Annotated in this window: 39 protein-coding genes and 1 pseudogene (2 of these 40 only partly in view); 27 read left to right on the forward strand and 13 right to left on the reverse strand. The window is 60.8% G+C overall.

Features of this window, described 5'->3' with window-relative positions; genetic code table 11:
• The 9 genes from treZ to ACNYC6_RS01315 all read left to right on the forward strand — a co-directional run.
• A protein-coding gene (gene treZ, locus ACNYC6_RS01275) for a malto-oligosyltrehalose trehalohydrolase (RefSeq protein WP_419710712.1) crosses the window boundary here: on the forward strand, positions 1-1,305 show its 3' portion. 492 nt of this gene lie to the left of the window's left edge; 1,305 of the gene's 1,797 nt are visible here — the last part of the coding sequence; its start codon lies off the left edge, out of view; the stop codon is at positions 1,303-1,305.
• Complete coding sequence (gene malQ, locus ACNYC6_RS01280) at positions 1,302-3,380, forward strand: 4-alpha-glucanotransferase (RefSeq protein WP_419710713.1); 2,079 nt, start codon at positions 1,302-1,304, stop codon at positions 3,378-3,380. Before treZ ends, malQ begins: the two co-directional genes overlap by 4 nt.
• Positions 3,377-6,151 (forward strand): malto-oligosyltrehalose synthase, encoded by a 2,775-nt coding sequence (locus ACNYC6_RS01285; RefSeq protein WP_419710714.1) that lies wholly within the window; start codon positions 3,377-3,379, stop codon positions 6,149-6,151. The genes malQ and ACNYC6_RS01285 overlap by 4 nt, the downstream gene beginning before the upstream one ends.
• A 21-nt stretch (positions 6,152-6,172) precedes the next feature.
• Positions 6,173-6,490, forward strand: coding sequence for a DUF2934 domain-containing protein (locus ACNYC6_RS01290; protein WP_419710715.1), 318 nt, complete (start codon positions 6,173-6,175; stop codon positions 6,488-6,490).
• An 88-nt stretch (positions 6,491-6,578) separates the two neighbouring features.
• Complete coding sequence (gene glgX / locus ACNYC6_RS01295; protein WP_419710716.1) at positions 6,579-8,738, forward strand: glycogen debranching protein GlgX; 2,160 nt, start codon at positions 6,579-6,581, stop codon at positions 8,736-8,738.
• Positions 8,739-8,945: 207 nt separating this feature from the next.
• Positions 8,946-9,704: a PIG-L deacetylase family protein gene (locus ACNYC6_RS01300; RefSeq protein ID WP_419710717.1), complete on the forward strand. Its 759-nt coding sequence runs from the start codon at positions 8,946-8,948 to the stop codon at positions 9,702-9,704.
• A gap of 125 nt (positions 9,705-9,829) precedes the next feature.
• The gene (locus ACNYC6_RS01305; RefSeq protein ID WP_419710718.1) at positions 9,830-10,630 is read left to right on the forward strand and encodes an endonuclease/exonuclease/phosphatase family protein; all 801 of its coding nucleotides are present in this window, start codon (positions 9,830-9,832) and stop codon (positions 10,628-10,630) included.
• Positions 10,631-10,874: 244 nt separating this feature from the next.
• Entirely contained in the window at positions 10,875-13,442 is a 2,568-nt protein-coding gene (locus tag ACNYC6_RS01310; RefSeq protein ID WP_419710719.1) for an autotransporter outer membrane beta-barrel domain-containing protein, read from the forward strand.
• Between the two features lie 314 nt (positions 13,443-13,756).
• Positions 13,757-14,824 (forward strand): autotransporter outer membrane beta-barrel domain-containing protein, encoded by a 1,068-nt coding sequence (locus ACNYC6_RS01315; RefSeq protein WP_419710720.1) that lies wholly within the window; start codon positions 13,757-13,759, stop codon positions 14,822-14,824.
• 113 nt (positions 14,825-14,937) lie between these two features.
• Here the strand turns inward: ACNYC6_RS01315 and glgB are convergent, their stop codons facing one another.
• The 3 genes and pseudogenes from glgB to ACNYC6_RS01330 form a co-directional block, all read right to left on the reverse strand.
• Positions 14,938-17,172: a 1,4-alpha-glucan branching protein GlgB gene (glgB, locus tag ACNYC6_RS01320; protein ID WP_419710721.1), complete on the reverse strand. Its 2,235-nt coding sequence runs from the start codon at positions 17,170-17,172 to the stop codon at positions 14,938-14,940.
• 2 nt (positions 17,173-17,174) lie between these two features.
• Positions 17,175-20,516, reverse strand: coding sequence for a maltose alpha-D-glucosyltransferase (treS, locus tag ACNYC6_RS01325; protein ID WP_419710722.1), 3,342 nt, complete (start codon positions 20,514-20,516; stop codon positions 17,175-17,177).
• A gap of 125 nt (positions 20,517-20,641) precedes the next feature.
• Positions 20,642-22,641: pseudogene (locus ACNYC6_RS01330) on the reverse strand (alpha-1,4-glucan--maltose-1-phosphate maltosyltransferase); the annotation flags it as partial.
• Between the two features lie 204 nt (positions 22,642-22,845).
• Between ACNYC6_RS01330 and ACNYC6_RS01335 the strand changes: the two are divergent.
• A complete protein-coding gene (locus tag ACNYC6_RS01335) occupies positions 22,846-23,013 on the forward strand; it encodes a hypothetical protein (protein ID WP_419710723.1) in 168 nt (55 codons plus the stop codon).
• 99 nt (positions 23,014-23,112) lie between these two features.
• Here the strand turns inward: ACNYC6_RS01335 and ACNYC6_RS01340 are convergent, their stop codons facing one another.
• Positions 23,113-23,613: an MgtC/SapB family protein gene (locus tag ACNYC6_RS01340; protein WP_419710724.1), complete on the reverse strand. Its 501-nt coding sequence runs from the start codon at positions 23,611-23,613 to the stop codon at positions 23,113-23,115.
• A gap of 132 nt (positions 23,614-23,745) precedes the next feature.
• Between ACNYC6_RS01340 and ACNYC6_RS01345 the strand changes: the two genes are divergently transcribed.
• The 3 genes from ACNYC6_RS01345 (at position 23,746) to mapR (ending at position 27,144) form a co-directional block, all read left to right on the forward strand.
• On the forward strand, positions 23,746-23,979 hold the full coding sequence (locus ACNYC6_RS01345) for a DUF3203 family protein (protein ID WP_419710725.1): 234 nt from the start codon (positions 23,746-23,748) through the stop codon (positions 23,977-23,979).
• Between the two features lie 195 nt (positions 23,980-24,174).
• Complete coding sequence (gene ccoG / locus ACNYC6_RS01350) at positions 24,175-25,587, forward strand: cytochrome c oxidase accessory protein CcoG (protein WP_419710726.1); 1,413 nt, start codon at positions 24,175-24,177, stop codon at positions 25,585-25,587.
• A gap of 147 nt (positions 25,588-25,734) precedes the next feature.
• Positions 25,735-27,144: a GntR family transcriptional regulator MpaR gene (mapR, locus tag ACNYC6_RS01355; RefSeq protein WP_419710727.1), complete on the forward strand. Its 1,410-nt coding sequence runs from the start codon at positions 25,735-25,737 to the stop codon at positions 27,142-27,144.
• Between the two features lie 80 nt (positions 27,145-27,224).
• Here the strand turns inward: mapR and ACNYC6_RS01360 are convergent, their stop codons facing one another.
• The 7 genes from ACNYC6_RS01360 to tpx all read right to left on the reverse strand — a co-directional run bounded on the left by ACNYC6_RS01360 (position 27,225) and on the right by tpx (position 40,099).
• The gene (locus ACNYC6_RS01360; protein ID WP_419710728.1) at positions 27,225-27,971 is read right to left on the reverse strand and encodes an SDR family oxidoreductase; all 747 of its coding nucleotides are present in this window, start codon (positions 27,969-27,971) and stop codon (positions 27,225-27,227) included.
• A 166-nt stretch (positions 27,972-28,137) separates the two neighbouring features.
• Positions 28,138-30,270, reverse strand: a complete 2,133-nt coding sequence (locus ACNYC6_RS01365) for a putative bifunctional diguanylate cyclase/phosphodiesterase (protein ID WP_419710729.1) — start codon at positions 30,268-30,270, stop codon at positions 28,138-28,140.
• Positions 30,271-30,438: 168 nt separating this feature from the next.
• Positions 30,439-31,902, reverse strand: a complete 1,464-nt coding sequence (locus ACNYC6_RS01370) for an efflux transporter outer membrane subunit (RefSeq protein WP_419710730.1) — start codon at positions 31,900-31,902, stop codon at positions 30,439-30,441.
• Positions 31,899-35,006: an efflux RND transporter permease subunit gene (locus ACNYC6_RS01375; RefSeq protein ID WP_419710731.1), complete on the reverse strand. Its 3,108-nt coding sequence runs from the start codon at positions 35,004-35,006 to the stop codon at positions 31,899-31,901. The genes ACNYC6_RS01370 and ACNYC6_RS01375 overlap by 4 nt, the downstream gene beginning before the upstream one ends.
• Positions 35,003-38,107, reverse strand: coding sequence for an MdtB/MuxB family multidrug efflux RND transporter permease subunit (locus ACNYC6_RS01380; protein ID WP_419710732.1), 3,105 nt, complete (start codon positions 38,105-38,107; stop codon positions 35,003-35,005). The genes ACNYC6_RS01375 and ACNYC6_RS01380 overlap by 4 nt, the downstream gene beginning before the upstream one ends.
• Positions 38,104-39,420, reverse strand: a complete 1,317-nt coding sequence (locus ACNYC6_RS01385; protein WP_419710733.1) for an MdtA/MuxA family multidrug efflux RND transporter periplasmic adaptor subunit — start codon at positions 39,418-39,420, stop codon at positions 38,104-38,106. The genes ACNYC6_RS01380 and ACNYC6_RS01385 overlap by 4 nt, the downstream gene beginning before the upstream one ends.
• Positions 39,421-39,598: 178 nt before the next feature.
• Positions 39,599-40,099 carry a thiol peroxidase gene (tpx, locus tag ACNYC6_RS01390; protein WP_419710734.1) on the reverse strand — a complete coding sequence of 167 codons (501 nt, stop codon included), beginning with the start codon at positions 40,097-40,099 and terminating at the stop codon, positions 39,599-39,601.
• A gap of 264 nt (positions 40,100-40,363) precedes the next feature.
• Between tpx and ACNYC6_RS01395 the strand changes: the two genes are divergently transcribed.
• The 14 genes from ACNYC6_RS01395 to ACNYC6_RS01460 all read left to right on the forward strand — a co-directional run bounded on the left by ACNYC6_RS01395 (position 40,364) and on the right by ACNYC6_RS01460 (position 56,233).
• On the forward strand, positions 40,364-40,789 hold the full coding sequence (locus tag ACNYC6_RS01395; RefSeq protein WP_419710735.1) for a YciI family protein: 426 nt from the start codon (positions 40,364-40,366) through the stop codon (positions 40,787-40,789).
• Positions 40,790-41,069: 280 nt separating this feature from the next.
• The gene (locus ACNYC6_RS01400) at positions 41,070-41,861 is read left to right on the forward strand and encodes a hypothetical protein (RefSeq protein ID WP_419710736.1); all 792 of its coding nucleotides are present in this window, start codon (positions 41,070-41,072) and stop codon (positions 41,859-41,861) included.
• Between the two features lie 10 nt (positions 41,862-41,871).
• Positions 41,872-42,012, forward strand: a complete 141-nt coding sequence (locus ACNYC6_RS01405; RefSeq protein WP_419710737.1) for a hypothetical protein — start codon at positions 41,872-41,874, stop codon at positions 42,010-42,012.
• Between the two features lie 25 nt (positions 42,013-42,037).
• Positions 42,038-42,172, forward strand: coding sequence for a hypothetical protein (locus ACNYC6_RS01410; RefSeq protein WP_419710738.1), 135 nt, complete (start codon positions 42,038-42,040; stop codon positions 42,170-42,172).
• Positions 42,169-43,149 (forward strand): AAA family ATPase, encoded by a 981-nt coding sequence (locus ACNYC6_RS01415; RefSeq protein WP_419710739.1) that lies wholly within the window; start codon positions 42,169-42,171, stop codon positions 43,147-43,149. Before ACNYC6_RS01410 ends, ACNYC6_RS01415 begins: the two co-directional genes overlap by 4 nt.
• Positions 43,146-44,081, forward strand: coding sequence for a DUF58 domain-containing protein (locus ACNYC6_RS01420; protein ID WP_419710740.1), 936 nt, complete (start codon positions 43,146-43,148; stop codon positions 44,079-44,081). The genes ACNYC6_RS01415 and ACNYC6_RS01420 overlap by 4 nt, the downstream gene beginning before the upstream one ends.
• The gene (locus tag ACNYC6_RS01425) at positions 44,078-44,572 is read left to right on the forward strand and encodes a DUF4381 domain-containing protein (protein WP_419710741.1); all 495 of its coding nucleotides are present in this window, start codon (positions 44,078-44,080) and stop codon (positions 44,570-44,572) included. Before ACNYC6_RS01420 ends, ACNYC6_RS01425 begins: the two co-directional genes overlap by 4 nt.
• A complete protein-coding gene (locus tag ACNYC6_RS01430; RefSeq protein ID WP_419710742.1) occupies positions 44,559-45,551 on the forward strand; it encodes a vWA domain-containing protein in 993 nt (330 codons plus the stop codon). Before ACNYC6_RS01425 ends, ACNYC6_RS01430 begins: the two co-directional genes overlap by 14 nt.
• 1 nt (position 45,552) lies before the next feature.
• Complete coding sequence (locus ACNYC6_RS01435) at positions 45,553-47,133, forward strand: VWA domain-containing protein (protein ID WP_419710743.1); 1,581 nt, start codon at positions 45,553-45,555, stop codon at positions 47,131-47,133.
• Positions 47,049-48,464 carry a hypothetical protein gene (locus ACNYC6_RS01440; RefSeq protein ID WP_419710744.1) on the forward strand — a complete coding sequence of 472 codons (1,416 nt, stop codon included), beginning with the start codon at positions 47,049-47,051 and terminating at the stop codon, positions 48,462-48,464. Before ACNYC6_RS01435 ends, ACNYC6_RS01440 begins: the two co-directional genes overlap by 85 nt.
• Positions 48,461-49,486, forward strand: a complete 1,026-nt coding sequence (locus ACNYC6_RS01445; RefSeq protein ID WP_419710745.1) for an HAD family hydrolase — start codon at positions 48,461-48,463, stop codon at positions 49,484-49,486. The genes ACNYC6_RS01440 and ACNYC6_RS01445 overlap by 4 nt, the downstream gene beginning before the upstream one ends.
• A 72-nt stretch (positions 49,487-49,558) precedes the next feature.
• The gene (locus tag ACNYC6_RS01450) at positions 49,559-51,139 is read left to right on the forward strand and encodes an arylsulfatase (RefSeq protein WP_419710746.1); all 1,581 of its coding nucleotides are present in this window, start codon (positions 49,559-49,561) and stop codon (positions 51,137-51,139) included.
• A gap of 120 nt (positions 51,140-51,259) precedes the next feature.
• The gene (locus tag ACNYC6_RS01455; RefSeq protein ID WP_419710747.1) at positions 51,260-53,773 is read left to right on the forward strand and encodes a fused MFS/spermidine synthase; all 2,514 of its coding nucleotides are present in this window, start codon (positions 51,260-51,262) and stop codon (positions 53,771-53,773) included.
• 99 nt (positions 53,774-53,872) lie between these two features.
• Positions 53,873-56,233 (forward strand): tetratricopeptide repeat protein, encoded by a 2,361-nt coding sequence (locus ACNYC6_RS01460; protein WP_419710748.1) that lies wholly within the window; start codon positions 53,873-53,875, stop codon positions 56,231-56,233.
• Positions 56,234-56,302: 69 nt separating this feature from the next.
• Here ACNYC6_RS01460 and ACNYC6_RS01465 read toward each other — a convergent pair whose 3' ends face one another.
• Positions 56,303-56,785 carry a DUF934 domain-containing protein gene (locus tag ACNYC6_RS01465; protein WP_419710749.1) on the reverse strand — a complete coding sequence of 161 codons (483 nt, stop codon included), beginning with the start codon at positions 56,783-56,785 and terminating at the stop codon, positions 56,303-56,305.
• Positions 56,782-57,671 carry the 3' portion of a nitrite/sulfite reductase gene (locus ACNYC6_RS01470; protein WP_419710750.1) on the reverse strand. It continues 784 nt past the right edge of the window, so the window shows 890 of its 1,674 coding nt (coding positions 785-1,674); its start codon lies off the right edge, out of view; the stop codon is at positions 56,782-56,784. Before ACNYC6_RS01470 ends, ACNYC6_RS01465 begins: the two co-directional genes overlap by 4 nt.

Here is a 57,671-nt window from a genome sequence, read left to right on the forward strand (position 1 = left end):
CTGCCCTTCGCGCCCCAGGCGTCCTATGGCTCACCCGAACAGCTCAAGCATCTGATCGACACGGCCCATGGTTGTGGTCTCGCGGTGATCCTCGACGTGGTCTACAACCACTTCGGGCCGGACGGCAACTACCTGCATCGCTACGCCGAGGGTTTCTTCCGCGAAGACAAGCACACGCCCTGGGGTGCCGCCATCGACTTCCGGCGTCGCGAGGTGCGCGACTTCTTCATCGAAAACGCGTTGATGTGGTTGCTGGAATACCGTTTCGACGGTTTGCGGCTGGACGCCGTGCACGCGATCGAAGACCCGGACTTCCTTCAAGAGTTGGCGCAACGCGTACGTAATCAGACCGATCCGCTGCGCCACGTCTGGCTGATGGTGGAAAACGAACACAATCAGGCCAGCCTGCTGCAACAGGGTTTCGATGCCCAGTGGAACGATGACGGGCACAACGCACTGCATGTGCTGCTGACCGGCGAAACCGACGCCTACTACGCCGATTACGCGCAAAACCCCACCGAACAACTGGCACGCTGCCTGAGCCAGGGTTTCGTGTTTCAAGGCCACATCAACCGCCACGGCAAACCTCGCGGCCAGCCCAGCGGGCACTTGCCACCGAGCGCTTTCATTCTGTTTTTGCAGAATCACGATCAGATCGGCAACCGCGCCTTTGGCGAGCGCCTGCATCAACTGGCCCATCCCGATGCATTGAAAGCCGCCACCGCGCTGTTGCTGCTGTCGCCGATGATCCCGTTGATGTTCATGGGCGACGAGTTTGCCGTCGAGCAACCGTTCCTGTTTTTCACCAGTCACCACGGTGAACTGGCGAAATTGGTGCGCGAAGGACGGCGTAACGAGTTTGCAGCGTTCAGCGCGTTTACTGATCCGCATCAGCGCGAGCAGATTCCCGACCCGAATGCGCCACAGACTTTCGAAGCATCCCGGCCCACACTCATGACATCCGGCAACGGCGCCGTGAACGACGTTTATCGGCAACTGTTGCAGATCCGCCATCGGCAGATCATCCCGCGCCTGCCCGGCACCCAGGCGCTGGATGCCGACGTGCTCGGCACCGGTGCGGTAAGCGCGACCTGGCGACTGGGTGATGGCAGTCACCTGCGCATTGACTTGAACCTCAGCGCCACAGCGGTGCCCCATGCTCTGCTGGCCGGTGCTTCGCTGCTGTTCGAACACCCGCCACATTGCGCCGCGCGCCTGGATCAAGGCACGCTGCCCCCGTATTGCGCGCTTGTCAGCCTCACTGCCTCAAAACCCTTGCTACCCCTCGATGGAGAGCGCCAATGAGCGATGCGCAACTGGAAATCCTCGCCAGCCGTGCGGGCCTAGCGGTCGACTGGATCGACGCCAATGGTCGCCCGCAAAAAGTCGCACCCTCGGTGCTGCGCAACGTCCTCACCGGCCTCGGTCATCCGGCCGGCAGCGCACAGGAAATCGATGCCAGCCTGCTTGAATTGCAGCAAGTGCAGCAGACCCGACACCTGCCGCCATTGCTCACCGCGGACTTCGGCGTCGGTCTCAATCTGGGTCATTACTTTGAGCCGCAGACCCCTTGCGAGATTCACCTTGAGGACGGTTCGCGGCTCAACCTCAAGCTCGACAGCGAGGCGGTGTTGCCGGGGTTGATTCCGGTCGGTTATCAGCACGTCAGCATCGACGGACAAACCTTCACCCTGGCGGTGGCCCCGGAGCGCTGCTACAGCGTCGGCGATGCCGTGGACAGCCCGATTCCGCGCACCTGGGGCCTGAGCGTGCAGTTGTACGCCTTGCGCCGCGCCGGTGATGGCGGATTCGGCGACACCCAGGCCCTGGAGGATCTGGCGCGGGTGGCGGGTGAACGCGGCGCCGAAGCGCTGGCGATCAGCCCACTGCACGCGATGTTTGCCAGCGACACCCAGCGCTATAGTCCCTATTCGCCGTCCAGCCGTCTGTTCCTCAACAGCCTGTATTGCGCACCGGGGGCGATTCTCGGCGAGCGCGCGCTGCGTACCGCCATCGATGCCACCGGACTGGCGATCGAATTCAAGCATCTTGAAGAGCTGCCATTGATCGACTGGCCCGCCGCCGCCGAAGCCAAGCATCGGTTGTTGCAAGCACTGTACGAAGGCTTTGTGCAGGGCGAACATCCGTTGCATCGCGACTTCAGCAGCTTCCGTCACGCCGGCGGAGAAGCCCTTGAAAATCACTGCCGCTTCGAAGCGATTCAAGAGGCGCGCGCGGCAAACGGTGAAAGCCTCGACTGGCGGCAATGGCCCGAGCAATGGCGCAACCCGCGCAGCGCTGCACTGGCCGAATTCGCCGAGGAGAATGCCGGACGGATCGGTTACTTCGTGTTCTGCCAGTGGCTGATCAGCCGCTGCCTGGAGCGTGCACAAGCCGCGGCGCGCAGCAGCGGCATGAGCATTGGCCTGATTGCCGATCTGGCCGTCGGTGCTGATGGCGGTGGCAGCCAGGCCTGGAGTCGCCAGGATGAGTTGCTCGCTGCACTCACCGTCGGTGCACCGCCAGACATTCTCAACCGCACGGGTCAAGGCTGGGGGATTTCCGCGTTTTCTCCCGAAGGTCTGATGCGCAACGGTTTTCGCGCGTTCATCGAAATGCTCCGCGCCAATTTCGCCCATGCCGGCGGCCTGCGCATCGACCACGTCATGGGTCTGCAACGCCTGTGGGTGATTCCCAACGGCGCGCCGCCCACCGACGGCGCCTATCTCTATTACCCGGTGGACGACCTGCTGCGCCTGTTGACGCTGGAATCCCATCGCCACCAGGCCATCGTCCTCGGCGAAGACCTCGGCACCGTGCCTGACGGCCTGCGGGAAAAACTCATCGCCCGCTCCATGCTGGGCATGCGGGTGCTGCTGTTCGAACAGGACAACACCCGCTTCAAACCGATTCTCGACTGGCCAGACAACGCTCTGGCGACCACCAGTACCCACGATTTGCCGACGCTCAATGGCTGGTGGCATGGCCGTGATATCGACTGGAATGCGCGCCTGGGCATGGTCGATGCCAGCGGTGAAATCGAGTGGCGCCAGCATCGCGAACGCGAGCGCGAAGGTCTGCGCCGGGCGTTGAGCCAGGACCCGCAGAACTTTCGCGAAGAGTCCCACGAAACCGATCAGGTGCTCGACGCCAGCGTGCGTTTCCTCGGTCACACCCGCGCACCGTTGGTGTTACTGCCGCTGGAAGATGCGCTGGGCATCGAACAACAGGCCAACCTGCCGGGCACCATCGACACTCATCCGAACTGGTCGCGACGCTTGCCAGGGTACAGCGAAGCCCTGCTCGATGACCCGGACGCCGCTCGACGCCTGGAACTGCTCGCCTGCGCGCGACTTCAGGCGGCCGAGCGTGACCAATGATTCATGCATCCGTGCAGCCGCTGCGGGCGACCCTGCGACTGCAATTTCATAAAGGTTTCACCCTCGACGATGCGGTGCCGCTGGTGCCGTACTTCGCCCGCCTCGGCATCAGCCATGTGTACGCTTCGCCGCTGCTGAGCGCCCGCGCCGGGTCCATGCATGGCTACGACGTGGTGGACCCGACCACGGTCAACCCGGAACTGGGTGGCGAAGCGGCGTTGCGCCGCCTGGTGGCGGCATTGCGCACGCAGAACATGGGGCTGATCCTCGATATTGTCTCCAACCACATGGCGGTCGGTGGTGGCGACAATCCCTGGTGGCTGGACCTGCTGGAATGGGGGCGGCTGAGCCCCTATGGCGAGTTCTACGACATTCAGTGGCATTCCTCCGATCCGTTGATGGAAGGCCAGTTGCTGCTGCCATTCCTGGGCAGCGACTACGGCGTTGCCTTGCAGGACGGCACCCTGCCGCTGTGCTTCGATGCGCAACAGGGTACGTTTCATGTCGAGCACTACGAGCATCACTTCCCGATCCGTCCTGCGGACTACGGCGAACTGCTCAAGTCCGACAACGAACCACTCAAATCACTGGCCGACCGCTTCAGCACCTTGAGCTATCAGATGGACGCTCACAGTCTGGCCAAGCCGTTGAAGGACGAGTTGCGCGAGTTGGTCAGTGATCCGCTCATGCTTCAAGCCATCGAACACAACCTCAAGGCCTACGACTCACTGATTGTCGACGGCTTCCAGCGCCTGCACAACCTCCTGGAACGCCAGAGCTACCGCCTCGCCAGTTGGCGCACGGCTGCGGATGACATCAATTGGCGGCGCTTTTTCGATATCAACGAACTCGGCGGTTTGCGCGTCGAACGTCCGGCCGTGTTCGAAGCGACCCACGCGAAAATCTTCCAATTGGTGGCGGACGGTTTGATCGACGGTCTGCGTATCGATCACATCGACGGTCTCGCCGACCCTCGGGGTTATTGCCGCAAACTGCGGCGACGGGTCGACAGCCTGACGCCGGGGCGACACCTGCCGATTTATGTCGAGAAGATCATTGGCGAAGGCGAAACCCTGCACCGCGACTGGTCGGTGGATGGCACCACCGGCTATGAATTCATGAACCAGTTGTCCCTGCTGCAACACGATCCCCAAGGTGAACAAACCTTGGGTGAACTCTGGCATCGGCACAGCGCACGACCGGCCGATTTCCGCGAGGAAGCACAACTGGCCCGTCAGCAGATCCTCAACGGTTCGCTGGCCGGGGATTTCGAAAGTGTCGCCCAAGCCTTGTTGCAAGTGGCCCGGGACGATCTGATGACCCGCGACCTGACCCTCGGCGCGATCCGGCGTGCATTGCAGGCGTTGATCGTGCACTTCCCGGTGTACCGCACCTACATCAGTCCGCTCGGACGCTCGGACCAGGACAACGCATTTTTCCAGCAGGCCATGGACGGTGCCCGGCAAACCCTTGGCGAAGCCGACTGGCCGGTGCTCGATTGCCTGGCCGGTTGGCTGGGCGGCGAACCCTGGCGCAAACGCCCGGCGGGTCGCGCACGCAAGCGTCTCAAGCATGCCTGCGTGCGCTTTCAACAGCTCACTTCACCGGCGGCGGCGAAAGCGGTGGAAGACACGGCGTTCTATCGCTCGACCGTGTTGCTGTCGCGCAACGATGTCGGGTTCAGCACTGAACAATTCAGCGCGCCGATCGCGGACTTCCATCAGGCGTGCATCCAGCGCCTGGAAACGTTTCCCGACAATTTGCTGGCCACCGCCACCCACGATCACAAACGCGGCGAAGACAGCCGCGCGCGTCTGGCGGTGCTGAGTGAACGCAGTGCCTGGTATGCCGACCAGATCGGCTTGTGGCGCGCCCTCGCCCGCCCCCTGCGCAACGATGACCAACTGCCGTCGGCGGCGGACGAATTAATCCTGTATCAAGCCATTCTCGGCAGTTGGCCGCTCGACCTGCGCAGCGACGATCTCCCGGCCTTGAAGGTCTACGCCGAACGCCTGTGGCAGTGGCAACAAAAAGCCCTGCGCGAAGCCAAACTGCAGAGCAGCTGGAGTGCGCCCAACGATACCTACGAACAAGCGACCCAGGCCTTCGTCCATGGCCTGCTGCTGACACCGGAAGGCGAACTGTTGCGCTCGGCCCTGGGCAAAGCCGCGCAAGCCCTTGCCGTTCCCGGCGCACTCAACGGATTGGCGCAAACCTTGCTGCGCATGACCGTGCCGGGGGTGCCGGACCTCTATCAGGGCAACGACTTCTGGGACTTTTCCCTGGTCGATCCGGACAACCGCCGGCCGGTGGATTACGCCAGCCGCGAGCAAGCGCTGCAGCACGCGGTCGACCTGCCTGGGCTGTTGGCCAACTGGCGCGACGGGCGCATCAAGCAAACCTTGATCGCGCAGGCCTTGAACCTGCGTGCCGGGCACGCCGAGCTGTTTCGGTGCGGCACTTACCAGGCCCTGGAAGTGGTGGGCAGCGAGGCCGGTCGAGTGCTGGGTTTTGTCCGCGAATGGGAGGGTCAACGGGCCATCGTCATCGTGCCGATACGCTGTGCCGAACTGCTGAAAAACAGTGCCGCCCCTCACGTCAACGCGCCGCTGTGGGGCGACACCCGGATCAAATGGCCGTTCGCCGAAGCAGAGGAAAATCTGAAGGGACTTTTTTCCAGCGTCGCAGTCACACAACACAAGGAGCTGATGATCAGCGACGCGCTGGGGGACTTCCCGGTCAATCTCATTATCCAAACTACCCACACTTGAGTTCAGTTCAGGAGCATTGCGATGAGTACCGACGATAAACGCATCCGCGAGTTTGCCTATCAGATCTGGGAGTCGGAAGGTAAGCCCGAAGGCCAGGAAGCCCGGCACTGGGAGATGGCGCGCAAGCTGGCCGAAGCCGAAGCCCTGGCGCCGAAAAAACCGGCTAAAGCCGCTGCAAGCAAACCCGCCGCCGGCAAAACCCTCAATGGCAAGGCGAGCGACAACAAAGTCGCCGCGCCAAAAGCCAAAACCAAACCGGCTGCGGCCTCTGCCGTTATTCCTCCCGGGGAAAAATCTGTGAAAAAGCCTCGCGCAGCGCGGAAACCGCCGGCGGTCTGACTTTTTCAAGCGTTGTACTGATTGACTGCGTGGCGAGTTCTCTCGCCACCGAGGGCGCGTTCGCCCGGTAAAAATTGCAGGAGCACTTATGACCCGTCCAAAGAAAGACACGCCAGCGCCTCAAACCGAGCCCTCGCGCATCCGTGAAGGCCTGCCCTTTCCGCTGGGTGCGACCTGGGATGGTCTGGGGGTCAATTTCGCCTTGTTTTCCGCCAACGCCACCAAGGTCGAACTGTGCATTTTCGACGACGCCGGCGAAGTGGAAATCGAACGCATCGAACTGCCGGAGTACACCGACGAGATCTACCACGGCTACTTGCCCGACGCCCATCCGGGGCTGATCTACGGCTACCGCGTCTACGGTCCGTACGACCCGGCCAACGGACATCGCTTCAATCACAACAAACTGCTGATCGACCCCTATGCCAAACAACTGGTCGGCAAACTGAAATGGTCCGAGGCGCTGTTCGGCTACACCATCGGCCACCCTGACGCCGACCTCAGTTTCGATGAACGCGACAGCGCACCGTTCGTGCCCAAGTGCAAGGTCATTGACCCGGCGCACACGTGGGGCCACGACCATCGCGTCAGCGTGCCGTGGGACAAAACAATCATTTATGAGACCCACGTGCGCGGCATCAGCATGCGTCACCCTTGCGTCCCCGAGAATGTGCGCGGCACCTTCGCCGGGTTGATGGTCGATGATGTGCTCGAACATATCCGCAAACTCGGCGTGTCCACCGTCGAGTTGTTGCCGATCCATGCCTTCGTCAATGACCAGCATTTGCTGCACAAGGGCATGACCAATTACTGGGGCTACAACAGCATCGCCTTCTTCGCCCCCGACCCGCGCTACCTGGCCAGCGGCAAGATCGCCGAATTCAAGGAAATGGTCGCGCACCTGCACGAAGCCAATCTGGAAGTGATTCTCGACGTGGTCTACAACCACACCGCCGAGGGCAATGAACAAGGCCCGACCCTGTCCATGCGCGGCATCGACAACGCCTCTTATTACCGCTTGATGCCCGACGACAAGCGCTTCTACATCAACGATTCCGGCACTGGCAATACCCTCGACCTGAGCCACCCGTGCGTGCTGCAAATGGTCACCGACTCCCTGCGTTACTGGGCTTCGGAAATGCACGTCGACGGTTTCCGCTTCGACCTCGCGACCATTCTCGGGCGCTATCACGACGGCTTCGACGAACGACACAGCTTCCTCGTGGCCTGTCGCCAGGACCCGGTGCTGCGCCAGGTCAAGCTGATTGCCGAGGCATGGGACTGCGGCCCTGGCGGCTATCAGGTCGGTAACTTTCCACCGGGCTGGGTGGAATGGAACGACAAGTTTCGCGACACCGTGCGCGCCTTCTGGAAAGGCGACGACGGGCAACTGGCCGACTTCGCCAGCCGCATGACCGGTTCCGGCGAGATGTTCAACCAGCGCGGCCGGCGCCCTTATTCTTCGGTGAACTTCGTCACCGCCCACGACGGTTTCACGCTCAACGATCTGGTGTCGTACAACGACAAGCACAACGAAGCCAACGACGAAAACAATCAGGACGGAAGCAACAACAACCTGTCATGGAACCACGGTGTCGAAGGCCCTACTGACGACCCCGAGATCAATGCTCTGCGTCATCGGCAAATGCGTAACTTCTTCGCCACACTGTTGCTGGCCCAGGGCACGCCGATGATGGTGGCCGGCGATGAATTCGCCCGCACCCAGGACGGCAATAACAACGCCTATTGCCAGGACAGCGAGCTCGGCTGGGTCAATTGGGACCTGAGCGAGGACGGCAAGGCCCTGCTCAAGTTCGTCAAGCGTCTGATCAAGTTGCGCCTGGCCTATCCGATCCTGCGCCGTGGGCGTTTTCTGGTGGGCAATTACAACGAGGACATCGGCGTCAAGGACGTCACCTGGCTGGCAGCGGATGGCAGCGAGATGACGACCGAGCATTGGCATGACGCACACAATCGCTGCCTCGGCATGCTACTCGACGGTCGTGCCCAGGAAACCGGCATCCGTCGCAAAGGCGCCGACGCCACCCTGTTGCTGGTGGTCAACGCCTACCACGACATCGTCAACTTCCAGCTGCCGGAAGTGCCTGACGGCGGATTCTGGACCTGCATGATCGACACTAACCAGCCGTCGATTCGCGGCCAGGAACGCTTCGAGTTTGGCCACGAGTACTCGGTCACCGGCCGTTCGCTGCTGTTGTTCGAATTGCAGCGAGAGGAAGAAGAATGAGCTGAGCCGCAGGCTTGTCAGATAAAAAAACACTTCGGATCAACCTCAGAGGCGACGAATAGCGCTTCATGAGCAATACTCGATGCGCGGCACTCCAGGGTTCGGAATGCCGCAAAGGGTTAGCAACCTGTCCTCACGGGTCTGCCGGGCTTGCTTGCAGCAAGCATTGCGCACGACTGAAGACGAAACGAAACAAGGACGTCACCCATGAAACCTGTTTCCATCAGTGAACACAGCCTGCCAGCACAGATCTGGAACAGCGCCCCACAGCTGGACAATATCCCGGTTATCAACACACAGTTCCTGGTCCCGCCCGGCGCACGCGCCGTGGTGATCGCCCCGCATCCGGGCGATGAGGTGGTGACCTGCGGCGGACTCCTGCAATTGCTCAGCGCCATGGGCCATCCGTTGCAATTGATTTCGGTGACCGACGGCAGTGCCAGTCATCCGGGATCACAGCAATGGTCGGAGAAACGCCTCAGCGTGTTTCGCTCCCAGGAAAGCGTTGAAGCCCTGCGCCGGCTCGGGTTGCCAATGCACAGCCTGAAATGGATTCGCGGCGGCTTCACCGACAACGCGCTGGCCGAGCATGAACAGCAATTGACCCGTTTCATTGCCCGCTACCTGCGGCCCGGCGACGTAGTGTTCAGCACCTGGTCCGAAGACGGTACCCGCGATCATGACGCCGTCGGCCGTGCCAGTGCCAACGCGGCCGCCATTGCCGGTGCCGACTTCAACGAAGTACCGGTCTGGGCCTGGCACTGGCCGACGCGCGACAGGGATTCGATCCCCTGGCATCGTGCCCGCAAGGTTCGCCTGGACACCAGGACCGTCGCGCGCAAAAGCCACGCCACCCATGCCTACGCCAGCCAGCTCGACGGTGAACCGGCGATCGGCATCGCCCCGCTGCTGCCACGGGTGCTGCTGGAGCGGATGCGCTTGCCGTATGAAATTGTCCTCATCTGAACCCTGTAGCAGCTGCCCAACCCGCTAGGCTGCTGCTACAAATACTCGTTTCGACGAATCGCTGTGAACTGCCCGCCCCGAGATCAGTCGCATACATAAGCTTGCCTTGATTCAGAGGAGTGAAAGTGACCAGTACTTCCAAGCCGCAGACGGTCGAGTCAGTGCCGTTGGACAAACCACCGGTCATCCATCGACTGCGTGTGCTGACCGTCAATACTCACAAGGGATTCACCGCGCTCAACCGACGTTTCATCCTGCCGGAGCTGCGCGAAGCGGTACGCAGCACCTCGGCGGACCTGGTGTTTTTGCAGGAAGTCGTCGGCGAACACGATCGGCATTCCTCGCGCTACAACGACTGGCCACAAACCTCGCAATACGAGTTCCTGGCCGACAGCATGTGGAGTGATTTCGCCTATGGCCGCAATGCGGTCTATCCCGACGGCCACCACGGTAACGCGCTGCTATCGAAATACCCGATTCGCGAGTACCGCAACCTCGACGTTTCTATCACTGGCCCCGAGCGACGCGGTCTGCTGCATTGTGTGCTGGACGTTCCGGGGCACGCCGAGGTCCATGCCATCTGCGTGCATCTGAGCCTGCTGGAGAGTCATCGCCAGTTGCAGCTTCAATTGCTCTGCCAGTTGCTCGAATCCCTGCCCGACGAGGCACCGGTGATCATCGCCGGTGACTTCAACGACTGGCAGCTGCAAGGCAACGCCGCCCTCGCCCGTCACGACTACCTGCACGAAGCCTTCGAACGCCACCACGGTCGCCCTGCAAAAACTTACCCGGCACGTTTTCCGCTGCTGCGCCTGGACCGCGTTTATCTGCGCAATGCCAGTAGCCATGAGCCGAAAATACTCGGTAGTAAACCTTGGACGCATCTGTCGGATCATCTACCGCTGGCGGTTGAAGTGCGGCTGTGAGGATGGATTTTTTAGATCAGGATCGGCGTACCTGTTATTTATGACAGTAGCGGCACCCAAATACCGCTGCTAGGCTGTTGACGTCCGTGCGCCATTGATGGCACGGACATGCGACTCACAGTGGCCGTCGTTGCTCCGAAGGTTCTCGATTACCGGTGTTTACCTTCACGATTTGTCTCGCAACCCGCGCTGCCGAGGGTGTCTGATGCCATTGCTCAGTCACCACCCCAACGCGGAGACGAGCATGATAATTTCGACAGATCTGCCCAAGTACCGCTACAGCGCCTGTGCATTTTCCCTCTGGCTATGTGTCGGCTGGTCCCCTGCCTCCCAAGCGGCCTGTACCCTCACCCCGACCGCCGGCAACGACACCTTCACCTGCGACAGCGCCAGCAGCGGGCCGCTGAGCGATCTGGCGGGCAACAACACCCTCAACCTCCCCGCCAACGGCACCGGAACGATCAATGGTAACGTGACGTTCGGTGCCGGCACTGACACGATCAACATGGATTCCGGGCGTATCGTGGGCATCGTCGATCAGGGGGCTGGCGCCGATTCGTTCAACATCAGTGCCGGACAGGTCACCGGGGCCATCAATCAGGGCATCGGCGTCGACAACTTCACCATGAGTGGCGGTAGCATCGGATCCTTGGCCCAGGGCGACAATCGCGACTTCTTCCGCATGACCGGCGGTACGATCGTCGGCGCCTTCGAAGACGGCGACACCGCTACAATGACCGGTGGCACCATCGGCCGGGTGGACATGAAACTCGACAACAACCTGTTCGACATGTCCGGCGGGCAAATCCTCGGTAATCTGCTCACCGGGTTCGGCACCGACACCATCATCGTTTCCGGTGGCAGGATTGGCGGCAACATCAGCGTCAGCGCCGGCAACGACAGCATCACGTTGACCGGCGGCGAGATCGTCGGCGAGATCCGCGCCAGCACCGGCAACGACACCTTTGTCTGGGATGGCGGCGGCATCATCCGCTCGCAGGTCTTGCTGGAGGACGGCAATGACAGTGCAACGCTGCGCAATCTCGTGGAAAGCACGCTGGCCCAGACGCCCAGCCTCAACGGCGGCACCGGCATCGATGTGCTGACCTTCGATCACAGCACAACCGCAGGTGCCGGGCGCTACGTCAATTGGGAAACGGTCAACCTGAACAACGGTTCGCAGTTAGATCTCGCCGGTCATTTCGTTCTCGGTGACAGCACCAGCGGCACCGGCGTATTCAACATCGATGGCAGCAGCGTCCTGACATCCACCCAGGGCAGTATCACGCCCTTCACCGCCGGCCAGCGTGCCACGCTCAATAACGCCGGGATCATCGACCTGAGCAGCGGCAGTGCCAGCGACACGTTGACGGTGCAAGGCAATTACGCAGGCAATGGCGGACAGTTGTGGGTGCAAAGCGCGCTGGGCGATGACGGTTCGCCGAGCGATAAACTGGTGGTCAACAACGGCACCTTGACCGGCACCACAGTGATCACCGTCAGCAATCTGGGTGGCACCGGCGCACAAACCTTGCAAAACGGTATCGAGGTGGTTCAGGCCCAGGGCACGGCGGTCAGCAACAGCGACGCCTTCAGCCTTAAGGCTCCACTCTCGGCCGGTGCCTTTGATTACGTCCTGTACAAGGGTGGTGTCACGGCCGGCAGCGAAAACAGTTGGTACTTGCGCTCTGCCGCCGTGGCGGTGCCGCTGGTGGCTGTGCCCAACCCTGATCCGACGCTTCCGCCAATTCTGGTGCCTCTGGTAGCAACACCGGTTGCAGCACCGGTGACAGCTGCCGGAAGTCCGCCGGTTCCGGTTCCGGTTCCGGTTCCCGCGCCCGGTTCCGCGCCGATCCCTTTGTACCGCCCGGAAGTCCCGACCTGGTCGGTGTTGCCGCCAGCAGCGGCGCAATTGACCCTGACCGCCCTCGGCACCTTCCACGATCGCCAGGGCGATCAACGCCTGCTGACCGAGACCGGAACGTTCGGTGCAGGCTGGGGCCGGGTCTATGGCAAGAACTACGAGCAAACCTGGGCCGGCACCGTGACACCCAGGCTCGACGGTTCGCTCAACGGTTTCCAGGTCGGCAACGATGTGTTTGATTCGCAACTGTCGGGCGGGCAAACCCAGCGCACGGGTTTCTTCGTCGGTCAGAGCCGCTTGAAAGGTGATGTTGACGGTTTCAATCAGGGCTTCGAAGGCAAACGCGCCGGTAAGGTCGAGCTTCGCGGCGACAGCCTCGGTGCTTACTGGACACTCACCGATCAAGGCAACGCCTATGTCGATGCCGTCGCGATGTACACCTGGCTTGACGGTGACAGTCATTCCGATCGGGGCCTGAAACTCGACAATGACGGGCATGCACTGTCCCTTTCACTGGAGGCCGGTTACCCCTTCGCGGTGGCGAACAACTGGGTCATCGAACCCCAGGCGCAAATCATCCACCAACAGATTGATCTCGACAGCCAGGACGACGGTGTTTCCCGGGTGTCCTTCGATTCCGATCCGGCCTTGACCGGGCGCTTCGGCGCTCGCCTCAAAGGTCGCTACGAGGTCAGCGGGCTGCCGCTGGAACCCTACCTGCGCGCCAACCTGTGGCACACCTTTTCCGGGATCGACACGGTCACTTTTGCCGGAACCACCGATATCGACACCGAGCAAAAGACTTCGTGGGCCGATCTTGGCCTCGGCGCCATCCTCACCCTCGCCCCCAGCGTCAGCGTGTACGCCAATGCCGACTACAGCAGCAATATCGACAGTAATCAGCAGCGAGGAATGACCGGCAACCTCGGTATCAGGCTGAGCTGGTAACTCCGAGCAATCGCTCTAGCCCGTGACTTTTTTGACGAATTTTCCAATAAACAAGAACTTAGAGATACGCCGTAAATCAGGCACTTATAAGAGTAAAAATAGCCATACCACTTATCGGCCATTTTCTTGACGCAGCGGCAGGGGTCTTCTTGAATTCACGGTACTACCCCCGGAAACACAATCAGGGGCGAGCCCCGAAGACACCCGCGAACACGGGCGCCCCCCGGCTTTCCCCCATACATTCGGTCGCCCCTCGTTCGGGGTAGGAGAGACGCCAAGGCAAGTACGGCACGCGATTGCAAGGTAGCCCCGCCATGAGAACTTCACTCACCCAACAAGAGATCAAAGTCACATTTTGCACTGTCTCGAGCTCACTCCTGCTGTGCTCCTCCATGGAAGTACAGGCCCAACCGGCCGAGGATGAAGTAACGCCCTGGTATCGCCAGGACATTCCCGTGCTTACCCTGCCTGCTCTTGACGCCACCTACCCCGGCCGTTTCAGTCCCAACCCCGACATACGAAGTAGCCACTTCACCACCGAAGACGCAACGCCCTTTGCCTGGGATCAGACTTACGGACAGGCGTCACGCCAGGCGCAAACCGACGCCCTCGCACAAGGCTTTACCAACTTCGGTTCCGGCGAACTCAAAGGTCCGGCGATCCTGACCCTGCAAAGCAACAGTGGCCATACCCAACGGGTCGGCCTGATTGGCGGCACCAGCCAGATCCAGGGCAACAGCAATGGCCTGGTGACCAATCGCGGCATGTCCGACCCGAACACCGACACCCTCAACCTGCAAGGCCAAAGCCTCGGCGCCTACTACAGCCTGACTGGGCCACAAGGCTGGCACGTTGATCTGTCGGCCAGCGGTGGCCGGGTCAACGGTGTCAGTCGCAACGAACAGGGCGCACGGCAGATTACCGAAGGCAGCGCGGTGACGTTGTCGGTCGAAGGTGGCTTCCCGATTGGCATCAGCGAAAACTGGGTGGTTGAACCCCAGGCGCAATTGATCAATCAGCGGATCACCCTGAACACCCCTTACGCGGGGTCTGCCAACGCGTCCTCCAGCGACCTGACGTCGTGGAGCGGTCGGGTCGGTGCCAAATTGAAAGGGAGTTACGACATCAACGGCCTGCCCGTCGAACCCTATGTGCGCACCAACTTGTGGCACACGGTGTACACCGGCAATACCGTGACGCTCGATCAGGTCGACAAGATCAGCAGCAGTCGCAACTCTTCAACAGTCGAGTTGGGATTGGGGTTGGTGGCAAAAGTCACGCCGGCCGTGAGCCTGTATGTCAGCGCCGATTACAGCAGCGATGTGGATGACAATGATCTGAACGGGATCATAGGCAGCCTGGGCGTGCGGATGCGATGGTGAGGGGCAGACCGCGCCGGTACCGGCCCCTTCGCGAGCAGGATCGCGCCTGCAGGTTTTGTGTGAACCCTGCGGGAGCGAGCCTCTGCTCGCGATGGACGCGACGCGATCCTGGATCAGCCCTCCGGACTGAGCATCAACACCGCCAGCGGCGGCAGGTTCAGCACCAGCGACAATGCCTGCCCATGGCTCGGCGCCTCCTCGGTAAACGCCCCGCCACTGTTGCCGTAATTGGAACCGGCATAGGTCGCCGAATCGCTGTTGAGCAACTCGGTCCAGCGCCCGGCAAACGGCACGCCGACCCGATAAGCCTCACGGGGCACCGGGGTGAAGTTGGCCACCACCAGCACCGGCCGCCCTTCCTTGCTCCAGCGCAGCCACGCATAGACGCTGTTGATCGCATCGTCGCCGATCAACCACTGAAAGCCTTGCGGCACATCGTCCTGCTCGTGCAATGCAGGCTCCTCGCGGTACAGACGATTGAGGTCGCCCACCAGTTTCTGCACGCCTTTGTGTTCGGAGTATTGCAGCAAGTACCAGTCCAGTTGCTGGTCGTGGTTCCACTCGCGCCACTGGCCGAACTCACAGCCCATGAACAACAGCTTCTTGCCCGGATGCGCCCACATAAAACTCAGATAGGCGCGCAGGTTGGCGAATTTCTGCCAGCGGTCGCCAGGCATTTTGTCGATCAGCGAATGCTTGCCGTGCACCACTTCGTCGTGGGAGATCGGCAGGATGAAACGCTCGGACCAGGCGTAGACCAGGCCGAAACTCAGTTCGTTGTGGTGATGCGCACGGTACACCGGGTCCTGCTGGATGTAGTGCAGCGAATCGTGCATCCAGCCCATGTTCCACTTGTAGGCGAAGCCCAGGCCGCCCTGCTGCGTACTTTGGCTGACGCCCGGCCATGCGGTGGACTCTTCGGCAATCACCAGCGCGCCCGGCGCTTCGAGTGCAACCACATCGTTGAGATGGCGCAGGAAGTCGATCGACTCAAGGTTTTCCCGACCGCCATGGCGGTTCGGCACCCACTCGCCGGCCTTGCGCGAGTAATCGCGGTACAGCATCGAGGCCACGGCATCGACCCGCAGGCCGTCGACGTGGAAATGCTTGAGCCAGTGCAGCGCCGAGGCCAGCATGTAGCCGTGCACCTCGGTGCGGCCGAGGTTGTAGATCAGCGTATCCCAATCCTGGTGAAAGCCTTCCTGCGGGTTGCCGTACTCGTACAGCGCCGTGCCGTCGAACTGCGCCAGGCCATGGGCGTCGGTGGGGAAATGCGCCGGCACCCAATCGAGGATCACGCCGATTTCGGCCTGGTGACACGCGTTGACGAATGCCGCGAACTCATCCCCCGTGCCGTAACGGGCGCTGGTGGCGAATTGCGAAAGCAACTGATAACCCCACGAACCACCGAACGGGTGTTCCATAACCGGCATCAGTTCGATGTGGGTGAAGCCCAGCTCCTTCACATAAGGAATCAACCGCTCGGCCAGCTCGGGCCAGGTGTACTGCCGAGCCACTTCGCCAAGGTCATCCAGTTCGCATTGCCAGGAACCGGCGTGCAATTCGTAGATCGACAACGGCGCGGTCGGGCGGTGACGTTCACCTCGGGACAGCATCCAGTCCTGGTCCTGCCAGTCGATTTTCAATGGCGAGGCGACTTTCGAGGCAGTGTCTGGTGGCAGGCTGGTGGCCAGCGCCATCGGGTCGGCCTTCAGCGGCAGGATCCCGTCCTTGCCGAGGATTTCGTATTTGTAGGCCTCACCCGCTTGCAGGCGTGGAATGAACAGCTCCCAGACACCGGTCGGGTGGCGCAGGCGCATCGGATGGCGGCGCCCGTCCCAGGCGTTGAAGTCACCCACCACCGACACCCTTCTGGCATTCGGTGCCCATACGGCGAAACGCACGCCGTCGACGCCATCCACGGTCATCAACTGTGCGCCGAGGGCGCTGCTCAAATCACGGTGATTGCCCTCGGCGAACAGGTACAAATCCATGTCGCCCAGCAGCGGACCAAAGCTGTAGGGGTCTTCGGCAATTTGTTCGCCACCGGCCCAGCGGGTCCTCAGCAGATACGGTTGCGCCCGGTCGAAGTGCCCGACGAACAACCCAGGTGTCTGCGTCGCCTCAAGGTTGCCGAGCTCTGCCCCGGATTCCCTGGCCACCACCTGCACGCTGAGGGCGTCCGGCAGATAGGCCCGAATGAATTGCCCTCCGGCACCGTCGCCGTGGGGGCCAAGAATTGAAAAAGGGTCGTGATGCTCGGCACGCACCAGTGCGTCAATGTCCCGCGCCCTGGGAAGCAGCGCTTCTTTGTGATGATGACCCTGTTCCTTGTTCGAGAAACTCATGACTACTCTCCACCAAGATCGGAAAAGGGTTTAAGCCCACTCAATAATCCATATAAACCGTGCAACGGCACGGGCAGCCAGGTGGGGCGATTTTCCGCCTCATAAGCCACTTCATACGCTGCCTTCTCCAGGCCGAACAACGCCAGTGCGGCGTCCTCGCCTTCGGGATCTTGCCATGCATGGCCAAGCGTAGCTGCCGCCAGCCGATAAGCGTCGACAAATGCTTGTTTTGCTTCACTCAAATATCGATCCGCCACTCGCTTGCGAGCGGCCTGGGCCTGAGCCGAGTTATCGACGTTGTGCACATTGATGGTCATGGCTGCTGCATAGTCGAACGAGCGAAGTACACCGCTGACGTCCTTGTACGGATTATGCTTGCCCCGTCGTTCATGCAACGGTCGCGCCGGTTCGCCTTCGAAATCGATGAGGTAGGCATCGCCCTTGATCACCAGTACCTGGCCAAGGTGCAAGTCACCATGCACGCGGATCCGCAGGCCACCCGCGGTCTTTTTGCCCAACGCCTGCACGTGGCTGAGAATGGCTTTTTTGTTGTCCAGTAAACGGCTGACCAGGGTTTTGTCCGCCGGGTTCAGTTCGTTTTGATGCTGCTTGAGCAACTTCAGCGCATGCTCGATTTGCGCCGCCACATCCTTGGCCGTCGCCAGTGCATCTTTTTGCGTGGTGTTTTGCGGTTCGAAATCAGGGTTGTTGCTCGGTGCGGCAAGCACCTGATGCATTTCGCCCAGGCGCTGACCGAGCATGGCGGCGAAATCCTTCAGCTCGCCAAGCGCGTTGTAGTGCTGGTCCTGGTCGGACATGGCGTCCGCCAGCTCGTCGCGCAACGCCCGCTCCAGGTTGTTCTGGGTCCATTCCCAGGCGTCGCCCTGATTGCTCAGGTAACCTTGGGCGATCATCAGCAGGTTGTCTTCGCCCGCCGCATCCCGGCGAACCACCGCCCCCAGTAGCGGTGAAATATTGCCGAACCCCGCGCTGGTCAGATACGCGCTCATTTCCAGTTCCGGGTGCACGCCCGACGCGACTTTACGGATCAGTTTGAGCACCAGGCTGTTGCCAACCACCACCGAACTGTTGGATTGCTCGGCGGACAGGTAGCGCACTTCCGACTCCGCCGTCAGGCCCAGTTTCGCCAGTTCAGCCGTTGGTTCGAAACGGATCTCGCCACCATCGGAGGGCAACATCCGGTTGTCTTGCATACCTTGCAACACCGCGCGGATAAAGTTTTCCAGGCTGAAGGCATCGGTGATCAAGCCGACCTGCGGCCCACGACGCACCCGCGACAGCGCCAGTTGCTGAGGCAATGCCGCGCCGACCTGGTCTTCGGCAATAAAGCCGAACGGCAGCTGATATCGGCTGGTCTGCCCGCCGCTGGTGACTTCGATTTCACTCAACAGCACCGGATGCTGCGCATCACCGAAACGCACACCGTAGGCCAGGTTGACCTGCTCGATAGCTGCGTCCTTGCCGGCAAACCAGCGGCGGTGCTGCAGCCAGTTCGGCAAGATGCCCTGCTCCAACGTATTTCTCGACGGTAACTCAAGCAGTTCTTCCATGCGCTTTTTCAGCACCAGCGTGGTGAAGTCCGGCAGGCTTTGCGCCGGTTCCACGTGCCAGCTCGGCATCTGGTTCTCGGCGGCGAGGCCGAACCAGTAGAACCCGTAAGGCGCCAGAGTCAGGAGGAAATTCAACTGACCGATGGGCGGGAATGCATTACCGCCGAGCATTTCCACCGGCACCATGCCGACATAAGCGGACAGGTCGAGTTCCACTGCCTGGGCGCTGCGCGAAACGTTGGCCACGCACAGGATGATTTCGTGCTTGCCGTCAGGCCCGGTGTATTCACGGGTGTAGGCGAGAACCCGGCGATTGGTCGGCGACAGCATTTTCAGCGTGCCGCGACCGAAGGCCTTGGACTGTTTGCGCACCGCGAGCAGGCGCCGGGTCCAGTTCAACAGCGAATGCGGATCGCCGGACTGGGTTTCGACGTTGACCGACAGGTAACCGTATTGCGGGTCCATGATCGGCGGCAGGACCAGGCTGGCCGGATCGGCGCGGGAAAAACCGCCGTTGCGGTCAATCGACCATTGCATCGGCGTGCGCACGCCGTCGCGGTCGCCCAGGTAAATGTTGTCGCCCATGCCGATTTCATCGCCGTAGTACAGGGTCGGCGTGCCGGGCATCGACAGCAGCAAACTGTTGAGCAACTCCACCCGACGACGGTCGCGCTCCATCAGCGGCGCCAGGCGCCGGCGAATCCCCAGGTTGATCCGCGCCCGACGGTCGGCCGCGTAGTAATTCCAGAGGTAATCGCGTTCCTTGTCGGTGACCATTTCCAGGGTCAGCTCATCATGGTTGCGCAGGAAAATCGCCCATTGGCAATTGGCCGGAATTTCCGGGGTCTGGCGCAGAATGTCGGTGATCGGGAAGCGGTCCTCCTGAGCCAGCGCCATGTACATGCGCGGCATCAGCGGGAAGTGAAAGGCCATGTGGCATTCATCGCCGTTGAGGCCCTTTTTGTCGGTATCGCCGAAATACAGCTGGGTGTCTTCCGGCCATTGATTGGCCTCGGCCAGCAGCATACGGTCGGGATAATTGGCGTCGATTTCGGCGCGAATCTGTTTGAGAACGTCGTGGGTTTCCGGCAGGTTTTCGTTGTTGGTGCCGTCGCGCTCGATCAGGTACGGGATGGCGTCCAGGCGCAATCCGTCGATGCCCATGTCGAGCCAATAACGCATGACCGACAGCACCGCCTTCATGACCTGCGGGTTATCGAAATTCAGATCGGGTTGGTGGGAGTAGAAACGGTGCCAGAAGTATTGGCCGGCCACCGGGTCCCAGGTCCAGTTGGATTTTTCAGTGTCGAGAAAAATGATCCGGGTGCCGTCGTATTTCTGATCGTCATCGGACCACACGTAGAAGTCTCGCGCCGCTGAACCTTTCTTGGCCTTGCGTGCGCGCTGAAACCACGCGTGCTGGTCGGAGGTGTGGTTGATGACCAACTCGGTAATCACACGCAAACCGCGCTTGTGCGCCTCGGCGATGAAGCGCTTGGCATCGGCCATGGTCCCGTAATCGCTGTGTACGCCGCGATATTCGGCGATGTCATAGCCATCGTCGCGGCGTGGCGAGGGATAGAACGGCAAGAGCCAGATGGTGTTGACGCCGAGGTCGGCGATGTAATCGAGTTTGGCGATCAGGCCGGGAAAGTCGCCGATCCCGTCGTTGTTGGAGTCGAAATAGGATTTGACGTGAACTTGATAGATCACCGCGTCCTTGTACCAGAGCGGGTCCTTGATGAAGGTGGCTGCCTTGGGTTTCTTCGCCATTGGAAACTCCTGTTGAATTCGATGCCGATTCCCTGTGTGCGAGCCTTATCGCGATGGCGACTTGCCTGACGCATAGAGGCTGGATGTGCCGACGTCATCGCGAGCAGGCTCGCTCCCACAGGTATTGCGTCTACGCGGTAATCCTCCAGATCCCGAACGGCTGATACGCCGGGTCGATCCGCATGAACTGGTACTTGCCGTGCCACGTCCAGCGATGGCCGTTCATCAAGTCTTCGCCCTGGGTGCTGGCGTCATCCGGCAAGCCCATTTCCCACAGCGGCAATTCGAAGTTCGCCTCTTGCACGTTATGCGGATCAAGGCTGACCGCCACCAGAATGAAATTGCTGCCGTCGGCGCTGCGTTTGCCGAAATACAGAATGTTGTCGTTCCAGGCGTTGTAGATTTTCAGGCCCAGATGCGTGTGCAGCGCCGGGTTCTGCCGGCGGATGCGGTTGAACTGGGCGATCTCGGCAATGATGTTGCCGGGGGCAGTGAAATCCCGGGGGCGGATCTCATACTTCTCGGAGTCGAGGTATTCCTCTTTCCCCGGCACGGGCGCCGACTCGCACAACTCGAAACCGGAATACATGCCCCACAGGCCCGAGCCCATGGTCGCCAGCACCGCCCGAATCAGAAACCCGGGACGCCCCGAGTCGTGCAGGAACGCCGGGTTGATGTCCGGTGTGTTGACGAAGAAGTTCGGCCGGTAGCATTCACGCCACGGAGACTCGTTGAGTTCGCTGAAATAGGTGGCCAGTTCGTGCTTGGTGTTGCGCCAGGTGAAATAGGTGTAGCTCTGCGAGTAACCGACCTTGCCCAAGCGCGCCATCATCGCCGGCGTGGTAAACGCTTCGGCGAGGAAAATCACGTCAGGGTAAAGCGCCCGTACATCAGCGATGAGCCATTGCCAGAACGGCAGCGGTTTGGTGTGCGGATTGTCGACGCGAAACAGCTTCACGCCCTCCTCGACCCAACCAACGACAATGTCGCGCAGTTCGACCCACAGGCTTGGAATCGCCTCGACGGCATAGAAATCGACGTTGACGATGTCCTGGTATTTCTTCGGCGGGTTTTCCGCATATTTGATCGTGCCGTCGGGGCGCCAATTGAACCAGCCCGGATGTTGCTTGAGCCAAGGGTGATCCTGGGAACACTGGATGGCGAAATCGAGGGCGATCTCCAGGCCATGGTCCTTGGCCGCCGCCACCAGCCGACGAAAGTCTTCGCGGGTGCCGAGTTGCGAGTGAATCGCCTCGTGTCCACCCTCTTCACTGCCGATGGCATAAGGGCTGCCCGGGTCATCCGGCCCGGCTGTCAGTGAATTGTTCGGGCCTTTGCGAAAACTGCGGCCGATCGGGTGGATCGGCGGAAAGTACAACACGTCAAACCCCATGTCCTGAATCATCGGCAGCCGTGAATGCACATCGTTGAAAGTGCCGTGGCGGGTCGGATCATCCGTGATCGAACGCGGGAACAATTCGTACCAACTGGCGAACTGCGCGAGCTCTCGCTCGACGTCCACCGGGTACTCGGGACTGAGACTCAGGTAAGCGCGGTGATCGGCCTGGGCCATCAGCTCGGCGCTACGCTGGTGCAGAAACAGCGCGACCTGCTCGGTTTCGAGCAGACCTGACAATTGATGATGCAGTGCCGCCAACTGTTCGCTCAGTTGCCCTTCACTGCGCTCTGCGGCTTGTTGCACGTAAAGGCGGCCTTCCTGCAATTCCAGGCTGACCGGCACCGCGGCGGCGTGTTTCTTTTCCAGCTCATAACGAAAACTGGCGAATTGATCGATCCAGGCTTCGATGCAGTAAACATGACGGCCCTGGTTCACCACGCGAAACCGACCCTGCCAGCCGTTGTTGCCCAAGTCGATCATGGTTTCGCTTTGCCAGACCTCATCACCCTCGGACCGCCAGCGAATGCGCACGGCCAGTTTGTCGTGACCGTCGGCAAACACTTTACTGGTGACCACCACGTCCTCGCCCACCACGGCCTTGACGGCGAATTGCCCGCCATCGAGGGTCGGCATGGTGTTTTCGATCACGATACGCGGCAGCAATAAGGCCTGCGACAGTGGAATGTGCGGGTTGTAACTCAATTCAGTCGGTTTTTCAGCCGTCATCGAGCATCACTCCTGTACGCCCCAAGGACGCTCTTGTGTCTGGTTGCCATCCCGCCAGGCAATCCGCCCCGGGATGCACTCACTTAGGTTCCGAGCGACGGGCACCGGGAAAAGTTCATCGGCAATTGGCCGGAATCAAATCCGTTGCACGGTGGTCAACCAACTTAAGCACGACTCACGCCATGTGCCACTGGAGGCCTGAAGATGAACAATCCATTCCCGGCTGAAACACCTGATCCGAACATCGACAACCCGGTGATCCCGCCGACCGATCCGCAGCCCGTCCCTGAACAAGACCCGCCGGGCATCCAGCCACCGCCGCGGGAAGAACCGCCAACGACCATGCCGCCGGTGATTGTTACGCCTGAATGAAGACAGTTGATCGCGACTTCGCCAATTCCTGAGCTGCCGCAAGCTGCGATCTTTTGATTTTGCTTCTTAAGATCAAAAGATCGCAGCCTGCGGCAGCGCCTACGGTTCGTGGTCTTTTTCGAACCGATTCACGATCCACGGCATCACACCCAGAACCAGCAACGCCAGTAATGTGCTGAGCAACGCTGTCGCTTCTTTTCCCAGCCCGGCAGAAACACCGATTGCCGCAGTCATCCACAGGCCGGCCGCCGTGGTCAGGCCTTTGACGTGGCCTTCATCGCCCTCCTGGTTTTTCAGGATGGTGCCGGCGCATAGAAAGCCGATCCCGGCGATCACGCCTTGTATGACTCGACTCATGGCGTCAGCCTGTGAGCCCGACATCTGCGGCACCAGCACAAACAGCGCCGCACCGATCGCCACCAGCATGTGGGTACGCACGCCTGCAGCCTTACCCTTGTGCTCGCGCTCGAAACCGAGAATCCCGCCCAGCACGGCCGCCATCAGCAGGCGCACGGTGATGCGAGTCAGTTGCGAGGCGTCGCCGATATCGGCGAACTCAGCTTGCAGGGTCACCCAGACTTCATGCCACCAGGCGTTCATGGTGCCGTCCTTTAGAAGTACTCGCGAAGGGTCATGGAGGATGGACCGCGTCGACCATTAATCGGTTGCACAGAACGATGGCCGGTACAGACGCCCTAACGTTTCAACACCCGTTGAAAAAAGGATCACGCCATGACCGTGCGCATCGAAAAACAGACCTGTTTCTTCACCACCGAAAATGGCGAAGAAATTCGCTTGTGCCCCGACGTGACCATCGTCACTGACGGCGCCAAGGCCATGTCGGCGGTGGACCTCAACGGCCAGCGCGTCTACATCACCGAAGCAGAAGCCGATGCATTGACCGTAGCAGGCGCAGTGGACGGACGCCGGCACTTGAAGGCCACCGACAGTGATTCGGTGATTTGACTGACCCGGATCAACAACCCCCGCCACCGCCTGATACAGGCGGTGGCGGCTCGTCGATACAGGTGCTTCAACTTGTCGCAGACTGTATTGCCATGCGCATCTGATCCGGTTTTTAAAGCAATACCTGAGTCTGTTATGCAAACAGATCGCCGCTCATAGTGCTCATGCCTGATGGAGGCTGATGAGCGAAAGACCATGAGCGAGAGAATCCCCGTCCGAACCGTTGAAACATTCGAACCTTCACCCCCGAAGATGAAGGTCAAAACCAGCGACAACCTGATCCACACCCGCAGCTTCACCGGCCTGTTCCGTTCCCTGCGCATCAGCGGCGCGGGATTTCTGTTTTTGCTGTTCTTCGGCACGGTGTGGTTGAACTGGGGCGGTCGCCAGGCGGTGCTCTGGGATCTGTCTGAAAGTAAATTCCACATCTTTGGCGCAACGTTCTGGCCGCAGGATTTCATCCTGCTCTCGGCGCTGCTGATCATTGCCGCGTTCGGCCTGTTTGCGATTACCGTATTCGCCGGCCGTGTGTGGTGCGGCTACACCTGCCCACAGAGCTCCTGGACCTGGATCTTCATGTGGTGCGAGAAAATCACCGAGGGCGAACGCAACCAGCGGATCAAGCTGCAAGCCGCGCCCTGGGGCCTGAACAAACTGATGCGTCGCTCGGCCAAGCACACCTTGTGGCTGGCCATCAGCCTGCTGACCGGTTTGACGTTCGTCGGCTACTTCACGCCGATCCGCCCGCTGGCCGAAGAACTGCTGACCTTGCAAATGGGCGGCGTCAGCCTGTTTTGGGTGCTGTTCTTCACCGGCGCCACTTACATTAACGCCGGATGGCTGCGCGAAGCGGTGTGCATGCACATGTGCCCGTATGCGCGGTTCCAGAGCGTGATGTTCGACAAAGACACCCTGACCATTTCCTACGACGTGGCCCGTGGAGAGAACCGTGGCCCGCGTAAACGCGAGGTCAAACCGGCCGAAGTCGGCCTGGGCGATTGCATCGATTGCCAGCTCTGCGTACAGGTCTGCCCGACCGGCATCGACATCCGCGATGGCCTGCAGATGGAGTGCATCGGTTGCGCGGCGTGCATCGACGCCTGTGATTCGATCATGGACAAGATGGGCTACGAGCGCGGCTTGATCAGCTATACCTCCGAGCGCCAGTTGCAGGGCGGCAAGACTCACCTGCTGCGGCCACGGCTGATCGGTTACACCGCCGTGCTGCTGATGATGATCACCGCGCTAGTCGTCGCACTGGTCGAGCGGCCGATGGTCTCGCTGGACGTAAGCAAGGACCGTGGCCTGTTCCGCGAAAACAGTCAGGGACAGATCGAAAACATCTACAGCCTGAAGATCATCAACAAGACCCAGCAACGCCAGGACTATCGACTGACCCTCGTCGACGGTGACGGCTTCCAGTTGCAAGGCAAGACCGATTTGAGCCTGGCGCCAGGCGAGATAGTTGACGTGCCGGTATCGGTGGCGATGACTACGGAGCGGCCGGACAGCAGCTCGCAGGTCATCAGCTTCAAGGTGGTCGACAGTGATGAACCCGGCATCTACAGCGTGGCCAAGAGCCGGTTTGTTGCGCCGATGAACCGTTGAGCCTTTAAGATGCTGACCTTTGTGGCGAGGGAGCTTGCTCCCGTTCGGCTGCGAAGCAGTCGTAAGTTTTGGGGGGGCTTCGCTCCCCAGCGGGAGCAAGCTCCCTCGCCACAACAGCACTCGAAACCATTCCATTGTGGGATACCGATGAAACGCTACGAAAAATTCGCCGACGACATCGCTGAACTGATCCGCACCGGCGTCCTTGGCCCCGGCCAGCGCGTACCTTCGGTTCGCTACGCCAGCCAGACTTACGGGGTCAGCCCGTCCACGGTGTTCCAGGCTTACTATCTGCTGGAGCGCCGTGGCCTGATCCGCGCCCGGCCGCGCTCCGGCTATTTCGTCAACGCCCACGCACCTCGGCCGTTCTCCGAGCCGGTGATCAGCAGCCAGGTCAACGAATCCACCGAAGTCGATGTCAGCGAACTGGTGTTCTCGGTCCTCGACTCGATCAAGGACCCGAACACCGTGCCCTTCGGCTCGGCGTTCCCCAGCCCCACGCTGTTTCCGCTGCAACGGCTGTCGCGTTCGCTGGCCAGCGCCAGCCGTGAGATGGACCCGCGTATGGTGGTCACCGACATGTCGCCGGGCAATCCGCAGCTGCGTCGGCAAATTGCCCTGCGCTACATGGTCGGCGGGTTGATGCTGCCTATGGAAGAATTGCTGATCACCAACGGCGCCCTGGAAGCGCTGAACCTGTGCCTGCAGGCGGTGACCCAACCCGGCGACCTGGTGGCCATCGAAGCACCGGCGTTTTACGCCTGCCTGCAGATACTGGAACGGCTGAAACTCAAAGCCGTGGAAATCCCCGTACATCCGCGCGACGGCATCGACCTCGGCGTGCTTGAGCAAACGTTGGAACGACACCCGATCAAGGCCTGCTGGTGCATGACCAGTTTCCAGAACCCCATGGGCGCGACCATGCCCGAGACAAAGAAACAGGAACTGGTGGAGTTGCTGCGCCAGCATCAAGTGCCGCTGATTGAAGACGATGTCTACGCCGAGCTGTATTACGGACAGCAGGCGCCAAAACCGGCCAAGGCGTTCGATACCGAAGGCCTGGTGATGCATTGCGGTTCGTTCGCCAAAAGCCTCGCGCCCGGCTATCGCATCGGCTGGGTCGCGGCCGGCCGTTATGCGCAGAAGATCGAACGCCTGAAGCTCATGACGTCGCTCTGCGCCTCGATGCCGGCCCAGGCCGCCATTGCCGATTACCTGCAACACGGCGGTTACGACCGGCATTTGCGCAAGTTGCGTCACGCGCTGGAAGATCAGCAAGCTGCCATGCTCGCCGCCATCGCCCGTTATTTCCCGGCGCAGACGCGGGTCAGCCAACCGGCCGGCGGCTACTTTTTGTGGCTGGAATTACCGGCGCAGATGGATTCGCTGAAGTTGTTTCAGATGGCGCTGGCGCAGGGAATCAGCATCGCGCCGGGGCCGATTTTTTCGCCGGCGCAACGGTTCAGAAACTGCATTCGGTTGAATTACGGCAGCCCGTGGGATGAGGCTTCCGAGAAGGCGATGGAGACGTTGGGGCGGATTGTGCGGTCGTTCTAACAGCAAAAAGATCGCAGCCTTCGGCAGTTCCAACAGGGTTTTATGTACACCCAAAGGCTGCGATCTTTTGATTTCAGGTTCTAACGCCCACCACCCAAATCAACAAATGTCCCCGTTGCATACGAAGCCTTGTCCGACAGCAGCCAGACGATCGCCTCGGCCACTTCATCCGGTCGGCCGCCACGGGCCATGGGTATCGCCGACTCCAGTTTGCTGACCCGGTCCGGATCACCGCTCAGGGCATGGAAATCGGTGTAGATGTAGCCCGGTCGTACCGCATTGACGCGAATCCCCTCACCCGCCACTTCCTTGGACAGGCCAATGGTGAAAGTGTCGAGCGCGCCTTTGGAGGCAGCGTAATCGACGTATTCGTTGGGCGAGCCCAGGCGCGCGGCGACAGAGGAGACGTTGACGATGCTGCCGCCCTGCCCGCCGTGTTTGGGCGACATACGCAGGATCGCGTGTTTGGCGCACAGCACCGGCGCCAGCACGTTGGTCTTGAGGATTTTCAGGATGCGGAATTCGGACATTTCGTCGACCCGGGATTTTTGCCCCACGGTGCCGGCGTTGTTCACCAGTGCCGTGACCCGACCCAGTTCGCTGTCGACCCGATTGAACAGCGCGATCACTTCGTCTTCGATGCTGACATCGGCGCGCACCGCAATGGCTTGCGCACCCAATGCGCGGACTTGCTCCAGCACACTGAGCGCCGCCTGTTCATCGGCCTGATAGTTGATGCAGATCCGATAGCCTTGTCTGGCGGCCAACAGGGCTGTGGCGGCTCCAATGCCGCGACTGCCGCCGGTGATGACGATGACTTTTTCCATGCAAGCTTTCCCCGTTTCAAGCGTAAGCGGTCGGGGGCAAGAATAACCGTCCTTTACGGTTTTTGCATGGGCTGTAGCAGCTGCCGAGCCTGCGAGGCTGCGTTCGGTGGCGCAGCCGTCGTGAAATCAGGCACTGCGGTTTTCAGATGAATCTCAGGGTCAGGGTTTACGAAGGCTCTGCCGCCGAACGCAGCCTCGCAGGCTCGGCAGCTGCTACGGGCGTGAGTTCCAACTGCTCCGCACGATGGATTTCCACCATGAAGCGCTCGGCCGGCAACGGGTGCCCTAGCAGGTAGCCTTGCAGCGAATCGCAACCCAGCTGAGTGAGGAAGTCCTGCTGCACACCGGTTTCCACACCTTCAGCCACGATCCGCAGGCCCAGTGCCTGACCGAGGGCGACGATGGCGGAAACGATGGCGGCGTCATCGCTGTCACGCTCCAGATCACGCACGAAACCACGGTCGATCTTCAGCTCGTTGGCCGGCAGGCGCTTGAGGTACATCAGGCTCGAATAACCTGTGCCGAAGTCGTCGATGGACAAATCGACGCCCATTTCCGACAGTTCCTGCAGCACCGTCATGCTCGCATCGGCATCGCTCATGGCAGTGGTTTCGGTGATTTCCAGGGTCAGGCTGTTGGCCGGCAGATGGTGCGTGGCCAACGCCTTGGCCACGCTCTGCACCAGCCCGGCGTGGCAGAACTGCAAGGCGGACAGGTTCACTGCAATACGCCAATCGGTGTAGCCAAGCACGTACCATTCGCGCATCTGGCGGCAGGCTTCGTTGAGCACCCATTCGCCAATCGGAATGATGAGGCCGGTCTTTTCCGCCAGCTCGATGAATTTGTCCGGCAGCAACATGCCCTGGGTCGGGTGGTCCCAACGCAGCAGCGCTTCGGCGCCGACCGGCCGACCGTTGTTGGCATCGAACTTGGGCTGGTAATGCAGGCTGAATTCTTGATGCTCCACGGCGTTGCGCAGGTCTTGCAGCAATTGCAGCTGCTTGCGTGCGTTGCTGTTCATCGAGGCGTCGAAGAAGCTATAGCCGTTTTTGCCCGCCCCTTTGGCGTGATACATCGCTGCGTCGGCGTTCATCAGCAATTCGTGGGCGGTCTGGCCATTGCCCGGATACAGCGCGATACCAACGCTGGCCGAGATCTGCAAATCATGCTCGGCGACCCGGAACGAGCGGGCGATCAACCCGACCTGCCGTGCCGCGAGGCCCATCGCGTCATTCTGTTCGCTGAGCTGCACCAGCAACACGAATTCGTCGCCGCCGATGCGTGCCAGCGTGTCCTGGCTGCGCAAATCCTCGCGCAGGCGCAGGCTGACTTCCCGCAATAACTGGTCGCCCATATGGTGACCGAAAGCGTCGTTGACCGGTTTGAAGCCGTCCAGATCGATAAACATCAGCGCAAAGCAACCGCCCTCGCCCTTCACCCGCGACATGGCCTGGTCGATGCGGTCGGCGAGCAATATCCGGTTCGGCAGACCGGTCAGGGTGTCGTGCAACGCCAGTTGCGTCAGTTCGCGGTTGGCTTCGGTCAGCGACTGGGCAAGGCCTGCGGTGCGGGCTTCGAGCCGAGCGTCGAGGATCGAAGTCAGCAAGGCAATGCTCAGCACCGCCAGGGTGGTGATCAGCACCAGGTTATCCAGGCCCTTGCCATTCAATCCGTCGACCGCAGCCCCGCAAAAACTGCCATCGGCGAAGCGTGCCGCGGCCATGCCGGTGTAATGCATGCCAACGATGGCAATGCCCATGATCATTGCCGCACCGCCGCGAATCAGCCGCACGTAAGGCGTGTGCTGGCGCAGGCGGAACGCGATCCACAGCGCCGCGCCGGAAGCGACGACCGCGATGAGCAATGACGCGCCGAACAGTGTCGGGTCGTAATCGATGCCCGGCTGCATGCGCATGGCGGCCATGCCGGTGTAATGCATGGCGCTGATGCCGGCGCCCATGATCAGCGCACCGAACGCCAGTTGCCACAGCGGCAGGCGCGGCTGGCTGACCAGCCACAGGGCGAAGCCGCTGGAGAGAATGCCGGTCAGTAGCGAAAGCAGGGTAATGCCGATGTCGTAGCCCAGATCGATGGGCAACGTGAAGGCGAGCATGCCGATGAAATGCATCGACCAAATGCCGATCCCCATGGCAAAAGCACCGCCCGCCGTCCACAGATGCACGGCGCGGCCCTTGGCCGTGGTGATGCGGCCCGTCAGGTCGAGGGCGGTGTACGAGGCGAGAATCGCCACGCACAGCGAGATGATGACCAGCGTTGGAGAATAACTACCGATGAGCATGGGGATGTCTCGCAATCACCCCCGTACCGCTTCCATTCTCGAGGGCGCAAATGGCGCGATTGTACTGATTCCAAATGAGAACGCACTCACAAAATTAGCAAAAGGCCATCAAGCCGATGAAACGCTTGTTTGATCGACCTTAAACGCTCTAGCGCAACGCACCCCGCCCTATAGCCGCCCGTCCCAACCACCACCCAGCGCAGCGATCAACTGCACGCTGGCAATCAGGCGGCTCTGCAACAAATCCAGATTGCTGCGTTCATTACTCAGCGCCGACGCTTGAACCACGACCACGTCCAGGTACGCAATGACCCCGGCCTTGTACTGGTTCTGGGTCAGGCGCAGCGATTCGCGGGCCGCATCCAGCGCCTGTTGGCGCACCACGGCTTCGTCTTGCAGCACCTTGAGCTGGACCAGATAGTTTTCCACTTCACGGAAACCGTCGAGTACGGTCTGGCGGTATTTGGCCACGGTTTCGTCGTAGGCCGCTTCGCTGCGATCCACCTCCGCCGATCGCTGTCCGCCATCGAACAAGGTCATGGCCAGTTGCGGGCCAACCGACCAGAAACGGTTCGGCAGGCTGAACAGGTCTTTCGACGTGCTGCTGCTGTAACCCCCGTTCAGACTCAGGGTCAGGTCTGGGTAGTAAGCGGCCTTCGCCACGCCGATGTTGGCGTTGGCAGCAATCACCGAACGCTCGGCGGAGGCAATGTCAGGGCGGCGCTCCAGCAGCTGCGAAGGCAGGCTCAACGGCACTTCGGGCAACGCCGGAATGTTCTCTGTCTCCACCAGGCTGAACTCGGCCGGCGGCAAGCCGATCAGCACCGCGATGGCGTTTTCGAACTGGGCGCGTTGCCAGATCAGGTCGACCATATCGGCTTCGGTGCCCTTGAGCTGGGTTTGCGCCTGAGCCACCGCATCCTTGCCGGACACACCGGCGCGGTATTGGTTTTCGGTCATTTTCAGCGAGCGCTGATAGGCCTCGACGGTCGCTTCCAGCAGACGCTTCTGCTCATCGATCACCCGCAATTGCAGGTAGTTCTGCACCAGTTCCGACTGCTGGCTCAGGCGCATCGCCGCCAGATCGGCAAAACTCGCCTGGGCATTGGCGGTATCGGCTTCAAGACCACGTCGCAATTTGCCCCAGATATCCGCTTCCCAACTGACGCCAGCCTGTGCGGTGTAGGTGTCACGGATACCGCTGGAAGAACTGGTCAGGCTGGAACTGCTACTGCCAGTGCCCTGGCTGGAGCGGTTTTTCCCCAAGCTCAGGTCCACCGTCGGGAAAAACGCACCCCGGGCGCTGCGCACCAACGCCTGGGCCTGCCGGTACTGGGCTTCGGACTGGGCAACGGTCTGGTTGGACGCGTTGAGTTTCTCGATCAGGTCATTGAGTTGCCGGTCGCCATACAGCTCCCACCACGCACCACGGGCCAAGGAATCGCTCGGATTGGCCTGACGCCAGCCGGCCGCTTCCTTGTACTGCGCCGGTTCCGCGGTTTGCGGGCGCTGATAATCCGGGCCGATGGCACAGGCGCTGAGCAACGCCATGCACAGCGACAGACTCAGCAGCCGCGAGCCTCGGGCGGCGATCAGCGGTGTAGCCAGGTTGAACAGCGAACGGTCAGTCATAGCGGAGTTTCCAGAGCAGCATCAGTACGCACCCCACGCCAGTGGTTGAAGCGATGGCGCAGTTTGTCGAGATAGAGGTAAACCACCGGAGTGGTGTAAAGGGTCAGCACCTGGCTGAAAATCAGCCCGCCGATGATGGTCAGACCCAGCGGCTGGCGCATTTCCGCCCCTTCGGCACGGCTCAGCAACAACGGCAAGGCGCCGAGGATTGCCGCGAGAGTGGTCATCAGGATCGGCCGCAAACGTTGCAAACAGGCGTTGCGAATCGACTCCAGCGGCGCCATGCCTTGGTGTCGCTCCAGTTGCAGCGCCAGGTCGATCATCAGGATGGCGTTCTTTTTCACCACGCCGATCAGCAGGAACAGGCCTAGCAACGAAATCAGACTGAATTCGCCGCCCAGTGCATAGATCGACAGCAAAGCGCCGACACCCGCCGAAGGCAAGGTCGAGAGGATGGTCAGCGGATGAATGTAGCTTTCATACAGCACGCCCAGCACCAGATACACCGCCACCAGCGCGCCAAGGATCATCCACGGCTGGCTCTTCTGGGTCGCGGCGAAGGCATCGGCAGTGCCGGCCATTTTCGCAATGACATCTTCCGGCAGACCCACCGAGGCAATCGCCCGTTCGATGGCGGCGCTGCCCTGCTCCACCGTCACGCCTTCCGCCATGTCGAAGGAAATGCTTTCCGAGGCGAACTGGCCTTCGTGGCTGACGCGGTCGTCTTCCAGGCTGTTTTCGTAATGGGCAATGGTCGACAACGGAATCCGTGCACCATCGGCGGTGATTACCTGCACCTGCTTGAGGGTGATCGGGTCCTGGGCGTATTTCGGATTGACCTCCATCACCACCTGATACTGGTTGAGGCTGTCGTAGATGGTCGAAATCTGCCGCTGGCTGTAGGCGTTGTTCAACACCGCCGTGACCATGTCCATGTCGACACCCAGGCGTTTGGCCTGGTCGCGGTCGACAATCAACGTCACCTGCTGCGCACCACGACCTTCGCGGGCGTCGATTGCCGTCAGCTCAGGCAGAGCCTTGAGCGCGGTCACGACTTTCGGATACCACTCACGCAGCGCCCCCAAGTCACCACTTTGCAGGATGTAGGAATACTGCGAGGTCGTCTGCTCGCGGCCACCGCCGAATTGCAGGTCCTGATCGGCCATCAGCATCAGTTGCGCACCGGCAACCTTGGGCATTTCCTTGCGCAGGCGTTCAATAACCTTTTGCGCGGAAATGCTGCGGTCCTTGATCGGTTTGAGGCGTACCAGCATGAACGCGTTGTTGGTGCCGTTGGTCCCGCCTATGAAGCCCGCGACGCTTTCCACCGCGTCGTCCTTGAGCACGGCGCGGCGGAATATTTCCATTTTCGGCTGCATCACGCTGAACGACAGACCGTCGTCGCCGCGCACGAAACCGATCAACTGGCCGGTATCTTGCTGAGGTAAAAATGTTTTAGGAACAACCACATACAACGCAACGTTAACGCCGATCGTGACGAACAGACTGAGCAACGTCAGGCGCCGATGACGCAGTACCCAGTCGAGACTGGTCGCGTATTTGCCGACCATCCATTCGTTGGCCCGCTGACTCCAGCGTTGCAAACGGTTCTCCTGCCCCGGTGTGTGTGGCTTGAGCCAGCGGGCGCAGAGCATCGGCGTCAGGGTCAGCGAAACCACCAGGGACACCACGATGGCCGCCGCCAGGGTTATGGAGAACTCGCGAAACAGGCTCTCGATGATCCCGCCCATGAACAGGATCGACAGGAACACCGCCACCAGCGACACGTTCATCGACAGCAGTGTAAAGCCGACTTCCTGGGCGCCGAGATACGCCGCTTTCATAGGCCGAACGCCCGCATCGATGTGCCGGGAAATGTTCTCCAGCACCACGATGGCATCGTCCACCACCAGCCCGGTGGCGAGGATCAGCGCCATGAGCGACAGGTTGTTCAGCGAGAAGCCGTAGAGGTACATCACCGCAAACGTGCCGACCAATGACACTGGCACCGCCAGCGTCGGAATCAGTGACGCCCGGAAGTTACCCAGAAACAGGAACACCACCAGAATCACCAGCACCACGGCGATCAACAGCGTCATTTCCGCTTCGTGCAACGTGGCCTTGATCACGGGCGAGCGGTCCATGGCCACGTTCAGCTTGACGCTGGCCGGCAACACCGCCTGCAACGCCGGCAGTTGAGCCTTGATCTCATTGACCGTCTCGATGATGTTGGCGCCGGCCTGGCGGTTGATCACCAGCAATACCGCCGCGTCGTCGTTGAAGAAACCGCTGTTGTAGCGGTCTTCAACACCGTCGCTGACCTTGGCTACATCCTTCAGGCGCAGGGCCGCGCCACCGTTGTAATGGATGATCAGCGATTCGTAGTCCTTGGCCTTTTCCAGCTGGTCGTTGGCCTGAACCTGCCACAAACGCTGATCGTCCTCGACCGAGCCCTTCGGCCGACGCACGTTGGCGTTGGCGATGGTGTTGCGCACATCGTCCAGCGCCACACCGTACTGATTCAGCGCCTGCGGTTCGAGTTCGATGCGCACCGCCGGCAGGGAGCTGCCGCCGATCTGCACTTCGCCGACACCCTGCACTTGCGACAGGCTTTGGGACAGGATGGTCGAGGCCAGGTCGTACAGCTGGCCTTTTTCCAGCACGTCCGAGGTCAGCGACAGCACCATGATCGGCGCCTGGGACGGGTTGACCTTCTTGTAGGTCGGCATGCTGCGCATCCCGCTGGGCAGCAGGTTGCGCGAGGCGTTGATCGCCGCCTGCACTTCCCGCGCCGCGCCGTTGATGTCGCGGTCGAGGTCGAATTGCAGGATCACCCGTGTCGAGCCCTGGCTGGAGCGGCTGCTCATGGTGTTGACCCCGGCGATGGCGCCGAATGAACGTTCCAGCGGCGTGGCCACGGTGGATGCCATGACTTCGGGGCTGGCGCCGGGCAGACTGGCCTGCACCACGATCACCGGGAAGTCCATTTGCGGCAGCGGCGACACCGGCAGCAGACCGAAACTCACGCCACCCAGCAGCATGATCGCCAGGCTCAGCAGCATGGTCGCGACCGGGCGTTTGATGAAAGGTCCTGACAGGTTCATGGCTGCTCTACCGCTTCCACGGGCTCAGGCTTGCGCCCCCAACGCCGACCAAGACGGTCGAAGTACAGGTAGATTACCGGCGTGGTGAACAGTGTCAGAATCTGGCTCAGCAACAAACCGCCGACCATCACCAGACCCAACGGCTGACGCAGTTCCGCACCGGAACCGGTGGCCAGCATCAGTGGCACTGCGCCGAACAGCGCGGCCAGGGTGGTCATCAGGATCGGCCGGAAACGCAGCAACGCGGCTTGATAGATCGCCGTCTCGGGATCCATGCCCTGATTGCGCTCAGCATCCAGCGCAAAGTCGATCATCATGATCGCGTTCTTCTTGACGATACCGATCAGCAGAATAATGCCGATGATCGCGATCATGCCCAGGTCGTTGCCGCTGAGGATCAACGCCAGCAAGGCGCCGACCGCCGCCGAAGGCAAGGTCGAGAGGATGGTGATCGGGTGAATGTAGCTCTCGTAGAGCACGCCCAGCACGATGTACATGGTCACCACCGCCGCCAGAATCAGCAGCAAGGTGCTCGACAGCGACGCCTGGAACGCCTCGGCCGCGCCCTGGAACTGGGTCTGCACGCCGATCGGCATGCCGATGTCCTTCTGCACCTGTTCGATGATCTCGACCGCATGCCCCAGTGCCACGCCGGGCGCGAGGTTGAACGACATCATCACCGCCGGGAACTGGCCGATGTGGGTGATCGCCAGTTGCGCCTGACGCTCTTCGATATGCGCCAGGCTGGACAGCCGCACCTGGCCGCCATCAGTGGTCTTGACGTGGATCTGGTCCAGCGCCTGCGGGCCGATTTTCTCGCCGGACTGCGATTGCAGCACCACGCGGTATTGGCTGGCCTGGGTGTAGATCGTGGAAATCTGCCGCTGGCCGAAGGCGTCATACAGCGCGTCGGTGATATTCGACACCGACACCCCGACCCGCGACGCGGCGTCGCGGTCGATCACCAGATAGACCTGCAAGCCCTTGTCCTGCAAGTCGCTGGCAACGTCGGTCAACTCCGCCCGTTGGGCCAGGGCTTCCACCAGACGCCCGCTCCACAGGCTCAATAGCTCCGAATCCGGCGACGACATGCTGAACTGGTACTGCGTGCGGCTGACCCGGTCTTCGATGGTCAGGTCTTGTACCGGCTGCATGAACAGGCGAATGCCCACCAGTTTGTCCAGTTCCGGTTGCAGGCGTGCGATGACCTCGGTTGCGCTCAGGTCGCGCTCGCTGTGGGACTTGAGGTTGATCAGCAGTCGGCCGCTGTTCAGCGTCGAGTTGTCACCGTCGACGCCGATGTAGGACGACAGGCTCTCGACCGCTGGATCCGCCAGAATCACCTTGGCCAGTTCCTGTTGGCGATCGCTCATGGCCGCAAAGGAAATCGACTGCGGCGCTTCGGAAATCCCCTGGATCACCCCGGTGTCCTGCACCGGGAAGAAGCCCTTGGGCACGACCATGTACAGGAACACTGTCAGCGCCAAGGTACCGATTGCGACCATCAGGGTCAGCGGCTGGTGCTTGAGCACCCACTGCAATTTGCGCCCGTAGGCGGCGATCATCCAGTCGATGAAGGCACCGCTGGCGCGGTAGAAACGGCCCTGCTCTTCTTCCTTCGGTTCACGCTTGAGCAGCCGCGCGCACATCATCGGCGTCAGGGTCAGGGACACGACCAGCGAGATCAGGATCGCCACCGCCAGGGTGATGGCAAACTCGCGGAACAACCGCCCGACCACGTCAGCCATGAACAGCAGCGGGATCAACACGGCGATCAGCGACAAGGTCAGGGAAATCAGGGTGAAGCCGATTTGCTTCGCCCCCTTCAGCGCCGCGTTCAGTGGGCTGTCGCCCTCTTCGATATAGCGGGAAATGTTCTCCAGCATCACGATCGCATCGTCCACCACGAAACCGGTGGCGATGGTCAGGGCCATCAGGGTCAGGTTGTTGACCGAGAAGCCCGCGAGGTACATCACGCCGAAAGTGCCGATCAGCGACAGCGGCACGGCCACCGACGGAATGATCGTGGCGCTCGCCCGACGCAGAAAGAGAAACGTGACCATGACCACCAACGCAATGGCGATCAGCAGTTCATGTTGCACGTCCTTGACCGAAGCGCGGATGGTCTGGGTGCGGTCGGTCAGCACGATGACGTCGAGGCCGGCCGGCAGGTTGTCGGTGATACTCGGCAGCAGCGCCTTGATGCGGTCCACCACTTCGATGACGTTGGCACCGGGTTGCCGCTGAATGTTCAGCAACACGGCCTGGTTTTCGTTGGCCCACGCGGCCAGACGTTCGTTCTCGGCGCCGTCGACAATCTCGGCCACATCCTTGAGCCGCAATGGCGCGCCGTTGGCGTAGGCCAGGATCAGGTTGGCGTAGTCCTTGGGTGAAGTCAGTTGATCGTTTGCATCGAGCATCGAAACCCGGGTCGGGCCGTCGAAGTTGCCCTTGGGCTGGTTGACGTTGGACGCGCCAATCAACGTGCGCACGTCCGATAGGTTCAGGCCATTGGCAGCCAAGGCTTCGGGATTGACCTTGATCCGCACCGCCTGACGCTGACCGCCGGCAATGCTGACCATGCCGACGCCGCTGATCTGGGCGATTTTCTGCGCCATGCGCGTGTCGACCAGATCATTGAGCTTGGGCAACAACATGGTCTTGGAGGTGATGGCCAGGGTCAGCACCGGCGTATCGGCCGGGTTGACCTTGTTGTACACCGGCGGCGCCGGCAGGTCCTTGGGCAACAAGTTGGTCGCGGCGTTGATTGCGGCCTGCACCTGCTGCTCGGCGACGTCCATGTTGATGTCGAGGCTGAAACGCAAGGTCAGCACCGAGGCGCCACCGGAACTGGTGGATGCCATTTGCGTCAGGCCCGGCATCTGCCCGAACTGCCGCTCAAGCGGCGCGGTCACGGCGCTGGTCATGACATCCGGACTGGCACCGGGATAGAGCGTCATGACGCGGATGGTCGGGTAGTCGACCTGAGGCAATGCCGATACTGGCAGCAGCCGATAAGCGATCACGCCGGCCAGGATAATGGCCAGCATGCTCAATGTGGTGGCTACCGGGCGAAGGATGAACAGCCGCGAGAGATTCATGCGCCGCCCTTTTTCGCCTTGTCAGTGGTCGCCGGTTCAGGGGTGTTGGCCGCCGATTTGCCCTGCAGGTGCCCTGCCGGACTGGTCGGCACTTGCTGCGGGTCGTTGACCACTTCCACGTCACTGCCATCCTTCAAGCGGTCGGTGCCCTCCAGCACTACGCGGTCGCCTGCGGAAAGGCCTTCGGTGACCACCGTGTTTTCACCGTCGCTGGCACCGATTTTCAACTGGCGGATCTTGACCTTCTTGTCGCCGTCCAGGGCATAAACGAACGTGCCGTTGGTGCCGAACTGGATTGCCGCAGACGGTGCGAGGACGACGTCTTTAAGGGTGTCAGCGAGCAGGCGCACGTTGACGAACTGATTGGGAAACAGCGACTGGTCACGGTTGTCGTAGCGCGCCTTGAATTTCAGGGTGCCGGTGGTGACATCGATCTGGTTGTCCAGGCTCTGCAACACGCCGGTGGCTTGCAACTTGTTGTCGCCACGGTCCCAGGCCTCGGCCGGCAGTTTGGCGCCGCTGCGATAGCGCGCGAGCACGGTGTCGAGGCTGTTTTCCGGCAGGGTGAAAGCCACGCTGATTGGTTGGGTCTGGGTGATGATCGCCAGCGCCGTGGTGTCGTTAGCGGCTACGAGGTTGCCGACATCGAGCTGACGCAGGCCGACCCGGCCGGCGATCGGTGCGCGGATCTTGGTGAATTCGAGATTGAGCCTGGCGTCGTTGACTGCCGCCTGATTGGTCTTGACCGTACCCTGGAACTGACCGACCAGCGCGACGGCGGTGTCCAGGGTTTGCTTGGCAATACTGTCCTCCCGGTACAAACCGGTATAACGCTCGACATCCACCTGGGCGTTTTTAAGTTGCGCCTGATTCTGCAACAAGGTGCCTTCGGCCTGGAGCAAGGCGTTCTGGTACGGGCGCGGGTCAATCTCGGCGAGCAGGTCGCCGGCCTTGACCATCTGCCCTTCCTCGAAATTGATCTTCATCAGCTCACCGCCGACGCGACTGCGCACGTTGATGGTGTTCAGCGCCGTGACCGTGCCCAACGCCTTGTAGTACAGCGGGAAATCACCCTTGACCGCCGGGGCTACGCGCACCGGAACCGGTCCGGAAGCACCGCCGAAGCCTGGACGCATCGCTCCCGACCTGCCGGTGTGACCGGCCACGGCTTTTTGCCCTGCACCCTCTTTCGGTGCAGCACTGCCTGGCCAGAATTTCCAGCACAGGGCGGCGATGACCAGCAGGACAAGCAGGCCAAACAGCCAGCGACGGGGACTACGGGAAGCGGAGGATTGCATTGAGTGATCAACCATTGGGCGCGTGGGCTTTCTTTACATGAGGCTGAACGATAAGCACTGGCGGGTCTTAAGCAAAGCGCCTTTACCGGCAATTTACCTTCGGCTTACGTAACAGGAGATTTATCCAAGACACTGAAACACAAATGAAAACGGCCTGGACAGGGCCAGGCCGTTAACAATTGTAAAGCCAGACTTACTTCAGTACAGCGAGTGCCGCTTCGTAGTTCGGTTCTTCAGCGATTTCCTTGACCAGTTCGCTGTGCAGCACGTTGTCGTTTTCGTCCAGTACCACAACGGCACGGGCGGTCAGGCCTTTCAACGGGCCGTCAGCGATGGCCACACCGTAGTTCTCGATGAACTCGGCACCGCGCAGGGTCGACAGGTTCTGTACGTTTTCCAGACCTTCAGCACCGCAGAAACGCGCTTGGGCGAACGGCAGGTCAGCAGAGATGCACAGCACCACGGTGTTGGCGATGTCGTTGGCCTGGGCGTTGAACTTGCGCACGGAGGTGGCGCAGGTCGGAGTGTCAACGCTTGGGAAGATGTTCAGCACTTTGCGCTTGCCGGCAAAGTCTTTCAGGGTGACGTCGGACAGATTGCCGGCAACCAGGGAAAAGGCTGGCGCCTTGGAACCGGCTTGAGGCAGTTGGCCGTTGACTTGAACCGGGTTGCCTTTAAGTGTGACTTGAGCCATGAACGGAGTCCTTCTGAACGTTGTTGTAGAGAATTTTGAAGAGGCCGAAGTTAACCACGAAATGGCCCGGTGACCTACCCCGGATACAAAACATGTATACACCGTCAAAACCTGTAGGAACGAGCCTGCTCGCGATAGCGACTTATCAGTCACCGCGATGAAGAATGTACTACACCCGTTGCAAAAAAATCCGGCAGCGCTGTCGATCCAGGCAAGCGGCATTCGACTACAACTGAATCATTCAAATTCAGCGGAGACATCGCCATGCGTTTCATGATCATTGTAAAAGCCAGCCAGGATTCCGAAGCCGGCATCATGCCCAGCGAAGAACTGCTCACGGCCATGGGCAACTACAACGAAGAACTGGCCAAGGCCGGCATCCTCCTCGCCGGCGAAGGCCTGCAACCGAGCAGCAAAGGCGCCCGCGTGCGCTTTACCGGCGATAAACGCACGGTAATAGACGGCCCGTTCGCCGAAACCAAGGAACTGATCGCCGGTTACTGGCTGTGGCAGGTGAAATCGAAAGAAGAAGCGATCGAGTGGGTCAAACGCTCCCCCAATCCGATGCCGGGCACCGAGGCCGAGATCGAGATTCGCCAAGTGTTCGAGCTGGATGACTTTGGCGCGGAGTTGACGCCGCAATTGCGCGAGCAGGAGGAACGGGTGTTCGGGCAGGTCAAAAAGTGCTGAAAATGTGAGCGGGCTTGCTCGCTCACACCACTCAGTACATTCCCCCCACGAAAAGAGCGTTTTCCGAGGAAAGCACTTTTTTGCATAAGCTTTTTAGTGCACAACACTGGTGAGATTTTGCGCACAAAACCAAAGAATTAATCCTTTCGACTGGCTAAACCGCGATTAGCTGCTAGCGTCAACCAGACGTGTCCTACAGGCTTGATACCAAAAGAGATTGCGTAGTAACGGCCAGCAAGTGCCGAGTCATCTAGTGAGCCACCAGGGAATCGGGGGAATCATGTTGAAAAAAATGGGGATGGGCACTTTTGTTCTGGTGACCTCGCTTGCGCCTTTCATTTCTGCCCAGGCTGACGACGCCGAGACGGCCAACAAAAGCAACAACCCGTTGAACATCGCGCCGGGAATGAGCCTGCAGGACTACTACACGCCGAAATACTACGACTCCAATATCCACAGCAATGACGTACTGGTGCGCGGTACCCTGCCGATTGCGCCCAACGATTTCATTGGCGTCCCGCAATTAATACGCGTCACCGCGCCGATCAGCACGCGTCCCGATCCGAACAGCGGCTACAGCACCGGCGAAGGTGACCTGAACCTGTTCGATATCTTCCTGCTCAAGACCGAAGGCGTGCAGTTGGGCGTTGGCCCGATGATCACCGCGCCGACCGCCGACCAGGACGAATTGGGCACCGGCAAATGGCAAGGTGGCCTGGCCGCCGTGGCCATCGACGCCTCTCCCCGAGGCCTGTTGGGGGCGCTGGTGCAGTACCAGAGTTCCTTTGCAGGTGACAGCGACCGGCCTCACGTCGAAAGCGCGACCCTGCAGCCCTTCATCATCCACAACCTGGACAAAGGCTGGTACCTGCGCTCAACCGGCACGTGGACCTTCGACCTTAAGAACGACACCCATTACATCCCCCTCGGTTTGGGTGGCGGCAAGGTGTGGAAATCCGGGCCCAATGTCCTCAACGTCTTTGTCGAACCACAGTGGACCGTGGACCACAAAGGCGATGGTTTGCCGAAGTTCACGCTGTACGCCGGACTCAACGTCACGTTTGGAAAGTGAGGACATTGCCATGCAGATTGCCATTCGCGCAGCCATCTTCAGCCTGATGACCACGTTCGTCAGTTGCGGTGTTGGCGCTCATGACCTCGATACCCACCCGCAACATACCGAACAGCACTCGACGCTTTTCAGCATCACGCTCAGGCAATGACGCCAATGGTTGGTAAGGAAGTTTTATGAGTAACCGCCTGCTGTTCACTACAACCAGTGCCTGGGCTGATTTCACCGCTTCCCCGGAGCGAGCCCGGAGTACTGACAACAACGGCATCGCGGTCAACATGACCTCGGCGTTTTTCCAGGAGCTGAAATGAGCGCACTCAACGACCTCAACGCCTTGCAAGCGAGTATTGCCGAAGCCGTACTCGGCCAGGATCAGGTGATCCGCCAAATTCTTGTGGGCTTGTTGGCCAACGGCCATTTGCTGCTGGAAAGCCTGCCCGGCCTGGCCAAGACCCGCACGGTCAAGGCGCTGGCCAAACACCTGGATGCCAAGATGAGCCGCATCCAGTTCACCCCGGACTTGCTGCCCTCGGACATCACCGGCGCCGAGGTGCTGCATCAGGTCGAAGGCAAAAACGAAATCCGTTTCCAACCGGGGCCGCTGTTCGGCAACCTGATCCTGGCCGACGAAATCAACCGCGCACCGGCCAAGGTTCAGGCCGCATTGCTGGAAGCCATGGAAGAACGGCAGATCACCGTGGCCGGCAACAGTCATGCGTTGCCGGAACTGTTCATCGTGGTCGCCACGCAAAACCCGATCGAGCAGGAAGGCACTTACCCACTGCCGGAAGCACAGATGGACCGCTTCCTGATGAAGGTGCTGCTCGACTACCCGAGCGCCGAAAACGAAAGCCAGGTACTGCGCCTGTTGCGCGAAGAAGAACAGGCCCTCAGCGCGAAAACCGCAGCAGTGCAAGGCTTTGCACTGGCTCAGGACGTGATCTTCGCCGCTCGCCGGGAAGTCAGTGCGGTGCATGTTTCCCCAGCCATCGATAGTTACCTGATCGACCTAATCAATGCCACCCGCCACCCTGCCGATTACGACGCCGACCTCGGCCGCTGGATCGCCATCGGTGCCAGCCCCCGTGGCGGTATCGGCCTGGACCGTTGCGCCCGCGCCGATGCGTGGTTGCAGGGGCAGGATTTCGTCTCGCCGGACAACGTGCGCGCCGTGGTGCACCCGGTGCTGCGCCATCGTCTGCAATTGAGCTACGACGCCGTGGCCGACGGGGTGAGTGCCGATCAGGTACTCGACCGTTTGCTCGACAAAGTGGCGATTCCTGCATGAACGTAGACGGCCTGGCCTATGTCTCTCTGGCGCAGTTGATGGCCTTGGAGTTCAAGGCCCGCGACCTGAGTTTTGTTGCGCGCCAGCCGCAAGGCAGCATCCTTGCCGGCAATCACGCGTCGCGTTTGCGTGGTCGCGGCTTGAATTTCGACGAACTACGCCGCTATCAACCCGGCGATGATTTGCGCCATCTCGACTGGCGGGCGTCGCTGCGCACCGGTAAACCGGTGGTGCGCACCTTCACCGAAGAGCGCGACCGCCCGGCGTTGATCCTCGTCGATCAGCGCATGAGCATGTTTTTCGGCTCGCAACGCAGCTTCAAATCCGCCCTCGCCGCCGAGCTCGGCGCACTGGCGGCGTGGATGGTGTTCAACGCCGGTGACCGGGTTGGCGGGTTGGTGTTCAACGACCGGCGCATCGACAGCATCTCCCCGCTACGCAGCCGAAAACGGATCGAGGCGTTGTGCAGCCGCATCGTTCAGCAGAACCAGGAATTGAGCGCGGCCAATCCGGACGCCGAAGGCGAAGACCAGCTCGACAAGGTGTTGCAGCGATGCCTGGCCGTGGCCGGTCACGATCACTTGATCTGCATTGTCAGCGACTTTGCCGGCGCGGGCGAGCGTACGTTACAACTGATGCGCCAGTTGGCGGCACACAACGATGTGATCGCCATGCAGGTCTACGACCCGTTGGCGCTGAACCTGCCGAAAAATGGCCGGGTGCTGATCACCCAAGGACAAATGCAGGTGGAGCTGGCGGTGGAACGTCGCCAGGTGCACCAGCCTTTGGGCGATTTCCTCAGCGGACGACTCAAGGACGTGGCCACGCTGCTGAGGCGTAGTCAGGTGCCATTGATGATGTTCAGCACTGCCACCGAAGCCCAGGAACAACTTCGCAGCGAATTGGGCAAGCTCAGCGGAGGGCGGCGATGAACCCCGATATCCCGAGCATCGAGCAATTGAAGGAAATCGCTCTTCCGGCACCGGTCAGTTACGCGCCGCAGACCTGGGGTTGGTGGGTGTTGCTCGCCGTGCTGGTGGTTGCGGCGCTGCTACTGGGCGCACGGCGTTACTGGCGATGGCGGCGTGATCGTTATCGCCGCGAGGCCTTAACGCGTCTGGCGCAATTGCAGCAGCGCAGCGGTGACCTGACTGCGTTGCGCGAGTTGCCGGAACTGCTCAAGCGCGTCGCGATCTCCATGCCAAACTCGCTCCCACAGGGGCCTGCTGCACTGGGGAAAGATGATTGGCAAGCCTTTCTACAGCAGCACCACAAGCAACCACTTCCCGCTGACTTCAGCCAGCAACTGGCGCAGCTCGCTTACGCTCCGGACTCTACTTTGCAAGCCTTGCCACCCGAACAACGCCAACAGTTGTTCGACACCTGCAAATCCTGGGTGGAGCGTCATCATGTGGCAGCTTGATTATCCTTGGCTGTTACTGCTGCTGCCATTGCCGTGGCTGGCCTACCGTTATCTGCCCGATTACCGCGAGGCGCGCAGCGCGGTACGCGTGCCGTTTTTTGCCGCCATGAGCCGTGCAGTGGGCGAAGCACCCAGCAAAGCCGGCATCCGCAGCAACGCCTGGCAACTGATGCTGAATCTGTTGGTATGGGCGCTCCTGCTGCTGGCAGCGGCGCGGCCGGTGTTCGTCGAGAAACCCATCGAGCGCCAACAACCGGTGCGCGACTTGATGCTCGCCATCGACCTGTCGCAATCCATGGAAACCACCGACTTCACCGACGCCAGCGGCCAGAAGATCAATCGCCTGGCTGCCGTGAAGGAAGTGGTGCACGGCTTTATCGACAAACGCAAAGAAGACCGCCTCGGCCTGATCGTGTTCGGCAGCGGCGCGTACCCACAAGCGCCGTTGACCCTTGACCACGCCAGCCTGTCGCTGTTGCTGGATGACACCGGGATCGGCATGGCGGGCCCCAACACGGCGATCGGCGATGCCATTGGCCTGAGCCTGAAACTGCTGGACAAGGCCCACGAACAGGAAAAAGTCCTGATTTTGCTGACCGACGGCAATGACACCAGCAGCGCCATCACCCCGGACCATGCGGCCGAGATGGCCGCCGCCAAAGGCGTGGTGATTCACACCATCGGCATCGGCGACCCGAATGCCGAGGGCGAAGCCAAGGTCAACCTGCAAGGCTTGCAAGACATTGCCACTACCACCGGTGGGCGCTTCTTCCGCGCCGAAGACCGCAATGCGCTGAATCAGGTCTACAGCACCCTCGACCAGCTCACCCCGCATCAAGTCAAGACCCTCAGCCACCAACCCAAGCGTGATCTGTTCTGGTGGCCGCTGGGCGCGGCGATTGCGCTGCTCGCGCTGTATCACCTGTGCGCCATGCTGCGCCCGCGCCTGTCCATTATTCGTCAGCGGCAGGAGGCCTGAGATGGAGATCAACCTCAGTGACTTCCACTTCTTGCGCCCTCTCTGGCTATTGCTGCTGCCCTTCGCCGCGCTACTGCCGCTGCTGTGGCGGCGCAGTCAGGACCTGCAACGGCGCTTGCGCAGCAACATCGCCGAACACCTGCTCCCGCACCTGTTGATCACGCCGAAGGATCAGCACTGGTTGCGTCCCGTCCACCTGGTCTGCGCGGTGTTGGTGCTTGGCTCGATTGCTGCCGCAGGGCCGACCTGGGAACAGGACCGTCCGGACTTTCTGGAGAACCGTGCGCCGTTGATTATTGCCGTCGACCTGTCGCCGTCCATGGATGCCAACGATGTACAACCGACGCGCCTGGAAGCCGTCAAACACAAGCTTCACGACCTGATCCAGCGCCGCGCCGGCGCCCGCAACGCACTGATCGCCTACGCCGGCAGCGCCCACCTGGTATTGCCGCCCACCGATGACCCGGCCTTGCTCGACACGTTCATCCAGGCACTGGGCACCGATCTGATCGGCAAACCCGGCAAAGACGTCGGCGCGGTCATTGATCAGGCCAAACGTCTGCTGGCCGCTGAAAAATCCCCCGGCACCCTGCTGCTGATGACCGACGGTGCGGACACCGCGGCACTCGACGATCTGGATAAAAAACTCGACGACAGCGCGCTGCAGATATTGATCTTGGCCGTCGGTAGCGAGGATGGCGGCATCATCAACGATGCCGGTGGCCAACCGCGTATCGACAGCAACGGCCGCCCTGAACTGGGCAGTTTTGATCAGGCCGCGCTAAAACAGTTGGCGTCTGCGGTGGATGCGCCGCTGGGCAGCCTCACGCTCAACAATGACGATCTGGATTGGGTCGAACTGCACGCCCGTCAACACTTTCAGGCTGCCAGCGACGAACAGCGCGAATTGCACTGGAAAGACGCCGGCTACTGGCTCTGCTGGCCACTGCTGCTGATTGCGTTCTTCAGCGTGCGCAAAGGTTGGAGCCTGAACTGGATGGCCGGCCTGCTGTTGGCCGTGGGGCTCGGGTTACAACCGGCACCGGCGCACGCCAACGCGTTTACCGATGCCTTTTTCACCCGCGACCAGCAAGGTCGCTGGGCCTTTGAGCACGAGCATCTGCCGCAAGCCGCGGCCCTTTTTGTCGACCCGTACTGGAAAGGCATCGCCGCCTACCAGGCCGCCGATTTCGACCTGGCATTGGCCAGCTTCGCGCGGCTGCAAACACCGCAGGCGTATTTCTACCTCGGCAACATTTATGTACGGCGTTTCAAGTTCGACCAGGCCATCGCGGCCTACACCCAGGCCTTGAAGTTGCAGCCGCAATTCCCGGAAGCCACGGCCAACCTCGCCTTGGCCATCGCATTGCAGAAAGACACCGAAGACGCGGCGAAAAACGCCCCTGAGATCAAGCCCGACGAAATCAAAATGGACAAGGCACCGGGCAAAGGCCAGAGCAAAGAGGTACAGACAGAACAGGCCTCATCGGATGAACAATGGCTGAAGAACCTCAGTACATCGCCGGCGAAGTTCTTGAAGCAGAAGTTCAGTTTGCAGGATCAGGCGGGGGCCAAGCCATGACCAGTCTGTCAGTCCGCTCATCCACCAAAATAATCAGCGCCGCGCTCATTTGCCTGTTCAGCACAACAGTTATTGCCGCCGAACCCGAGCTGAAAGTCCTGGCCCACCTGCAACCCAGCGAACCGGCCATGGTCGGCAGCCTTGTCGAACTGCAACTCGATGTCCTCACTGACACCTGGTTCACCAGCGCCCCCACCCTGCCCGATCTGAAGCTGCCCGGTGCATTGGTCATGCCGCCCGATGGCCATGCCGAACACATCAATCAGAACATCGACGGCAAGTCCTTGAACGGCATGCGTTACCGCTACCTGATTACCCCGAACCTGGCGCAGGGTTTCGACATTCCAGCGCTGACCGTGCGTGCCACGCCCGGCCAGGCCACTGTCGAATTGAGCGCCCAAAGCCAGCCCGTGCAGTTCACTTCGACCCAACCGCCGGGGTTCCAGGCCGGCGAACCCGTGCTGGTCGCCCAAGGGTTGCGTTTCACCCAAAAAGCCATCAATTCCGCCACCCCGCTGAAGGTCGGCGACAGCATCACCCGCGAATTGACGCTCCAGGCCGACGGCGCCCTGGGCATGTCGTTGCCCACGCCCTCGCTGGGTGACATCCGCGGTCTGAGCCGTTACGCGAAATCCCCACAAGTCAGCAACCTGAATGACGGCCGGGGACACTTCAATGGCGGCCAACGCATTGATACGGTGACATATCGGATCGACGCCGAAGGGCATTACAGCCTCCCGCCCATCGCCATTAAGTGGTGGGACGCCAGCACCCGGCAAACCCGTACCGCGCAAGTGCCTGCGATCAATTTCGACGCAGCCGCCAACAGCGCTTACAAACCGGTGTTCTCGATCACTGAAGACCTGAAAAAACTCGGCCAGCAAAACAGCCTGCACCTGTCTGGCTACGGTTTGGGTGCGCTGGCGCTGCTGCTTTGCCTCGCCGGGCTTGGCTGGTTCGCGCGTCCTTTTTGGCAGCGCGCTCACAGTGCCTGGCAAGCCCGGCGCCATGCCCGGCACGCGGCATGGTTGCAATCGGCCGACTACGCCTGGCGGCAGATCCCGTCGCAACTGGACGCCACTCCTGCGCAATTGAGCGCGCTGTATCTATGGACCCGACGCAGCCGCAAGGGCTTGAAACTCACCGGCCTCGGTCCACGACTGCAAGCATTGTTACGTGCCTGTTACGGCCGTGAACCGACAAAAGATCAAGCGCTGCACCAACTCAAGAATTCTTTGACTACGCTGGTTAGTCAGGCCGGACACGACAAAGAATCAGTCGCTCCCGCACTGCGACCACTCAACCCCGTTCACGAGAAGGAATTTCGATGATGAACCCGATATCACTACGCCAAATTCACGGGTTTAAGTTTCTGTTGACCCTGGCGCTGAGCCTGCCCTTGCTGGTTCAGGCCGCCGAACCATTGCCGTCCTGGAACGACGGCCCGTCAAAAAAGAACATCATCGAATTCGTCCAAGCCGTGACCGATCAAAGCAGCAAGGACTTCGTCAAACCCGAGGACCGCATCGCCGTATTCGACAACGACGGCACCTTGTGGAGCGAGCAGCCGATGTATTTCGAGTTCCTGTTCGCCCTCGAAGAGGTCAAGCGCACCGCAGCGCAGCACCCTGAATGGAAAACCACCCAGCCCTTCAAAGCCGTGCTGGAAAACGATCAGAAGGCCCTGGCGGCATCCGGCATGGACGGCCTGATGAAAATCGTCGCCGCCACCCATGGCGGCATGACCACCGAAGCCTTCGACGACTACACCAAAACCTGGTTGAGTCAGGCCCGCCATCCGAAAACCGGTAAGCCCTACACCGATATGATCTTCCAGCCGATGCTGGAAATGCTCGACTACCTGCGCAGCCAGAACTTCAAGACCTACATCGTCTCTGGCGGCGACACCGGCTTCATGCGCGCCTTCGCCGAGAAGGTCTATGGCATCCCGCCCGAACAGGTGATCGGCACCACATTTGTCACAACGTTTGAATACAAGGACGGTAAGGCGTCGATCCTGCGCACACCGAAACTGGCTCATAACGACGACGGTCCGGGCAAACCGGTCAGCATTGATGCGGTGATCGGGCGTCGGCCCATCCTCGCCTTCGGCAACTCCGACGGCGACCTGCAAATGCTGCAGTGGACCGCCGCCGGCCCTGGTAAACGCTTCATGGGGTTGGTGCACCACACCGACGCCAAGCGTGAGTGGGCCTATGACCGCGAATCGAAAATCGGCCGCCTGGACAAGGCTCTGGACGAGGCCAAATCCCGTAACTGGACCGTCGTGGACATGGCCGCCGAATGGCGCCGGATCTACCCCTACGACGCCGCAACCGAGCAAGTGCAATAAGAAAGCGTAACGCAGGACCGCAATAAACGTTTGTCGCATCAGGCGACGTAAGTGAGCAAAGGAGCTAGTCAGATGACTCGCATACGCAAGTGGCTACCGAAACTCGCCTTAGTGGCGACCTCGGTCATGGCGATTTCGGCAACAGCCGGGGCCGCTGAAAAACCCAACATTCTGGTGATCTTCGGCGATGACATCGGCCAGACCAACATCAGCGCTTACTCCATGGGGGTGGTCGGCTACAAGACGCCGAACATCGACCGCATCGCCAAGGAAGGCATGATGTTCACCGACTATTACGCGGAGAACAGCTGCACCGCAGGACGGTCGACGTTCATTACCGGGCAAACGCCGCTGCGGACCGGTTTGTCCAAGGTCGGCTTGCCGGGCGCCACGGTCGGCCTGCAAAAGCGTGACGTCACCATCGCCCAGGCACTCAAGTCCCAAGGCTATGCCACCGGCCAGTTCGGCAAGAACCACCTTGGCGACCGCGATGAATACCTGCCGACCAACCACGGTTTCGACGAGTTCTTCGGTAACCTCTACCACCTCAACGCCGAAGAAGAACCCGAGCGTGCCAACTGGCCCAAGGACAACCCCGAGTTCACCAAGGCATTTACCCCGCGCGGCGTGATCCACAGCTTCGCCGACGGCAAGATCGAAGACACCGGTGCGCTGACCACCAAGCGTATGGAAACCGTCGACGACGAAACCACTGCGGCGGCCCAGGCGTTCATCGAGAAACAGGCCAAGGCGGACAAACCGTTCTTTGTCTGGATGAACACCACACGCATGCATGCGTTCACCCACGTGCGTGACTCGATGAAGGGCCAGAGTGGCATGCCCGGCAACGATTACGCCGATGGCATGATCGAGCACGACGGTGACGTCGGCAAACTGCTGAAAACCCTCGACGACCTGAAAATCACCGACAACACCATCGTCGTCTACACCACCGACAACGGCCCGAACCAATGGTCGTGGCCGGATGCGGCGACCACGCCGTTCCGTAACGAGAAGAACTCCAACTGGGAAGGCGCCTATCGCGTACCGGCGATGATTCGCTGGCCGGGCAAGATCAAACCGGGGGAAGTGTCCAACGAGATGTTCTCCGGCCTTGACTGGTTCCCGACCCTGCTCGCCGCAGCCGGCGATGCCGACGTGAAGAACAAGCTGCTCAAAGGCTGGGCACCGACTTCCGGTGGCACCAACTTCAAGGTGCACCTGGACGGTTACAACCAACTGCCTTACCTGACTGGCAAACAGCCTAAAAGCGAGCGCAAGGAGTTCTACTACTTCAACGATGACGGCGTATTGGTGTCGATGCGCTTCGATAACTGGAAAGCGGTGTTCTGTGAACAACGCGAGCCCGGTGGTTTCAAGGTCTGGAGCGAACCGTTCGTATGCCTGCGCGTACCGAAAGTTTTCAACCTGCGCATGGACCCGTATGAACGCGCCGACGTGGTCTCCGATCAATATTACGACTGGGCCACCAAGAACGTTTACCTGACCGAAGTGGCAGTCATGAAGTCAGCGGCGTTCCTGCAGACATTCATCGACTATCCACCAAGCCAAAAACCGGCCAGCTTCAGCGTTGACCAGATCCGCGCGGCGGTAGATGTCAAAATCGAGGAAAAAATGAAAGCTGCACAGTAAGACCGCTTGACCGCCGCTCGCCTTCATCGGCGAGCGGCCCTTTTCCCTTGCAGGAGCTGCCGCAGGCGGCCCCTACGCTGATTGACGTTTATTTTGCTCATTGCACAAGGCAACAAACCTATGTCCTCACGTGTCGCCAGCAAGTCGTCGGCCATACCTGCCCCTCAAGTCGCCTCCCCGGCACTGCTGATCCCTTCCCTGTTGCTGTTCGTCTCCGGTGCTGCTGCGCTGGTGTACCAGGTGCTGTGGATCAAGCAGTTGTCGTTGGTCGTAGGCGTCGAGGTGTACGCCATCACCACCGGGATCAGCGCGTTTTTCGCCGGGCTGGCCCTGGGCGGATTGCTGTTCGGGCGCTGGGCGGACAAGTTGCAGCAGCCGGTTCTGCTGTACGCCGGGCTGGAAGTGATGGTGGCGGTACTCGGTGTTGGCGCGACGTTCGCCATGAGCCTGGCGGCCAGCCCGTTTGCCTGGCTGGAACAACATGTCGGACTCATGGCGTGGATGTTGCCGTTTGTCCTGGTGGGCGTTCCGGCACTGCTGATGGGCGGCACCCTGCCCGTGCTGGTTCGCTCCCTTGCGAGCGACCCGCAACAACTGGGCAAGGCCGGTGGGCACCTGTATGCCGCGAATACCGCCGGGGCCATTGCCGGCACGTTGCTCGCCGCGTTCGTGCTGATTGCCACCCTCGGCGTACGCGGCAGCGCCCTGGCCGCCGCGATACTCAATCTGTTGGCCGCCGCTGGCGCGCTGTGGTTTCAACGTCGCCATTCCATGCCTGACGCGGCACCGGTGAAGCACCACGCCGACAAGGCACCGGATCGCCTCGCCCTGTGGCTGTACTCGATTGCCGGGGGCGTGGCGCTGGGCTACGAAGTGGTCTGGTCGCAATCGATCGTGCAGTTCATGAGCACGCGCACTTATGCGTTCGCCGTGGTCCTGGCGACTTATCTCGCCGGACTGTTCCTCGGCAGTACCCTGCTTACCCGTCGGGTCGATCGCCTGCGCGATCCCTGGGGCGTATTCGGTTTGTTGATTGCCGGTGCCGGGCTGATTGCGCTGCTGGAAATCGCCTTGCTCGGGCGCTGGCTGATCGTTGCCCAAAGCGTGGTTGAAGCCTGGGTGCTGTCGCTGGGCGCCAGTGAATTGATGGGCATGAGCGCACGCTTTGCGGTGGCGGCGTTAAGCATCGTTTTTGTCCCGACCTTGCTGCTCGGCGCGGCCTTTCCCGTGGCCCTGCGCTTGAGCGTCGGCCATGACCATGTGGGGCGTAATGTCGGAGAGGTCGTGGCTTTCAATACCCTCGGCGGGATTGTCGGGGTGATGCTCTGTGGCTTCGTGCTGATCCCGCTATTGGGGCTGGTTCGTACGCTGGGCCTGTTGGCGATCATCGCCGCAGGGATCGGCTGCTTTGCGGTGCGCAAGGGGCATGGGGTCAAGAAAGGCCGGCGTCAGGGCGTGATCGCGGTCGGCTTGCTGTCAGTGGCCGTAGCGCTACTGACCCCGGTGGACAAACTGGCCAGCCTGCTGCCCGGTGCACGCAACGGCACGTTGACGTTCTACGAAGAAGGACGTGGCGGAACCGTCGCCGTGGTCAGCCAGGGCAAGGGCCAGAAAACCTTCCAGCGCTTGTACATTCAGGGCGTATCCAACACCGGCGACGCCATGCCGTCCCTTCGCTACATGCGGATTCAGGCGCTGTTGCCGCTGCTGATCCACAACGCTGAGCCGCGTTCGGCACTGGTGATCGGCTTTGGCACCGGCATCACCGCCGGGGCCCTGACGCAGTACCCGGGTCTTGAACATCGCGTCGTCGCCGAACTGCTGCCCTCGGTGGTCAAGGCCGCGCCACTGTTCAAGGGCAACTTCAATGCCGGCGCCAATCCCGGTGTCGACGTGCGACTGCGTGACGGTCGCCAGGAGCTGCTGCGCAATCCACAACGCTATGACCTGATCACGCTCGAACCGCCGCCGCCCTCCGCAGCCGGCGTGGTGAATCTGTACAGCCGCGATTTCTATCAACTGGCGGCCAGCCGTTTGCAGAAACAGGGCCTGGTGGCTCAGTGGCTGCCGCTGCCGACCCAGAACATCGACGACTCGCGCGCGCTGGTGCGCAGTTTCCTCGACGTGTTTCCGTACGCCAACCTCTGGACCAGCGAGTTTCACGAGATGCTGCTGGTGGGTTCACTGGAGCCGATCGAACTGGACGCTGCGAAGATCAATCAACGCTTCCAGCAAGACAGCGTGCGCAGCAGCTTGCAGGATGTCGGTATCGGTTCGGCTGCTGCACTGCTCGCGACCTGGGTGACTGATCGCTCCGGCCTGGAACGCTTCGCCGCTGACGCGCAACCGGTGACCGACGATCAACCGCGTATCGAGTACGCGCCGTGGGTCCGGGCCAAGGAAATCACTCGTGTGCTGCCAGCACTGCTCGACCTGCACATCGAGCCGCCGCTGATAAATGCCGATGTCGGCTTCAATGAGCGCATGGACGCGCACCGGCAACGCCTGATGCAGTTTTATCGGGCAAGCCTGCATGCCTATGACGGCGATCGTGACGCCTGGGCGCGGGATATTCGCGAAGTGATGCGCGCAGATGGTGGGAATCCGTACTACCGGTGGTTTGTTGGGGAGTGATGGATCGACAGCATTTGACACACGCCGGCCATCCGGCAAAGCTGCATCGAGCAAGAACGCGCGCCTGACGGCAAACGCACCTGGACTACGGAAGTCGCAATGCCGAAACATAAAAATAAAGCTGTAAACCCAAACCCTGATTCGCGTCCCAACCTGAAGAGTCGCTACCTGTTCCCCGTCACCATTGGCGCCCTGCTCCTGGCCGTCGCCGGTATCGGCTGGTTTCTGCTCAGCAGCACACCGGCTCCCGTGACCTATGCGCCGACCATTGCGCCCGCTGCGCAACCGGCCAAACCGCAACCCCAACCGGTTGCCCTGGCGCCGGCAAAAATGGTCGACGAGCAACAATGCCAGGGTTGCCACAGTGCCCAGGTCAAGGACTGGCAAGGCTCGCATCACCAATTGGCGATGCAGGAAGCCAACGCTGAAACCATGCTCGGTGATTTCAACAACGTCACCTTCAAGGCGGAAAACGAAACCACCCGTTTCTCGCGCAAGAACGACGGTTTCTGGGTTAATACGCCCGGCATCGATGGCAAGAACGCCGACTTCAAGGTCGCCTATACCTTTGGCATTGCACCGTTGCAGCAGTATCTGATCGAGGTTGGCGAGGGCCGCCTGCAAGCTCTCGGCGTGGCCTGGGATGCTGAGAAACATCGCTGGTTTCATCTCTATCCGGGCCAGGGCGTGACCTTCAAGGACCCGCTGCACTGGAGCAAACCGAGCCAGAACGCCAACTTCATGTGCGTCGAGTGCCACACCACAGGCTACAAACGTAATTTCGATGCGGCCAAAAATACCTTCGACAGCCAGTGGAACAGTCTCGGCGTCGGCTGTCAGGCCTGCCATGGCCCGGCGTCCAACCACCTTGAATGGACGGCGAAAAAAACCGACCTGATCCATGCCGGTTTCGCCGTAGACCTCAAGGACAAGAACGCCACCGTCGAGATCGAAACCTGCGCCCGCTGCCATTCCCGTCGCGCGCCGCTGGGCGATGGATTTACCGTCGGCAACCGGCTGATGGATGACTATTTGCCAAGCACCCTGACCCGCGAACTGTATGCGCTGGACGGCAAGATCAAGGATGAGGTGTTTGAACACGGCTCGTTTGCTCAGAGCAAAATGTTCGACAAGGGTGTGCGCTGCAGCAACTGCCACAACCCCCACAGCACTCAACTCAAGGCGCCGGGCAACGGCGTTTGCCTGCAATGCCACAACACGGCGGGCAAGACTTCAGTGGAAGGTGTCGACGGCAAAGGCCTGCAAGCAAAAAACTACGACTCCATCGAACACACCCGCCACACCATGGGCCAACCGGGTTCGCAGTGCATCGATTGTCACATGCCCGGCAAGTTCTACATGGGCAATGATTTCCGCCACGACCACAGCTTCAGCATTCCCAACCCCGAACGGGCGAAGAAACTCGGTACGCCGGACGCCTGCCTGACTTGCCACCAAGGCAAGGCCGGCGACAAGGTTACTGAGCAGTTCACGCTGTGGAACAGCACCAGTACGGTGCAAGCCCCGCGCTACGACGAAAGCCTGTGGCTGATCCGCAACGGCCAGCCCGGGGCGGCGCAAGCCTTGTATGAGCAGCTGCAACGCAGCAACCTGCCGGCGATTCAACGGGCGACCCTGCTGACCGAGTTGCCAATGTATCCAAGTGAACAAGCGCTGAAGCTGGCCACCAAGGACTTGAGCAATTCCGCACCGCAAGTGCGTGAAAGCGCCGTGCGGGCGATCAGCGCATTCCTGCCGCCACCGGAGCGTGCACCGCTGCTGACGCCGTTGCTGAGCGACCCGGTAAAAGCCGTACGCATTGCGGCGGCCCGGGACTTGCTCAGCGTGGCGCGCAACGGCTTGGGCACTGCGCAAGACAGCTTTAATACCGCCATCGGCGAATACGAAGCGGTGCAGAAGAGCCTCGCCGAACGCGCCGAAGCCAATCTCAACCTGGCCATGCTGTATCAGGCCAATGGCCGCAGCGGCGAGGTCGAAGGTCTGCTGCGCACCGCACTCCAGCGTGACCCGGATTTCTACCCGGCATTGGTGACGCTGGTGCAGTGGCTGGAAGCCAATGGCCGCAGCGCAGAGGCTCAGGCGCTACTCGCACAAAGCCTGAAGGAACACCCGGACGCCGCCCTGCTGCAGCACACCCAGGGCTTGTCGCTGGTACGTGCCGGCAAAGCGGATCAGGCCATGCCATACCTGCGCAAAGCCGCGCAACTGGAGCCGCAGAGTCCGCAGTACGGTTACGTTCTGGCCGTAGCGCTGCACGACAGCGGCAAGATTGATCAAGCCTGTGAAGAGCTGGAACGGCTGTTGAAAGTACAGCCGGCCAACCGCAACGCGCGGTTGTCACTGATCCAGTACTACCTGAATAACGGGCAGGAACCCAAGGCTCAGGTGCTGTTGCAGGGCTGGAAGAAGATGAACATGGGGGATCCGGCGTTGAAGTAATCGAGGCAGCACCAAAAGATCGCAGCCTGCGGCAGGCATTGCCGCGGCTGCGATCTTTTGATCTTGTTGCTATAAGCGCCGCCGAAACAACGGCCGCGGCTCAATCACCGAACGCCCGTACAACACGCTCATCCCCACCAGCCCCTTCAACGCATCTTCCGCGGATTTGTCTTCACGCACCGCGAAACTGTCGAAACCGCACTGACGCATGTGGCTGAGCTGATCGCGCAGCACATCGCCGATGGCGCGCAATTCGCCGGTCCAACCCAATCGAGTGCGCAACAGATACGCCTGGCTATATCCGCGACCATCGCGAAAACTCGGGAAGTCCAGGGCGATCAAGGGCAGTTGGGCAATCCATGGTTTGAGGTTTTCCACCTCATCGTCCGGCCCCAGCCATACAGCCTGTTGCTGCGGGTTTTCCAACCAACGGCTCAGCGGCAGTATCACTGCACCTTCGGGCAACGGTGCTTGCGGGTCACGCACGAGCGTCCACGGATCATCCGCAACAATCCCAGCCACGCCCTCTTCCAGCCGCAACAGATTGTTCATGCCGACACCTCAAGCACTTTCGGGTAAACCGCTTCCTTGAACGGCTCCAGCCCGATTCGCTGGAAGGCATCGACGAACAGTTCTTCGCGCTCGCGATAGCGCACGAAGGTGTCGACGATCTGCTCGATCACATCCGGTACTTCGGCGGCGCTGAAGGACGGGCCGATGACCTTGCCCAATGCGCTGTTCTTGCCCTGAGAGCCACCGAGGGTGATCTGATACCACTCGCTGCCGTTCTTATCGACACCAAGAATGCCGATGTTGCCAATGTGATGGTGACCGCAGGCGTTCATGCAACCGGAGATGTTGAGGCTGATGTCACTCAGGTCATGCAGGTAGTCGAGATCTTCGAAGCGAGCCTGAATAGCCTGGGCGATGGGAATCGACTTGGCGTTGGCCAGCGCGCAGAAATCACCACCGGGACAGGCAATGATATCGGTGAGCAAGCCCACGTTGGCGCTGCCCAGGTTGTGTTCGCAGGCCAGGCGCCACAACACGAACAGGTCGGCCTTGGGCACATCCGGCAGGACGATATTCTGTTCGTGGGCAATGCGGATTTCACCGAAACCGAAGCGCTCGGACCACTGCGCCACCGCCTCCATTTGCACGTCAGTGACATCGCCCGGCGGCGCAGACTCGCCCGGTTTGGTCGACAACACCACGCTGGCGTAGCCCGATACCTTGTGCGGCTGTACGTTACGCAGCACCCAGCGGGCAAATGCCGGGTGTTCGGACAGTTGCGTGCCGAAATCAAGGTTGGTGTGGGCCAGCTCGCGGTATGGCGGTGCGACGAAGGCACTGGCCACGCGCTCGTATTCGCCTTCGGTCAGTTGCGCCGGGCCGTCCCTGAGGTACTGCCACTCCTCCTCCACTTCCCGGGCGAAGG

Source organism: Pseudomonas sp. NFX224, from assembly GCF_048565165.1.
GTDB lineage: Bacteria > Pseudomonadota > Gammaproteobacteria > Pseudomonadales > Pseudomonadaceae > Aquipseudomonas.

What these genes read in the sequence shown, in the direction of transcription:
- malQ (WP_419710713.1), top strand. Translation starts at nt 1,302, where the DNA reads ATGAGCGATGCGCAACTGGAAATCCTCGCCAGCCGTGCGGGCCTAGCG.
- ACNYC6_RS01285 (WP_419710714.1), top strand. Translation starts at nt 3,377, where the DNA reads ATGATTCATGCATCCGTGCAGCCGCTGCGGGCGACCCTGCGACTGCAA.
- ACNYC6_RS01290 (WP_419710715.1), top strand. Translation starts at nt 6,173, where the DNA reads ATGAGTACCGACGATAAACGCATCCGCGAGTTTGCCTATCAGATCTGG.
- glgX (WP_419710716.1), top strand. Translation starts at nt 6,579, where the DNA reads ATGACCCGTCCAAAGAAAGACACGCCAGCGCCTCAAACCGAGCCCTCG.
- ACNYC6_RS01300 (WP_419710717.1), top strand. Translation starts at nt 8,946, where the DNA reads ATGAAACCTGTTTCCATCAGTGAACACAGCCTGCCAGCACAGATCTGG.
- ACNYC6_RS01310 (WP_419710719.1), top strand. Translation starts at nt 10,875, where the DNA reads ATGATAATTTCGACAGATCTGCCCAAGTACCGCTACAGCGCCTGTGCA.
- ACNYC6_RS01315 (WP_419710720.1), top strand. Translation starts at nt 13,757, where the DNA reads ATGAGAACTTCACTCACCCAACAAGAGATCAAAGTCACATTTTGCACT.
- glgB (WP_419710721.1), bottom strand. Translation starts at nt 17,172, where the DNA reads ATGAGTTTCTCGAACAAGGAACAGGGTCATCATCACAAAGAAGCGCTG.
- treS (WP_419710722.1), bottom strand. Translation starts at nt 20,516, where the DNA reads ATGGCGAAGAAACCCAAGGCAGCCACCTTCATCAAGGACCCGCTCTGG.
- ACNYC6_RS01335 (WP_419710723.1), top strand. Translation starts at nt 22,846, where the DNA reads ATGAACAATCCATTCCCGGCTGAAACACCTGATCCGAACATCGACAAC.
- ACNYC6_RS01340 (WP_419710724.1), bottom strand. Translation starts at nt 23,613, where the DNA reads ATGAACGCCTGGTGGCATGAAGTCTGGGTGACCCTGCAAGCTGAGTTC.
- ACNYC6_RS01345 (WP_419710725.1), top strand. Translation starts at nt 23,746, where the DNA reads ATGACCGTGCGCATCGAAAAACAGACCTGTTTCTTCACCACCGAAAAT.
- ccoG (WP_419710726.1), top strand. Translation starts at nt 24,175, where the DNA reads ATGAGCGAGAGAATCCCCGTCCGAACCGTTGAAACATTCGAACCTTCA.
- mapR (WP_419710727.1), top strand. Translation starts at nt 25,735, where the DNA reads ATGAAACGCTACGAAAAATTCGCCGACGACATCGCTGAACTGATCCGC.
- ACNYC6_RS01360 (WP_419710728.1), bottom strand. Translation starts at nt 27,971, where the DNA reads ATGGAAAAAGTCATCGTCATCACCGGCGGCAGTCGCGGCATTGGAGCC.
- ACNYC6_RS01365 (WP_419710729.1), bottom strand. Translation starts at nt 30,270, where the DNA reads ATGCTCATCGGTAGTTATTCTCCAACGCTGGTCATCATCTCGCTGTGC.
- ACNYC6_RS01370 (WP_419710730.1), bottom strand. Translation starts at nt 31,902, where the DNA reads ATGACTGACCGTTCGCTGTTCAACCTGGCTACACCGCTGATCGCCGCC.
- ACNYC6_RS01375 (WP_419710731.1), bottom strand. Translation starts at nt 35,006, where the DNA reads ATGAACCTGTCAGGACCTTTCATCAAACGCCCGGTCGCGACCATGCTG.
- ACNYC6_RS01380 (WP_419710732.1), bottom strand. Translation starts at nt 38,107, where the DNA reads ATGAATCTCTCGCGGCTGTTCATCCTTCGCCCGGTAGCCACCACATTG.
- ACNYC6_RS01385 (WP_419710733.1), bottom strand. Translation starts at nt 39,420, where the DNA reads ATGGTTGATCACTCAATGCAATCCTCCGCTTCCCGTAGTCCCCGTCGC.
- tpx (WP_419710734.1), bottom strand. Translation starts at nt 40,099, where the DNA reads ATGGCTCAAGTCACACTTAAAGGCAACCCGGTTCAAGTCAACGGCCAA.
- ACNYC6_RS01395 (WP_419710735.1), top strand. Translation starts at nt 40,364, where the DNA reads ATGCGTTTCATGATCATTGTAAAAGCCAGCCAGGATTCCGAAGCCGGC.
- ACNYC6_RS01400 (WP_419710736.1), top strand. Translation starts at nt 41,070, where the DNA reads ATGTTGAAAAAAATGGGGATGGGCACTTTTGTTCTGGTGACCTCGCTT.
- ACNYC6_RS01405 (WP_419710737.1), top strand. Translation starts at nt 41,872, where the DNA reads ATGCAGATTGCCATTCGCGCAGCCATCTTCAGCCTGATGACCACGTTC.
- ACNYC6_RS01410 (WP_419710738.1), top strand. Translation starts at nt 42,038, where the DNA reads ATGAGTAACCGCCTGCTGTTCACTACAACCAGTGCCTGGGCTGATTTC.
- ACNYC6_RS01415 (WP_419710739.1), top strand. Translation starts at nt 42,169, where the DNA reads ATGAGCGCACTCAACGACCTCAACGCCTTGCAAGCGAGTATTGCCGAA.
- ACNYC6_RS01420 (WP_419710740.1), top strand. Translation starts at nt 43,146, where the DNA reads ATGAACGTAGACGGCCTGGCCTATGTCTCTCTGGCGCAGTTGATGGCC.
- ACNYC6_RS01425 (WP_419710741.1), top strand. Translation starts at nt 44,078, where the DNA reads ATGAACCCCGATATCCCGAGCATCGAGCAATTGAAGGAAATCGCTCTT.
- ACNYC6_RS01430 (WP_419710742.1), top strand. Translation starts at nt 44,559, where the DNA reads ATGTGGCAGCTTGATTATCCTTGGCTGTTACTGCTGCTGCCATTGCCG.
- ACNYC6_RS01435 (WP_419710743.1), top strand. Translation starts at nt 45,553, where the DNA reads ATGGAGATCAACCTCAGTGACTTCCACTTCTTGCGCCCTCTCTGGCTA.
- ACNYC6_RS01440 (WP_419710744.1), top strand. Translation starts at nt 47,049, where the DNA reads ATGGCTGAAGAACCTCAGTACATCGCCGGCGAAGTTCTTGAAGCAGAA.
- ACNYC6_RS01445 (WP_419710745.1), top strand. Translation starts at nt 48,461, where the DNA reads ATGATGAACCCGATATCACTACGCCAAATTCACGGGTTTAAGTTTCTG.
- ACNYC6_RS01450 (WP_419710746.1), top strand. Translation starts at nt 49,559, where the DNA reads ATGACTCGCATACGCAAGTGGCTACCGAAACTCGCCTTAGTGGCGACC.
- ACNYC6_RS01455 (WP_419710747.1), top strand. Translation starts at nt 51,260, where the DNA reads ATGTCCTCACGTGTCGCCAGCAAGTCGTCGGCCATACCTGCCCCTCAA.
- ACNYC6_RS01460 (WP_419710748.1), top strand. Translation starts at nt 53,873, where the DNA reads ATGCCGAAACATAAAAATAAAGCTGTAAACCCAAACCCTGATTCGCGT.
- ACNYC6_RS01465 (WP_419710749.1), bottom strand. Translation starts at nt 56,785, where the DNA reads ATGAACAATCTGTTGCGGCTGGAAGAGGGCGTGGCTGGGATTGTTGCG.